The sequence below is a fragment of the Maribacter sp. 2-571 genome, from assembly GCF_050589625.1.
Classification (GTDB): domain Bacteria; phylum Bacteroidota; class Bacteroidia; order Flavobacteriales; family Flavobacteriaceae; genus Pelagihabitans.
In genome coordinates this window covers 1-50,277 of sequence record NZ_JBNGOP010000034.1, presented here as the reverse complement: position 1 = coordinate 50,277, position 50,277 = coordinate 1, and the positions used below count along the sequence as shown (strand labels likewise).

Sequence of the window (50,277 nt, the reverse complement as noted above, 5' to 3'; positions counted from 1 at the left end):
GAGCTGATCGTTTCAAATTGGGTATCCGTCAATTCCATTTAACAAAGATACCTATTTTGTGTTAACACGCCCTAGTTGGAAGAAAGCATGGGGGTAGGAAACCCAGTAGTGGAAGAAAAACGAACCGTCGCAAAAATAGTAGCGCTCAGAAAAGTGCGGGTTGCATCAAACAAGGATAGAATGTAGCATAATACCGAACGGTTTTCCAGCAATTTCCCCTAAAAAGCAGACTTGAAGACCGAACAAGAATCGAAGGTGGTCCATCTCTTAAAAATATTCCCTACTTTTAATTCCGTTTAACAACCAAAACAAACAACGATGTCAGAAGAAAAAAAAGACTTTGGCGATCAGGCAGAAGACGCCTTTGACAAAGCAAAAGAAACCGCAAGCGATTTGGGGGAAAAGGCGAGCGAAACGTTTGAGGATGCCAAAGAGGCTACCAAGGATTTTGCCGATGAGGCCAAAAAGACGGCGAACGAGTTTACAGAGAGCGCCAAAGAAGCATTTAGCGGGGGCGAGGGAGAAAATAAAAAGTTACTTGCAGGACTCCTTGCCATTTTTTTAGGCTCTTTTGGGGTGCACAAGTTTATATTGGGATATCAAAAAGAAGGTTTTATGTTGTTGGGGGCGACCATCGTGGGCTATATCACCTTATGTTTCGTTATTGGAGGCTTCATTTTAACGGCGACCGCGGTCGTCGGATTTATAGAAGGTATCATTTATTTGACCAAGTCCGATGAGGAATTTTACAATACCTATCAAGTAGGAAACAAATCCTGGTTCTAAATCACCGGCACACACAAACAGCATTAAAAAGTCGGTTTTTTTATCCACCGGCTTTTTTATTCGATTTCATAATCGTAATATTGCAATATAACAATATGGGTTTAACAAAAACGCAAATATTCAACGAACGGCAAAATAGCCTGGCAAGCCTTTTTAAGGTACTCGCCCATCCGGCCCGTATCGCCATTTTGCAGTATATAAGCAACCAACGGGGTTGTATCTGTAATGATATTGTCGCCGAAATCGGCTTGGCACAGCCAACGATCTCACAGCACCTGAAAGAACTGAAAAGTGCAGGACTGATCACTGGAGAAATCGAAGGCAAAAAAGTGTGTTATTGCATTGACCTTGAACGGTGGAAAGAAATTCAAACACTGCTCAACACCTTCTTTGAAAAAACGCAGTTCAATTGCTGTTGACCCAAAAACCTTTACTATGAAATGAGCCATAACCATTCTTGATACCAACCGAAATGATTATTGGCGAATTACATCTGACCATTAGAAAACAATAAATATAAACAGATGAAAACAAAAGAATTTTTATCATTACTGGAAACCTCACCTCAAAAGAGTCTTGTATTTTCCTATGCCAACAACCGATCGGTGGGTAAAAACTACCATATTACGGAGGTAAAAAACGTTACCGTAGACACGGTCGATTGCGGAGGGAAAAGTGATTTCTGGAAAGAAACGGTCGTTCAACTATGGGAGAGTCCCACCGAAAAAGACGCGCTCACCTATATGAGTACCCGAAAGGCGTTACAGATTTTAAAACGGGTAGATGCCGCAAAACCGATGGAGCGCGACGTCGAAATAAAATTCGAATACGGGAACGATCACTTTCATACCGCACAACTGTATGTACACGACCTTACCGTTACCGCCGATCGATTGACCGTGCAATTGGGCAGCAGACCCACAGATTGTAAAGCAAAGGAAAGCTGTGGAATACCAGTCGAAAAAACGACCGTGTCCGCTGGGCAATGCGCGCCTGGTAGCGGTTGCTGCTAGGCCTGTCACGAAACACCGTATACCATTTTTACTTTGAAATCGCACGTATAGAAATTGAATTATTTTTTAGTTGTTCGAGGCAAAAAATCTAAGCATAGCCTTAGCTACGGTTATATTTTTTAACGAAGAACAGCTGAAAAAGAAACGATTTATTAGTGCTATTTCAAAGTTAAAACGGTATTACACCAATTTTAGCTTTGAAACGGTATTAAATACTACTACGCATGGAAATCCTTTTTTATTTATCCTCCGGTTTTTTAGTATTGTTCATAATACTCGCCACCTTTGATGGGGTGTACCTACACCTCTGGAAATATGAGCTTTTTCGTAGAAAAGAAAGCAGGTTCGAACATCTGACCCATACCGCTCGCGCCCTTTTGTTCCCATTGATTGTTTGGACGGTCTTTTTGAACGAAACCAGTACGGTAGGTTTTCTGGTCGGTATCGCATTAATTCTTGTCGACACCTTGATCTTGGGGATAGACGCCTATTCGGAAGCGGAGAGCAGAAGCTTTATGGGAGGGCTTCCCAAATGGGAATATATCGTTCATCTGTTTTCCAATGCCTTTCATTTTACGGTCATCGTTCTGGTGCTTACGGCCAAATTGCAGGTTTTGGACGGGGCGCTATATATGGTTACCGGACCCATATCGGGTAACGCGTACGGTCTTTTTATAACAATAGCCCAACAACTAATGCCCGGAGCCATACTCATGGCGCTTTTACATCTGTTTTTAGCACATAAAAGCGGCCATAGGTTTTGGAATACGTATCGCATAAAACTCCAGTGTTGCTAGTTCCTATGAAGAAAACATCCTCTTTTTTGGTCCGCAACATGGTTCCCGACGATTGGGAAGCGGTCGCCCGTATTTACGCCGAAGGCATTGCTACCGGAATGGCGACCTTTGAACAAAACGTCCCTTCGTACACCGAGTGGCATAAGGCCCATTTGGAATGGTGTCGTCTGGTGGCCACCCATAAGACACTAGCTATTGGTTGGGCTGCCCTATCGCCTGTTTCCAGCAGATGCGTGTATGGCGGTGTTGCAGAAGTAAGTGTTTATACCGCCAAAGATTATCGGGGAAAAGGGATTGGAAGGCTACTGTTACGAACACTGATAGCGGAAAGTGAGGCGAAAGGCATTTGGACCTTGCAATCGGGTGTTTTTCCCGAAAACGAAGGGAGCATTGCGCTGCATAAAAAATCGGGATTTCGCTACATCGGCAAACGGGAACGTATTGGAAAACTGCATGGCGAATGGAAGGACAACCTGCTGTTCGAACGCCGCAGCGATTCCATAGGAGTCGACTAAAGCGCATGCCAAAACGGTATTTATTTGAAAAACGGGCGATAATAAAAATAGAAGAAGTGGTTTCCTTATTTTTGAAACTTTTACGGTAAAACCTAAAATACAATGAAAAACGTTCTAGTCCTCTGTACAGGAAACTCTTGCAGAAGCCAAATGGCACATGGCTATCTCAATACCTTGCAAAACGGCCTGGCCACCATTTATAGTGCCGGTATCGAAACCCACGGTCTAAATCCTGGGGCGGTCGCTATCATGGGTGAAGACGGCATCGACATCACGGGACACACCAGTAATCATGTAGATGAATATCAGGGAATTTCATGGGATTACATTATTACCGTTTGCGACCACGCCAAAGAAAACTGCCCTTTTATTCCGGCGGACCATGCGCAACGCATACACCATAATTTTTTCGACCCATCGAAAGTATCCGGTTCGGAAGATGAAAAACATACCGCATTTTTAAAGGCCAGAAATGAGATTCGGGAGTTTTGTAGCAATTTTGTTCGGAATGAACTCCAATAAGCGGTACAAATTTGATGGTTCGATCGAACTCGAACAGGACAGCATCCGTTGGCGGTAAACACTGTTATTATACCATTTTAACTTTGAAATCGAGCGTATAGAAATTGAATTATTTTTTAGTTGTTGGAGGCAAAAAGCCTGTCCCCGGCTTGACCAGGGATCTAAGCATAGCCTTAGCTACGGTTATATTTTTTAACGAAGGACAGCTGAAAAAGAAACGATTTATTAGTGCTATTTTAAAGTTAAGATGGTATTATTCCATTTTAATAGTCTAGGACGCCTCTTCTCCCGTACTATTGTTCTCTACCAGTTTGCGTTCCAATTCGGCCTGAAATTCCTCCATTACCGGTTTTACCGTACCCTCGGGCAGGTCGGAAATTTTGATATACATTAAACCGTCCACCGAATTATTGAATAGCGGATCTACATTAAAGGCGACCACCTTAGCGTTCTGTTTGATGTATTTTTTAATGAGCACCGGTAACCGAAGGCTTCCCGGCTCTACCTCATCGATCATGCGGTCGAATTTGTTCAGATCCGCCTGTGTTTCATCGAACACAAATTCTTTATCGGCATCTTTTAGCTTCACTTTAAATTCTTTTTTGGGCCTTACGTATTGCGCCACATAGGGGTCCCAATAGTTACTCTTCATAAATTCGATCATCAACGATTTTGAAAAGTTGGAAAACTGGTTGCTGATACTTACTCCACCGATCAAATACTTATGCTCCGGATGGCGGAGCGTAGTATGCACGATACCTTTCCACAACAAAAACAAGGGCATGGGTTTTTGTTGGTACTCCTTTATGATGTAGGCCCTTCCCATTTCAATGGACTGCCGCATCATTCCAAAAAGTTCCGGTTCAAAACGGAATAGGTCCTGCAAATAAAAACCATCGATACCGTGGGCCTTAAAAATATCGGAACCCAGTCCCATACGGTAGGCGCCCGCGATCAGCTTTGCGCTTTTGTCCCATAAAAACATGTGATGGTAATACGCATCGAACTTGTCGATGTCTATGGATTTATTCGTCCCTTCGCCAATGGCACGGAACGTTACCTCGCGCTGCCTTCCGATTTCCTGCAAGGTAAACGGCATTTCATTGGCCGGGGCCAAAAACACCTCATAGTTCTTGCTTTGGAGCAAACGGCGATCTTTCTCGATCAACTTTTCAATCTCTCCCTCGATGACTTCCGTTCGTACCGCATTAGCAATTTTTCGAGGCTGTTTGGGTAGTTTTAAGGTAGTCGGCAGCTGATCGATCAAGCGTTCCTTTTCGTACGCATTGGAAAGGATATAGGTTTTTTTACGGAGCAGCTCGGTAAACTCTTCCAACGAACCTTGCTCCGCCTGCGTCGCCACCGAAATGGGCTGGCCGATACGTACCTTTATGGGTCGGTACCGTTGGGTATATACTTCGGAAGGTAGTTTCGCCGTCCGGAATACGCCACTGATCCTCGCCAGGCGATAGAACAATTTACTATTGCGTGCATGAAAGTAAATGGGTACTACCGGTACTTTGGCATTCCGTATAAGCTTAATAGCCGCTTCTTCCCACATTTTATCCACTACCAGTTTGCCCTCTTTTTTTGTGGAAACCTCTCCCGCGGGAAAGATACCGATGGGATTGCCATCGCGTAAGTGCAACATGGCCTGTTTAAATCCGGCAAGACTGCTTTTGACCTCTTTGCGATCTTCAAAAGGATTGACCGGAAAAATATAGGGCGCCAAAGGCTCAAAGCGTTGTAGCAAAAAATTCGCCATTACCTTATAGTTGGAGCGCTGGGTAAGCATCAACTTCAGCAGTACAATACCGTCCATACCACCCAAAGGATGGTTGCTTATGGTAATATAGGGGCCTTCTTTGGGGAGCCTTTTCAGGTCGTTTTCGGGTATTTCATAGTCGATTTCGTATTCTTCCAATATCCGATCGACAAAATGTAAGCCTTTCAAATGCTTCATTTTGTCGTAGGTACGGTTCATTTGGGAAATTCTGGTCACTTTTAGAATCAACCAGGCCAAAAAGGTACCCACAAAACCGAACTTGTCGATTTTGGTGGCCATTGCTACTTCTTTAGCGGTCACTAGACCCATAGAAAACGATAGATTAGGAATGCCGCTAAGATAGGAAAAAGGTTACAGGTCGCGCCCATTTTGTACTTTCTAAAAAACACATCTTTATCATACCACCGCCAACAACATAGAGTGCTCGGAAATAGTTTCTCACTCGAAGGTACCGTTCGGTAACAGCGATAGCGCTTCCACCCTGCTTATTATAGCTCACACCTGTGCGAACAGCTTATACTATTTTAACTTTGAAATCGAGCGTATAGAAATTGAATTATTTTTTCGTTGTTCGAGGCAAAAAGCCTGTCCCCAGTTTGACTGGGGATCTAGCATAGCCTTAGCTACAGTTATATTTTTTTAACGAAGGACAGCTGAAAAAGAAACGATTTATTAGTGCTATTTCAAAGCTAAAATGGTATTACTTCACCACGAGTTGTAGCGTTTCCTTTCCGCGTTGTTCAAGCAAAACTTCGTGCCCGTTTTGCAAACTGGCAACGGCCGCTTCGTTAAAATGACGTATGGTATACAATGAAACCCCCTCATGATGTATGAGCTTAAACCTCCCCTTTAAAAGCTGTAACAGCTCTTGTAGCCTACCGAACTTATTGTCCACACATACCGAAAAACTAATAGCGGAATTTTGAATCAGATCGACCTTCATTTTGTATTCATGGAACAATTTGAACAGTTCGCTGATACTATCCTCCACGATAAAGGAAAAATCCAAAGAAGATAGCTTTAGCAGCACTTGGTCCTTTTTAACGATGAAGCAGGGCACCTGTGGCGAAATGCCTTTGCCTTTACCCACTGTGGTACCGGCGCCTTTCGGATCGATGAAGGATTTTACGTGTAGCGGAATCTCCTTGCCCTGCAAAGGTTGGAGTGTTTTCGGATGGATTACCGACGCGCCGTAAAATGCCAATTCTATCGCTTCTCGGTACGATATGTTGTGCAACAGCTGCGTCTCCTCAAAATAGCGGGGGTCGGCATTCAGCACACCGGGCACATCCTTCCATATGGTGACGGCGGATGCGTTAAGGCAATAGGCCAAAATTCCGGCCGTATAATCCGAGCCTTCCCTGCCGAGAGTGGTCGTAAAATTGTTGTCGTCGCTACCCAAAAAGCCCTGGGTAATGTATAGGGTGCCCTTGTCAATACCTTTGGATACGTTTTCTTGGGTCTTTTCCCAATTCACCTTTACATCACGATAACTGGCATCGGTCTTTATAAAGTCCCGCACGTCGAGCCAGTCGTTCGCAATGCCCACATCGTTCAAATAAGCACTAATGATCGTTGTGGAAAGCAACTCGCCATAGCCCACCACCTGATCATATACAAAGTTGTAATTCGGGGATTTGTTCCAGGCCAAAAAACCGCGTATCTCTTCGATCAGTCCCTTTACTTTTTTAAAGATCGGATGTTGGGGGCTACTGAACAAATCGTTCAAAATAGCCTCGTGAAAGGTCACGATTTCCTGAATTTCATCAGTCAATCGTTCCCGATCATTGAAATAGGTATCTACCACGGCTTCCATGGCATTGGTCATTTTACCCATTGCCGAAACCACCAGCAAGGTGCCATCATGCCCGGTTTGCCGCAATACGTTTACCACATTTTTAACTCCTTCGGCATCCTTTACCGAAGCACCACCAAACTTAAATACACGCATTTCTTTATTTTCTGTTTTTTGCTGTTTCCATTCATATCGATAACCACGGCCCTTGGGGCTATACCTCTTTTAAAAAGGCCGCCATACCATTGGCATCCATCTGCACCACGTCCCAATCCCGCATCACCCGTGCGCCTTGCTTCTCATAAAACTTTATTGCCGGTTCGTTCCAATCCAATACCTCCCAACAGATGCGTTTTACCCCCAACACTTTTCCATAGGATACCACTTTATGCAACAACGCATTACCCAATCCCTTGCCCCGCATTTCCTCGGCAACGATCAGGTCCTCCAGATGGATGACCGGGCCTTTCCAGGTAGAGTAACGGGGATATACCAGGGCAATGCCCACAATAGCGCCGGCGACCTCTGCTACAAAACAATGGAAGAGCCGTTTCTCAAAACCGTCCCGTTGAAGATCGGCAACCGTCACTTCCACCGCATCGCCCTCTTTTTCAAAGGCGGCCAATTGCTTTATTAGCCCTAACACCTGTTCCATATCGCCCACTTGGGCATCCCGAATGCTATATTCCATAATTGTTACAAATAAAACACAAAGTTATAAATTTAAAAATCGAAATAAAATGGAATCCTACTTTGTTTCACAAAATACCCGATATTTGTGGCAAACAAATCGCATTGTCCGTGCTTGGAAACAGAAATACCACATTAGGGGAGTTCATCATAGAAAATCAAGGGTCGTTCCAGTATTCTTCCGGGGAACTTTCGAAACTGATCAACGCCATTCGTTTGGCCGCCAAGGTCGTCAACCACGAGGTAAACAAGGCCGGCTTGGTGGACATTATCGGAAGGGCGGGCGACACCAATATTCAAGGGGAAGACCAACAAAAGCTGGATGTTCTGGCCAATGAAAAGTTTATTCAGACCCTTAGGAACCGGGAAATTGTATGTGGTATCGCCTCGGAAGAGGAAGACGATTTTATAAGCATCAACAGTAACGATGAGCAGCACCGTAATAAGTATGTTGTATTGATCGACCCCTTGGACGGTTCTTCCAATATTGACGTCAACGTTTCGGTAGGTACCATTTTTTCCATTTACCGCAGGGTTACCCCGGTCGGGACCCCGGTAACCTTGGAAGATTTTTTGCAGCCAGGTAGAAACCAGGTGGCCGCCGGCTATGTAGTGTATGGTACTTCTACCATGTTGGTATATACCACCGGCGATGGGGTAAACGGTTTTACGCTGAATCCCGCCATAGGCACTTTCTATCTTTCCCATCCCAATATGGAATTCCCCGAAACCGGCAGTATTTACTCCGTAAACGAGGGCAATTACGTCCATTTTTTACAGGGGGTAAAAGACTATATCAAATATTGCCAACAGGAAGATGGGGATCGCCCCTACACTTCAAGGTATATCGGCTCCTTGGTTTCCGACTTTCACAGGAACATGATCAAAGGGGGCATTTATATGTATCCGAAAAGTAGCGTTTCCACCAATGGCAAGCTTCGGCTGTTATATGAATGCAACCCCATGGCCTTTATCGCCGAACAGGCAAAAGGACTTGCGACCGATGGCAACATTCGTATTTTGGATGTGCAACCTACCGAACTCCACCAACGGGTCCCTTTCTTTTGTGGAAGTCCAAAAATGGTACAAAAACTACAGGAGTTTCTGGAAAACTAATCTGTAATAGACGGAACTTGTTTTGTAAAGTACGGACATAAAAAAAGCGGTTTTTAAAACCGCTTTTTAAAACATATTTCCAGTACCGTTCTCTAACGGTTCATATTTTTGATCTCTTCCACAAAGTTATCCTTATCTACCCCTGCCCTTACCAATTTTAGGGCCTTATCCACCACGTAGGAAATGTTTCCGGTAGAAAAACCGAGTCCGATTCCCAATCGCTCGAGCATTCCCGTTTGTTTCTCGCCCAATACGTTATCGGCATACACCATGCGCGCCAAATCGTAAAGCCGCTCCAAACGTTGATCGTAGCTTGTAGGCGGGTTGATCGGGTGTGTCTTATACTCTTTAAGGATTGTATGATATGCTTCTTCGCTGATGTCCAAACGGGTCGCCAAACGCTGTAAAAAGGCACGCTCATCATCGGTAATCACATCATCGCTCATCGCAACCCTAACGATGGCCGCAAAATGGTCTTGATTGCGTTGTTTAAAACCACTATCGAACAAATCTAAAAACGACATATCTCAAATTTTATTCGGCAAATATAATTTTTTTGAAGTTTATAACTGCTGTTCCCAACCGATTATTTTAAGCCATGGAGGGCTGCTATTTACAACCCCCACATTTGATAAAAAAATCCCAAGGCCACTGCCGCCATCAAGTTTTTGAATAGTGGGGCAACGGGCTAAAAGTTAATCAGTACCTTTCCGTATCATTTTAGCAGACACATGACCAGAACAGCCTTGTACGACATTGCGAACGGTTGGTTCGAACAACAAAACTGGAAACCCTTTGCGTTCCAAAAGGATACTTGGAAGGCGTTTCTACAAGGAAAAAACGGACTTTTGAACGCGCCCACCGGCAGTGGCAAAACTTATGCCCTTTGGTTCCCCATTGTTTTGGCGTATATCAAAAAAAATCCGGAGTACCGCACCAAACACCAAAAGGGACTCAAGGCCATTTGGATCACCCCCCTTCGCGCACTTTCGCAAGAAATAAAGCAATCGGCGGAACGGGTGACCGCCGATCTGGGAACACAAATGACGGTGGGTATCCGCACCGGGGATACCACTACAAAAGATCGTGCCCGGCAAAAGCGCCAAATGCCCGATCTGTTGATTACCACTCCGGAGAGCCTACAACTTTTATTGTCCAGCAAGGGCTACGAAAACGTTTTTAAGGATTGTATGGCCGTAGTGGTGGACGAATGGCACGAGCTATTGGGTACAAAAAGAGGGGTTCAAATGGAGCTAGGCCTTTCCCGGCTCAAGACCATTTCGAAAGACTTGCGCATTTGGGGTATTTCGGCAACTATCGGAAACTTGGAGCAGGCCAAGGAAGTTTTGTTGGGCCCTACGGGGCCGGCCTTGGAAAACGCTGTACTCATCCGTGCCAAACTACGAAAAAAAATAACCGTCAAGAGCATCATCCCAAAGGAGATGGAAACTTTTCCTTGGCGCGGCCATTTGGGCATTCGGCTTTTGGAGGATGTGGTCCCCATCATCAACAACAGCAAAACGACCTTATTGTTTACCAATACCCGGAGCCAATGTGAAATCTGGTTTCAACAAATTTTGGAAAAACATCCCGAATATGCAGGGGTGCTGGCCATGCACCACGGTAGCATCAACAAAGAGACCCGGCTATGGGTGGAACAGGCCATCCGAAATGAAAGCCTTACCGCAGTGGTCTGCACTTCCAGCCTTGACCTAGGTGTAGACTTTGCACCGGTGGAGACCGTGGTACAGATCGGAGGTCCCAAAGGAATCGCCCGTTTTCTACAAAGGGCGGGCCGTAGTGGACATCGCCCGGGAAAAGAAAGCGTCATCTATTTTCTTCCCACACATGCCATTGAACTTATCGAAGCCTCGGCCTTGCAAAAAGCGGTAAAGCAGCAGGCCGTAGAAGATCGTATTCCATACCTCAACAGCTTTGATGTATTGTTGCAGTACCTGACGACCTTGGCCATATCCGACGGTTTTTATCCCGATCAGATTTTTTCAGAAATCCGACAGACGTTCTGCTTTCAGGCCATCACCGAGGAGCAATGGCAGTGGTTGCTCAATTTTTTGGTCATGGGAAGCCAAAGCCTACAATCGTATGACGAATACAAAAAGGTGACCATAACGGAAGATGGCCTTTTTAAAGTGGACAATCGCGGTATTGCTATGCGACATCGCTTCCAGATCGGCACTATTGTAGGGGATGCGAACCTTACCGTTCGGTATCAGAAAGGCGGTTATATCGGGTCGATAGAGGAATATTTTATCTCCAAACTATCTCCCGGCGATGTGTTCACCTTTGCCGGCCGTAACCTGGAATTCATTCGCATCAAGGAAATGCAGGTACATGTGCGCAATTCCAACAAAAAGACCAACAAAGTACCGAGCTGGATGGGCGGTCGCCTCACCCTGTCCGCACAAATGTCGGAACTGCTTCGCAATGAACTGTACACCGCCAGTTTGGAAGGTCGGCAACAATCGCCCGAAATAAAATCCTTGGCCCATATTTTTGAACGGCAACGGTTGGAAAGTATCGTGCCAAAACCCGACGAATTTTTAATCGAAAGTTTTAAAACGCGCGACGGTTATCATTACATTTTCTATCCTTTTGAAGGGCGTTTTGTACATGAGGCCATGGGCAGTCTTTTGGGCTATCGCATCAGTTTATTGTCGCCCATTACGTTTTCATTGGCCTTTAACGACTATGGATTTGAACTCTTATCGGACAAAGCTTTGGACGTACAAGAGGTTATCGACAACAACCTCTTTTCTACGGAGTATATTTCCGATGATCTTGGAAAAAGCCTGAACGCCACCGAAATGGCGAGACGCAAGTTTCGGGACATTGCGGTCATTAGCGGACTCGTATTTACGGGCTATCCGAACAAGGGTATAAAAATGAAGCATCTTCAAAGCAGTTCGCAACTCTTGTTCAATGTATTTCGCGACTTTGAGGACGATAACCTGCTTTTTCAGCAAGCGTTTCGCGAAACCTTCGAGCACCAATTGGAGGAAGGGCGCTTGCGGTTATCCCTGGAACGGATCGCCACCCAAAAAATCATTTGGAAACAATGCAAACAACCGACCCCTTTTTCCTTTCCATTGATTACCGATCGTTTGCGGGAAAAATTGTCGAGCGAAAAGCTAAAAGACCGCATCAAACGGATGTCGGCACTGCTGGCGAAGAAGTAATTTCTTCTTAAAAAGAGCTCCTGCCGCTACCGCGCCGCAATAATCAATCCCAACCCGACAACGTACAATAGCAACATCAGATTCAACATGCCCGAAACGCCTTTTGGCGCTCCTTTAAACTCTTTCCAAACAAAAATTCCCCATAATGCGGCGACGACCGTGGCACCTTGGCCAAGCCCATAGGAAATTGCAGGACCGGCCTTGTCCGAAGCCAAAATACTGAAGGACATGCCCACACACCAAACGATACCTCCCAAAACACCCATGGCATGGCTTTTACCGCTTCCCGCAAAATAATCTTTGAAACTTACGGGCGCCCCTTCGAACGGCTTGCGCATTAAAACGGTATTGAAAATAAAGTTACTGGCCAAAATACCGATCGCGAACAAAAATACCGCGGTATACGGACTCAACTTCCCTGCGATGGGATTGGCAAAATCGGGAAACATGGCGTTGGCCACATATTTATAGAACAGGCCCATAAGCAAGCCGGCTACGACCGCCAGCACCAACCCCTTGGTGGGCACCTTCTGTTGTTGGGCCGAAAGCTTTCGGTAGGCATTGGCATTTAACAAAATGGCAAACACGATTAAAAGAACACCGCCAAAAAGCAAGGTAGCATTCCCTACCGGGGCGTCCAAATAGTTAACGATCACCCCTACCACCAGGGCCAGACCAATCCCTACGGGAAAGGCGACCGACATGCCCGCCAAGGTAATGGCCGCTACCAACAAAATATTGGCCGCGTTGAACAATACCCCGCCCAAAAAAGCGGAACCGATATTGGCGTTGTCCGCCTGAGCCATATCGACAAGAAAGGAGCGTCCGCCCTCTCCCATACTGCCCGCCGTTAAGGCGAACAAACCTGAAAACAGTAGGATTCCCAAAACGTAGTCCCAATAAAAAAGTTCGAAGCGCCAAGAGGCCGCCGCCAGTTTTTGGGTATTGGCCCATGAGCCCCATGCCAGCATGGTAATAACACAAAATACCACCGCAATGGTGTAATTTTCGATAATGAACATAATTTATTGGAATTGGTTGATTTCTGTTAATGTCGGGGCCGTATCCTGGGCACCCATTCGTGTTACCGACAAGGCCGCGGCCTTACTGGCGTAGGCCATACTTTCGCGCCACCCCATCCGCTTTGCCAGGCATACCGATAATACCCCGTTATACACATCGCCAGCGGCAGTGGTATCCACCGCTTTCACCTTGGGGCTTTCCACTGTAAAAGCGGTTTCGGAGTTTTTAAAGTAAGACCCCTTGCTGCCCAAGGTGATGATTACGTTTTGGACACCTTTGCCCAAAAGTGACTCGGCCGCTTGGTCCCGGCTCGCGTCGTCTTCGACCGTTATCCCCGTCAATATCTTGGTCTCCGTCTCGTTCGGGGTAATCAAAAACAGACCGTCCAAAACAGCATCGGACAGCGGTTGTGCCGGAGCGGGATTGATGATTAGGCGCCGCCCTTCCCCTTTACAGCGTTTTGCCAAAAAACCGACCGTGGCCAAGGGTGTCTCCAATTGGGTCAAAAAAATATCGGACTCCGCAAAAGAACCCCATGAAGCTTCCAAATGTTCCGGTGAAAGCGCGGCATTGGTGCCAGAAGCGACCACGATTTCATTTTCTCCCTGTCCGTTTACCGTAATCAGGGCCACTCCGGAAGCCTCGCCCGGAATCACCAAAGCTGCATCGATAGCTATGCTTTCCTTTTGATATCCCGCCAGCGCATTTTTACCAAAAAGATCGTCCCCTACCGCACATACAAACTGCACCGCGCCACCGGCCCTGGCAGCGGCAACCGCCTGATTGGCGCCCTTACCGCCCGGAAACATATAAAAGTCGCCCCCGATTATCGTTTCTCCAGGTTCCGGAAAACGATCGGTCTTAACCACCATATCGGTATTTGCGCTTCCAATTATGGTAATGTTCTTCATTTGTATTTACTTAAAGGATTAAACGCCCAAAGTAGGAATTACTGTTCATATAAACAAGAATGCATTTAGTACCTTTATCGCTTGGAAACGCATTGGATTGAAATACAGGGCCAGCAGTTTGTCATGCACCCCTCGGGAGCTTTGTTTTGGGAAGATAAACGCATACTGTTGATCAGTGACGTACACCTGGGAAAGGTGTCCCATTTTCGAAAATTTGGTGCCGCGGTACCGCAAGCTGCGATAGCACAAAATTTTGAACTTTTGAACGAAGTGGTTTCTTTTTTTGCCCCGGACCTCATCTGCTTTTTGGGGGACCTGTTTCATTCCGCGCTAAACAAGGAGTGGCTGTTGTTCGAAACCTGGACCAAAGGAACGGTAGCCGAAATTGTTCTGGTGGTCGGCAACCACGATATTATTTCACCTTTAAAGTACAAAGCATTGGGGATCCGTACGGTTTCCGAAATCCGTTCGGACGGTTTTTTGCTGACCCACCATCCCGAAGAACGGGAGGGTTTTTTCAACTTTTCGGGCCACATACACCCTGCGGTAAAGCTCCGGGGCGCGGGAAAGCAATCCCTACGCCTCCCCTGTTTCTTTAAATCGCCCCACCAGCTCATCCTACCCGCCTTTGGAGCGTTTACCGGCAGCTACGTACTCCAACCGAAACCGGACGACCAAGTATTTCCACTCGTGGAAAACAGCGTTATAAAAATCTGATCTTCTTTTGCGTCGCCCCGACCTAGGGCATATCTTTGCACAAATTTTAGGGAATTGCCGAATGCCACCGTTCAACACCTATTTACACAGTCTCCCAAACTTGGGAAACTGCAGGAGCTTATTGCCCAAAACCAAACTTCCACACCCCAAAAAATAACGTTACAAGGACTGACGGGCTCTTCGCTCTCCTTTGTATTATCCGTTATTTTTGAACAAAGTGGGCGACCGCTTTTATTGGTCTATAACGACAAGGAAGAAGCCGCCTATTACCTGAACGACCTGGAGCGGTTGTTGGGTGAAAAAAACGTACTGTTCTATCCGGGAAGTTACCGAAGGCCATACGAAATAGAAGAAACCGATAATGCCAACGTGCTATTACGGGCCGAGGTATTGAACCGCATCAACTCCCAAAAGAAAGCGGTGGTCATCGTTACCTATCCCGATGCCCTTTTTGAAAAAGTGGTCACACGAAAGGAACTGGACAAGAACACCTTAAAAATACAGCTTGGCGATACCTTATCGCTCGATTTTTTAAACGAGGTCCTTTTCGAATACAAGTTCAAGAGAGTCGATTTTGTAACAGAACCGGGCGAATTTTCGGTCCGAGGAGGTATTGTGGACGTGTTTTCCTTTTCCCATGACCAACCCTATCGAATCGAATTTTTTGGAGATGAGATCGATAGCATGCGGACATTCGATATCGCTACGCAACTTTCCACCGATACGGTCAATAAAATAACGATAATTCCCAATGTCGCCAACAAACTATTGCACGAGATCCGAGAGAGTTTTTTGCGTTATATTTCCCCCCAAACCCTTATTTACACCAAAAACACCGCGGTTCTTGTCAACCGGTTGGACGATTTTTTTGAAAAAGCCGAAAAAGCCTTTGCCGAGCTATCGGGAACCGTTCGGCAAGCGGGACCGGCCAAGCTTTTTACCAATGGGGACGAATTTTCCAAGAAGCTCGATACGTTCCAATGCCTGACGAGCGAAAATACCGATACGGCCGAAAAGGGCGCTCCGATCCTCGCATTCACAACACGGCCACAACCCGCTTTCAATAAAAAGTTCGATTTTCTGATCCAGACCCTGAACGATTTCAGGGCCGAAGGATATAAAACGTACATTTTCTGCGCCAGTGAGCAACAGGCGAAACGTTTTCATTCCATATTCGAAGAGGTAAACGAACAGGTGCAGTACCAAACGGTCGTACTGCCATTGTATCAAGGTTTTATTGAGGACGACCTTAAAATCGTTTGTTTTACGGACCACCAAATTTTCGAACGCTACCACAAATTCCACCTTAAAAATGGCTACGCCAAAAAACAGGCCATAACCCTAAAAGAGCTGAACAAACTTGAAATCGGGGATTACGTTACCCATATCGACCATGGTATCGGTAAGTTTGGGGGACTTCAAAAGATAGACGTAGAGGGCAAAAAACAGGAAGCCATTAAATTGATGTATGGGGAAAGGGACATTTTATATGTCAGCATCCATTCCCTTCATAAAATTTCCAAGTTCAACGGTAAGGATGGCGCCGTTCCCAAAATTTATAAGCTTGGATCTACGGCATGGAAAAAATTAAAGCAAAAAACCAAGACACGGGTCAAGAAAATCGCTTTCAACCTGATCAAAGTCTATGCCAAACGTCGTTTGGAAAAAGGGTTCCGGTACCAACCGGACAGTTACCTTCAAAATGAGCTGGAGGCCTCTTTTATTTATGAGGATACCCCGGACCAGAGCAAAGCTACGGAAGACATCAAAAGGGACATGGAAAGCGAACGGCCCATGGACCGCTTGGTCTGTGGCGATGTAGGTTTTGGAAAGACCGAAGTTGCCATCCGGGCCGCTTTTAAGGCCGTGGACAATGGCAAACAGGTAGCGGTATTGGTGCCCACTACCATATTGGCCTTTCAGCACCACCGCACCTTCAGCGAACGTTTAAAGGAAATGCCCGTAACGGTGGCCTATCTCAACCGTTTTAGAACCGCGAAACAACGTAGGGAAACGTTACTGCAGTTGGAAGAGGGCAAGGTGGACATTATCATCGGAACACACCAATTGGTGAATAAAAATGTGGTCTTTAAGGATTTGGGACTACTGATCGTGGATGAAGAACAAAAGTTCGGTGTTTCCGTTAAGGACAAGCTAAAATCGATCAAGGAAAATGTAGACGTATTGACCCTTACGGCAACGCCCATTCCCCGAACCCTGCAATTCAGTTTAATGGCCGCAAGGGACCTTTCGGTGATCAATACCCCACCGCCCAACCGCTACCCCATTGAAAGTAGGGTGGTACGGTTTACGGAAGAAACCATCCGCGATGCGGTGAGTTATGAAATGCAACGGGGGGGACAGGTTTTTTTCATTCACAACCGGATCGAAAACATCAAGGAGGTAGCCGGAATGATCCAGCGCCTAGTTCCTGATGTCAAGGTCGCCGTTGGCCACGGGCAAATGGACGGTAAAAAATTAGAGACTCTTATGTTGGCTTTTATGAACGGGGAGTTTGACGTTCTGGTGTCCACCACTATCGTGGAAAGCGGGCTTGATGTGACCAACGCCAATACCATTTTTATAAACAATGCCAATAACTTTGGCCTTAGCGACCTGCACCAGATGAGAGGAAGGGTCGGCCGCAGCAACAAAAAGGCCTTTTGTTATTTCATTACCCCTCCCTATGAGGCCATGACTGCCGATGCCCGAAAACGAATAGAGGCATTGGCACAGTTTACGGCTTTGGGCAGCGGCTTTAACATTGCCATGAAAGATTTGGAAATCCGCGGTGCCGGAGATCTCTTGGGCGGGGAACAAAGTGGCTTTATTAACGAGATCGGTTTTGAAACCTATCAAAAAATACTGGCAGAAGCGATCGACGAACTCAAAGAGAACGAGTTTAAAGAACTCTATGACGAAGTTGAGGGCCAAAAGGAAAAAGTATATGTAAAAGAGACCCAGATCGATTCCGATTTTGAACTCTTGTTCCCGGACGATTACATCAATAACATTACGGAACGGCTGACCTTGTATACGGAATTGAACCAGATCAAGGAAGAGACCGCATTGCTTTCTTTTGAAGCCGAACTGAAGGACCGTTTTGGCGAATTGCCTACCCAAGCGTTGGATCTATTGGATTCCGTACGCATCAAATGGATCGCAAATGGCATTGGGTTGGAAAAGGTGGTGATGAAAAAAGGAAAGCTCATCGGTTACTTTATTGCCGATCAACAATCGGAATTTTATCAAAGTGCCGGTTTCACTAAGGTGCTTCAATACGCGCAAAAAAACCCTGCAAAATGTCGGCTAAAAGAAAAAAAGACCCGAAATGGGCTGCGATTGCTGCTGGTATTCGAACCGATCAATTCGGTAAAAAAGGGGTTGTCGGTTTTGAAGCCTTTTGAATCCAAAGAAAAAGAGGCTATCTTACCCAATACTTAAATCTATGGACATGAAGTTTGAATTATCCGAAAAATTGGCCATCGTACACGTTATCGATTCCGTTATCCAGGCCGATGGCGTCATCCATAAAGGGGAAATCAATGCCCTTGGCAAACTGATGAAGGTTATCGATTTCGATACCAATTTCATTATTTCGGCCCGCAACGTCATCCCTGAACAGGGCAACATCATTTTACGGAGAATGGACTCGCCCAAAAAGGCGGCCTTGGCAACGATGTTAAAAGAAATGGCCAAAGCGGATGGTTTTGTGCACCAAAAGGAAATCACCTTGATTACGGAGTTGTTTTCCCAAATCGGTATTTTCGAAAAAATGGAGCCGTATTAGGAATTTCAAGGGAGGTGCCCTAAAGCATTTGGCGCTTTTGTTCGATCGGCTATATCTTTAGATTTCCACGTGGATACTGCTAACCGGACAACGTTGTCTTGGCTTTTCGTTGCAAAACCGAATAGCGAATCTTTAGAATACAATTGGTAAGGTTTTTGAACTGTTAAGGATATGAAAGCAAAATGGACCATAGTGATGTTGTTTGCAATGCTCGGTCTGGGGGCGCAACATACCATTTCGGGAACCTTTTCGCCCGCCGAAGAATTCAGTTGGCTGATCGCATACCGCCTTACCCCTGCCGCACAAAGCTATATCGCCGATACCGGTATCAAGGATGGAAAATTCGAAATGAAAGTTCCCGAAAATGCGAAGCCCGGAATATACCGTATGGTATATGCCATACCCCAAGAGGAGTTTTATTTTGATATCGTGTTCGGCAATACCGAGGATGTTGTTTTGGAATTCGATCTGGACCAAGGCGTACACTTCTCCACTTCTGAAGAAAACAAACTTTTTCTGTCCTACTTTAAGGAAATGGACACCCTGGAGCGCGACCTTATTTCGTTTTACGAAAATGACACGGACGGCAAGTCCGTTTTTAAACAGCGGACCGCAACCTGGAAAGAACGACAGGACTACTATGAAGAACTAACAAAAAACACCTTTATCCATACCTTTATCACCGCCAACAGAGGCTATTTTCCTGAGCGTATGGAAACAAAACAGCAATACATTAAACACAAAAAAGTCCATTATTTTGACTATCTCGATTTTTCCGACCCCGACCTTCAGGCGTCGGACCTGTTGAGCGAGAAGGCCATCAACTATATATTCACGGGACAGGCTACGGACAGCCTTACCGATAGGGAAGTGTTCCATACTACGATCAAGGAAAACCTAGCAGTGCTCGACACGCAACTGAACGGAAGTTCAAAGGCCTATCGTTTCTCCCTATTTCATAAAATATGGAAGCGATCAGCGGCGCAAAACCTAACTCGCGTATCGGACCATGTTTTGAATACCTACCTTACACCCAACGCCGAAAGCAAGGACGACAAAGAGACCCTTAACACCATTATTGCCGACAACCGGCTCCGTATCGGAAAAAAAGCACCGGAAATCGAATGGGTCTCGGGAGAGGAAACCAAACGGTTGACCACGACTACGACCGACAAATACGTGGTACTGATTTTTTGGAGCAGTACCTGTGGCCACTGTCTTAAAGAAATACCGCCCCTGCACGAAAAATTGAAAACCAATACAGCTGCTACGGTAATAGCTGTCGGTCTTGAAGAAGGAGAGGATACTTGGAAAAATCAATCGGCCATCTTGCCCGATTTTGAACATGCGATCGCCTTGGGAAAATGGGAAAGTACCTATGCCAAGGTATATGACATACAAAAAACACCGACCTATTTTATTTTGGACAAAGAGAAACGTATTGTTGCAAAACCGGAGAATGCAAAGGCCGTATTGGCGTTTCTTGAAGATTAATGTACGGCTCTCATTTAGGTTTGGTATGACGTTTGAAGCCTTTTGTTAGAAACCATAACCTATTTTTATGAAAGTATCCGCTTTTTTATTGACCACCATGCTGGCCTCCTGCGCCGTTACCATGGCACAAGATTCCGTTGCGATCAAAACAGGCGATACTTTGGCCGGAAAAAAGATTCCAAAGAAAAAAGGTGTCGTTATGGATTCCATTGCCCACCAAAAAAAGGATAGCCTTCACCAGAAAAACACCAAAAGGCCCAATACTTTAAAAGGTGACAAAAAGCCGTCGGAAATTGATTTCTATTTCAACTGCCCCGGGTGTGGAAGGGGGTAACGATGGCATACTACCGAAAGTAGGTATTGCACTGTCCACGGAACCCGCGTTTGTTCAAGCGACACTGCCCCTTTTCCAAAATGCGGACATCGATGTGATCGAGTGGTCTTTTGACACCCTTACCGATGCCGCCCACACCCCTCTATGGCTCGATCAAATGCTTGAAGAATATGGTGCGGCCGACAGGCTATTGGGCCATGAGGTCTTTTTTTCCCTATTGGACGGTCGCTGGAGCCCCGAACACGACCAATGGATCACCGCATTAAAAAAAGAGGGCAACACCCATCGTTACCAACAGCTAACTGCACACTTCGGGTATATGACCCATGGTGATTTTCACAGGGGATGTCCACTTCCCGTACCTTTGACAACCAATGTGCTGAACCTGGGCATAGACCGATTGATGCGTATACAGGAGGTCGCCAAAGTTCCCGTTGGGGTAGAAAATTTGGCATTGGCCTTTACCGAGGACGATGTACAACGGCAGGGGGCGTTCCTGGCAAAAATGGTGGCACCGGTTAACGGCTTTCTGATCCTGGACCTTCATAACTGCTATTGCCAGGCCCATAATTTCAATATCGATATCATGCAGCTTATCGGGTCCTACCCGTTGGATCTGGTAAGGGAAATACATGTTTCAGGTGGAAGTTGGGACCATATTGGTCCGGACAATAAACGGATACGTAGGGATACGCACGATGGCGGCGTACCTGAGGTGATTTTCGAGGTGCTACCGGAAGTCCTTAAAAAATGTCCCTATCTGGAATATGTACTATTGGAACAGTTGGGAAGCGCTTTTAAAGAAAAAAAAGACCAGCTTCATTTTCAAAAGGATTTTTATAGATTAAAACAGGTCGTTGGCAACGCGTCAAAAGACCATCAGAAAAAAGCCTGGGGAAATACCGTGGTTCCACCAAAGACCCCATGGAACGACGAGGTCCTTTACCGGCAACAGCGGAACCTGGAAACGGTGCTCTCCAAGGCGCGTAAGGTCGAGGATGTTCGAGAAGGTTTTACCGATTGGCAAACGGAAGCATGGAAGACCGAAATGATAGCGACGGCCATTAAAGTATATCAAAAATGGAATTGACCCTTTCTTTCTGCCAATACCATGTACGGACCCTACTTATGGCGCCGGCCTTAAAGGGTCTTTAAATCCTTAATGGTCTTGAAAGCAATGTCTACCTGATCGTCGTTTACCAATATCGTAAATTCGTTGGTGGTAGAAATAACTTCATACAATACAATACCCTCCCAGGCCAGTCGTTGAAAAATGAAATAATAAATTCCGGGAACGGATACGTTCTCCGCAGGAAGTTTTACGGTAATGGAAGAAAGGTTCTCGGCTTTTTGAGTACACTTTTCGGCCTTGAACAGTTTTTCTACCTCACCGCTCATGGTATCGCTGAGTACAATGTTCATTTCGTTGACCCCACGGGAAGAAGTGTAAAAAACGTCTTGATTGGCGTTCACCACTTCAATAAGTTTCGCCTGTTGCGCCAAAATGGTATCCGAAACCAAAAAAGTAAAATCGGTAAGGGACGACCGCACCGTAATCTCCCCAATATTCTTCAGCACCTTTACGATTTTATGGGTGGCACGAAATTCCAAATCGTCCGAAAGTCGTTTCAAGGCCATGACAATGGCCCCGTTTCGCACGTCCTTGCCCAGTTCATCTTGAATCTCCGGCTTTACGATTCTGGACAAAGAGGTTAAATTGATGATGCCCTGTGCCAAGGCACTTTGCAAAAATGGTTTTTTCTTGATGTAATCCTCAACGACGGACGAAATAGTTTTCATTCTTTTCGATTTGAAGCAAATATAACAATATGTTACAAATAAAACAAATATTTAAAAATGAAAGAAAGCTGACTCCAAATGTTCGACCTTAAATTGATAGCGGTTCTTTAAAATCGCAATAATGTCGAAGCGTACCTCCACCGCTAAGGATTTTTCGGTAACATAATGATCGGCCGCGGCCACCAAAAGTTGTATTTTCTTTTTGGTAATCGTTTCGGCGATCGACATCACACGGTCCGTACTTCGGGCGCGTACCTCAACGATGGCCAGGATACCGTTTTTTTCGGCAATAATATCTATTTCGGCCTTTAGGTATCGGTAATTCCGCTCCCGTATGTGATACCCTTTTTTTTCCAGAAGCGCAGTTGCAATGGCTTCGCCTTCTTTTCCAAACTCGTTGTGCTTACCCAAACGGATCTATTAAAATGTTAAAAAAATGCATTTCATCGAAAAAAAACGCATTTAAACGTCTCTATTGCGTTTCTCTACGTAAATTCCCAAACCGTACGTCGAAAATAATAGGATTGAAACACTATCCAATAGGTTTAAGCGTTAAGAATTTATCCCTACACACATGAACGTTCTTAAAGCCTACAAACTATGGAATATTTCGTTAACTGTAATGTTGCGACGCTGGTGCCGTACACCACTCCCTTGGATACTACCAAGGCGGCACACCTGTATAGGAGATTGGGATTTAGTGCTTCGGCACAAACGATAAGCAATGCCGTTAACAGCAATGCCGGTGCCTTGGTGGACAATTTGGTCGATCAGGCGGTTGCCGCCCCACCCATGGCCGCCCCCCCTTGGGCAGCTTGGACCAACGCCAACTATCCGGAAGATGATGATCAGGCCAGGGCCATTCGCCGGGGACAGGTCAACGATTGGCGCAACGGCTACATCAATGCCCTGTTAGATAATGGTTTAAAGGACCGAATGAGTTTCTTTTGGCTCAACCATTTCGTAACGGAATACCGCGTGTACGAGTGTGCTGGCTTTTTAGCGGAGTATACCGATTGCTTGCAGCGTAACGCCCTCGGTAACTTTCGGACTTTCGTTAGCGAAATTGGGCTGACCAATGCCATGCTCTATTATTTGGATGGTGCCTTCAACAATGGGAACAGACCAAATGAAAACTACGCAAGGGAACTTTACGAACTCTTTACCTTGGGTGAGGGAAACCAATACGATCAAAGCGATATTGAGGAGACCGCCAAAGCCTTGACCGGTTACGTGGAACGTGGAGAAGTCGGTTGTACGCCGGTCGCCTTTAACCCGGAACGATTTAATACCGACACCAAAACCATTTTTGGACAAAGCGGAAACTGGGAGTATGATGATGTGATCAACATTCTCTTCGAACAACGGGGCGATTCCATTGCCCGGTTCATCTGTAACAAACTATATGAGTTTTTCGTGCACCCCGATAGCAAACGGGAAGAATATAACCCCGGTGGCACGTACGCCGTAGGACACCCTCAGGGCATTGTGGAAGAACTGGCGAATACCATGCTGGCGAATAATTTTGAAATTGCGCCGGTATTGCGACAATTGTTTAAAAGTCAACATTTCTTTGACGACACTACTGTGGGGGTCATTATCAAAAGCCCTTATGATCTGTACTTAAACCTCCTTACCGAAACAGGATTTGCCTATAATGATGACACTTTGGGAACTATTTACGACCATTGTGAACTTTTGGGCCAGGAACTCTTTTCACCGGTAGATGTTGCCGGATGGCAACGGGACCGTACCTGGATCAACACCAATTTTATTATCGGACGATGGATCACCTGCGAAATGCTGATAGAAACCTTCTGGAACGAGAACCAAGAACAATTTAGAGCTTTTGGTATTGCGGTAACGGGACCCAACGGTGCCACGACCAACGATCCCGACGAAGTGGCCCGTGCCATCATTGACAAACTGACCCCCAAAGGATTGCTCACCGCGGTTGACTATAGTGCCGCCATTGACACCTTTAGAGCAGAGTATGAACCTGATATGGTATATCAGAACAACTCTTGGAACATGACCCTTCCAAGGGCTCCGATACAAGTGAGAGATCTTTTGATCCATATGGTAAGTGAACCCGAATTTCAACTAAAATAAGCCTACGATTATGTGCAATATACATGACAATACCCCTCATATGGGGAAAGAACACGAAGGTCACGATGACGAACACAAAGCGTGGAGCCGTCGTTCATTTTTACAGGCTTTGGGAATCGCCGGAAGTGGTTCAATGCTTTTGGGCAGCAATTACCTTTCCGCATCGGCCCCCTCTAGGTTTACCCAGGCCATTGCATCGGCCGAAACCGATAATATTTTGATACTGATCCGTTTGTCCGGCGGTAATGACGGGCTCAGCACCGTAATGCCGATAGCGCAGTTCGATGCCTACGCCAATGCACGGCCGAACATCTATATTCCCGAAAGTAAAATTTTAAAGCTCACCGACGAGTTCGGGGTTCCATCCTATATGAAGTCGTTACAGTCCATGTGGGACGAAGGGCAGTTCAAGGCCGTCCACGGTGTAGGATATGAAGGGCAAAGCCTTTCCCATTTTACCGGTTCGGATATTTTTGCCAATTGCGATTTGGAGACCAACGGTTTTTCCGGGCTCAATACCGGTTGGATGGGGCGTCATTTTGAAAACTTATATCCCAACTATCTAATGCGTGGAGGTCGACCGGATGCGCCGGCGGCAGTACAGATCGGAAGTTTTGGAAATCTTGTTTTTCAAGGCGATGAAACCAACTATGCGTTCACCGCCTCCAATGTAGATCAGTTGGAAGAAATTGCTTCCAGAGGATTACAATACGATGTGGAACAGGCCCTTTTTGACGAATGTATGTATGGCGACCAATTGCGTTTTTTAAGAGGTGTTGCCAATGTAACCTATGATTACGCCGGAAAAATAAACGAAGCCTATGAAGCGGGCAGGAACGAGATTGAATATCAAGACAATGGTTTTGCAAGGCAGCTTGCCCTATTGGCACGTCTGATAAAAGGCAACCTGGGCACCAAGGTATATATGATATCCATTGGCGGCTTTGACACCCATGGCAATCAGCCGTTGGCCCACGAACGATTGATGACGAACCTATCGGTGGCTATCGATAATTTTTATGATGATCTCGCCTTTACCCAGCAAGACGAAAAAGTATTGAGCATGACGTTCTCCGAATTCGGGAGACGCATCTTCGAAAATGGATCCAATGGTACCGATCACGGTAAAGCCGCACCCACCCTATTCTTTGGGAACGGGCTTAACGGAAGTGCCTTTGTTGGCGAACACCCCGATGTTACCGAAGGGGATGGCCGTGGAAATCTCGATATTACCATGGATTTTAGGGACCTCTATGCTACCGTTATGGCAGAATGGCTCTGTATCGACGTTCCCTTGGTGGAAGAATTCGTATACCTCAATGAAAAGACCTATGCACCCATCAACTTAGGGTTCAATTGTAGTGGTGTGGACTTTGCGGATATCGCTTATAGCGATGGCGAACCCACCGTACCGACCCAACCAGATTCGGTAGACCCTACAAATCCGAATCCGGCACTGTTGGATGCCGTGGTGCACAAACCGTTCTACCCGACCGACAGTACGCCCCATATTTATCTGGAAATGCCCTTTAGCGCCCATGTGGATATTCAACTTTTTAATATCCTCGGACAAAAAGTAGGGACCGTTTTCAATGAAATGATGATGGAAGGATCTACGGAAATCAATATTCGGGAGCGTATTCCATCGCATTTGGCGAACGGAAAATACATTTACCGTATTGAAGTTCAAGATCAAAAAATGAGCAAATCGGTGATGGTCGCATAAACTAAGGAAAACACCCATTTCGTCCTCGAATCGAAGTTATACCCTTTTTGCTTTTTATTTGGGTAATTTTAAAACAAAAATGGTATTGCCCCCAACGTAAAAAAAGCCTTCGAACCGCATCCTATTATGGAGCATTCGAAGGCTTTTTCATTTTAGGGGAACGGTATTCCCGTTTTATCAGCCGAGTTTTGATTTGTTTTTACCAGTTTCAAAATTCAACGCTTTTTTAACCCGACTGTTCTTTTTCCGATATACCCTGGTCTGTCCCTCATTCTCGGGTAGCGTAGCCTCGGTCAAAAGTGTTGTTTCCAATAAGGCCTTTGCAAGTTTTAATTTTTTGGGATTACCATTGCTCATAGTTATTGATTTGTTAAGTTTTTTCCTACAAATAAAACTATGTTATGGCAACTTTCGTATACTTCTTCGACGAGTGACCCCTTCAAAAACCAAAAATTCGATGAACTGCACTTTCCCTTGTCTATCAAAACTGCGGTTATGGAATCCGTTATTTTAATTCCATTTCAAAGTGGTATCGGACCAAATCAGTACTTTTGTGCCTTCAATAAACGAAGCAATGTCGGAACACAGATCAAAACCTGCACGCTATACCATCACGGCCGCCTTACCTTACACCAACGGGCCCATCCATATCGGTCATTTGGCCGGTGTATATGTACCTGCGGATATTTACGCCCGTTACCTGCGGGGTACGGGGAAAGATGTACTCTTCGTTTGCGGTAGTGACGAACATGGTGTTGCCATTTCCATGAAGGCCAAGAAAGAGGGCGTAACGCCCAAGGCCATTATCGACAGGTACCACGCCATCATCAAAAAATCGTTTTCAGACTTCGGGGTTACCTTTGACAACTATTCCCGTACCTCGGCCGAAATACACCATAAAACCGCATCGAAATTTTTTACGACCCTGAACGAAAAAGGGGATTTTATAGAGGAGACCACCGCACAGTTGTATGATGAGGAAGCCCAACAGTTTCTTGCGGACCGTTTTGTCACCGGAACCTGCCCCAAGTGCGGAAACGAAGAAGCTTATGGCGATCAATGTGAAAACTGTGGTTCGTCGTTGAACGCTACCGATCTTATACAACCAAAATCGACCATAACGGGCAATGTGCCCAGTTTAAAGGAAACCAAACATTGGTTTTTACCGCTCGATCGCTACGAGGATTTTTTACGGAAGTGGATTTTAGAGGGGCACAAAAACGACTGGAAAGCCAACGTTTATGGCCAATGTAAATCGTGGATCGATGGCGGTTTGGAGCCACGAGCGGTTACCCGTGATCTCGACTGGGGTATTCCCGTACCGGCACCGGGCGGTGAGGGCAAGGTGCTTTATGTGTGGTTCGATGCGCCCATAGGTTACATCTCCGCTACCAAGGAATGGGCCGAAAGGGAAGGAAAGGCCTGGGAACCCTATTGGAAAGATAAGGACACCAAACTGGTCCACTTTATTGGAAAGGACAATATCGTTTTTCACTGCATCATTTTTCCGGCCATATTAAAGGCCGAGGGCAACTATATTTTACCCGAAAACGTACCGGCGAACGAATTTTTAAATTTAGAGGGCAACAAACTTTCCACCTCCAAAAACTGGGCCGTTTGGTTGCACGAATACCTCGAGGCGTTTCCCGAAATGCAAGATGTTTTGCGCTATACCCTAACTGCCAATGCCCCGGAAACAAAGGACAACGACTTTACCTGGAAGGACTTTCAAGCGCGAAACAACAACGAACTGGTCGCCATTTTTGGGAATTTCATCAATCGGGTGGTCGTTTTGACCAATAAGTATTATGAGGGAGCGGTACCGAATCCGGAGGAATTCACTCCAGTCGATAGGGATACCTTGGCCCAAATGAAGACCTTTCCCGAAAAAATTGCACGTTCCATTGAACGCTATCGCTTTAGGGAAGCCGGTCAAGAATTAATGAACCTGGCCCGTTTGGGAAATAAATACTTGGCCGATGAGGAGCCCTGGAAGGTAATCAAGAATGACGAAGGTCGCGTACGGACCATCATGTACATTGCCTTACAGATCGCAACGGGACTCGCTGTGTTGAGCGAACCCTTTTTGCCATTTACGTCCAAAAAATTAAAAACAATGCTGAATATGGAGCTCGGCCCTTCAGGTATGGTCTGGGATGCTGTTGCTTCCCAAGAAACCTTGCTTCCGGCGGCACATCGCATTCACAAAAGTGAACTCTTGTTCCGCAAGGTGGAAGATTCCGAAATCCAAGCACAGCTCGAAAAATTGGAAGCGACCAAAAAAGCGAACGAAAACGCCCAAAAAGAACCTATGCCGCAAAAAGACACCATTGCCTTCGACGATTTTTCAAAACTGGATCTACGGGTCGGGACCATTGTGTCGGCAGAAAAAATGGCAAAGACCAAAAAATTACTGGTGTTGCAGGTCGATACTGGTTTGGACACCCGCACCATAGTCTCCGGTATTGCGGAAAGCTTTGCCCCCGAGGCGATTATAGGCAAAAAGGTAACCGTATTGGTAAACCTCGCCCCAAGGGCACTCCGCGGCGTGGAAAGTGAAGGAATGATCTTGATGACGGAAAACGCAGATGGAAAACTAGTTTTTGTCAATCCCGACGAAGATGGTGTTGGTAATGGGGCGGGGATTAGTTAGTGAGTTTATCTATTGGCTTAGCACCTTAAAGTTCCAGAGGTTGGAACCGTAAATGTCACTTCGAGCGCAGTCGAGAACCTAGGAAGGCCTAGACATTCCGAACTGAAGTGAAACCATCAACCCACAAAACCCTTTGGCGTCTCCCAGCGATAGTTTATTTTAGCAAGAAAACAGACCTCCCCTCACCTCGCCTAGTCAATGACGCTCTTCCAATACATCAAAGAACAGACCCAGCTCCCCGAAAAAAGCATTCAAAATACCGTTGAACTTTTGGATCAGGAGTGTACCGTTCCCTTTATTTCGCGCTATCGAAAGGAAAAAACGGGAAATCTGGACGAGGTACAGATCGGTACCATCGTTAAGTACAAAGGGGAATATGAAACCTTGGCCAAACGGAAAGCGGTCATTATAAAAGCGGTGGAAGAACAGCAACTACTGACCCCCGAACTTCGGGAGAAATTCGCGTCTACCTATGACCTTACGCGACTGGAAGACCTATACCTACCGTTCAAAAAAAGTAAAAAAACGAAGGCCGAAGTAGCGCGCAAAAATGGGCTTGAACCCTTGGCCAAAATGATTATGGCCCAAAATGCCCCCGATATCGAAGCCACTGCGGCACGTTATTGTAAAGGGAATGTGCCCAATGCGGAAGCCGCCTTGGAAGGGGCGCGGCACATCATAGCGGAATGGATCAATGAACGTACCGATATCCGAAACCTGATCCGTAATCAACTACAACGATCCGCACAACTCACCACCAAAGTCATCAGCACGGCAAAAGAAGAAGAAAAGGCCCAAAAATATCGGGATTACTTTGATTGGAGCGAAGCTTTAAAACGATGCCCCTCACACCGTTTATTGGCTATTTTAAGGGCCGAAAACGAAAAATTTATTCGTTTAAAAATCGAAATCGACAAGGAGTACATCTTAGACAAAATAGCATCCCGTTTGATCAAATCGAACAATTCCTGCAACGCACAGATACAATTGGCTTTGGAAGATGCCTATAAACGTTTGTTGTTCCCTTCACTTTCAAAAGAGCACCTAAAGGCAGCCAAAGAAAAGGCGGATGAAGCGGCCATTTCGGTTTTTTCAAAAAACTTGCGGCAGTTGCTGTTAGGCGCCCCGTTGGGAGAAAAAAGAATCCTGGCCATTGACCCCGGGTTCCGTACGGGCTGTAAAATAGTGTGCCTGAACGAACAGGGCGACCTCCTCCATAACGAAACCATATATCCGCACCCACCCCAGAAAAAACGCTCGGAAGCCCTAAAAAAAATAAACTCCCTATGCGATGCGTACAAAATAGAAGCCATTGCCATTGGTAACGGTACGGCTTCACGGGAAACGGAACAACTGGTAAAACAAGTTCCCTTTAAAAATACCGTGGCGGTGTTCGTCGTCAGCGAGGCGGGTGCCTCCATTTATTCCGCCTCTTCCATTGCCCGATCGGAATTTCCCGATTATGATGTTACCGTTCGGGGTGCGGTGTCCATAGGACGCAGACTGGCGGACCCCTTGTCCGAACTGGTAAAGATCGACCCAAAATCGATCGGTGTCGGGCAATACCAACATGATGTCGATCAGGCGAAGCTGAAAACGTCTTTGGATACCGTTGTGGCAAGCTGCGTAAACTCAGTGGGGGTCAATATCAATACGGCAAGCCCGTCCCTATTGGGCTATGTGTCCGGTATCGGTCCCAAACTGGCCGATAACATCATTGCCCATCGCAATAAAAATGGGGCGTTTACCAGTAGGGCCGATATTAAAAAAGTACCGCGATTGGGAGAAAAGGCCTTTGAACAAGGCGCGGCGTTCTTACGCATCAAGGAAGCAAAAAACCCCTTGGACAACTCCGCGGTACACCCCGAGAGTTACGCGGTGGTAGCAAAGATGGCAAAGGACCAACGGCTAGATCTTCACCAACTGATCGGAAATGAAACGGTGCTGAAGGCGATACCCCTGCAGCAGTACTGTACGGAACATATCGGCATGCCTACCTTAGAAGATATTATAAAGGAACTCAAAAAACCGGGACTGGATACACGAGAAAGGGCAAAAGTCTTCACTTTTGACCAAAACATCCGTGGTATAGGGGATGTGCGATCGGGACAGCTACTACCCGGTATTGTGAACAACATTACCAATTTCGGGTGTTTTGTGGATATTGGAATAAAGGAAAGTGGATTGATCCATGTGTCCAACCTTGCGGACCGCTTTGTAAAGGATGTGAACGACCATGTGCACCTGCACCAGCAAATTATTGTAAAAGTGTTGGAAGTGGACCTTCCCCGAAAACGGATCCAATTGGCATTGCACCCTTCGTAATCCACAACTTTGGCGGGACCACCGAGAGTTCGAGAGTGTATCGTAACAATCTAAGGTCCCTATCACATAAACCCTGCAGCTTTTTTATGGGTGGACTACGACGAGAACCTCAATTTTGGGCCCTATGCAGTCGGTCATTGATACTGCGGCCCAACCCTTTCTCGGGAAAACGCTCCGCAACAATAAGATCGAGACCGGCCCGGTCCAGCTCATGAAGACTTGCAAAAAGGTTTTGGGCAGCCTCTTCCATACTTGCGCCAGTCGAAAGCACCTTTACCAAAGCGGCTTGGGGAAAGCTATCCCTACAGAACGAAAGCACACCGACTTTTTTTGAAGTGTTTTCCGTTATGGTGGCATCCACATCGGCACTCACGACCAATGGGGTACGGGGCGCATAATGTTTCAACAGCATGCCCGGTGCCTGTGGTGTCGTTTCGTTTTCCAACAGTAAGGTAACACTCCCCACCGTTGCCTCGATATCCTCTACTGAAATACCGCCCTTCCGATACACAATGGGCGCTTCGCCATCAAATCCCACAATAGTCGACTCCAAGCCCACCGAACAGGGACCACCGTCCAATATAGCCGGAATACGACCATTGAAATAATTGGATACGTGTTCCACCGTGGTAGGGCTTACCCGAGTAAAAGGATTCGCACTGGGTGCCGCTACCGGAAACGGCAGCTTTTTTAACAATTCCAGCGTCAAGGGATGATCGGGCATGCGAATGCCCACCGTAGGTTTTCCCGCAGTAATGATATCGGGAACCTTGGCATGTTTAGGTAAAATTAAAGTGAGTGATCCCGGCCAAAAGGCTTTTGCCAATCGCATTGCATTTTCGGGAACATTCTGGGCAAGGCCGTCCAACTGCGACAAACTATGGATATGGACGATCACCGGATTGAAACGGGGCCTTCCCTTTAATTCAAAAATATTCGCTACTGCAGCTTCTTCCATGGCGTTACCCGCTAGGCCGTATACCGTTTCGGTCGGTATGGCCACCAAACGGTTCGCTTTCAACAATGCTGCGCAATAGTCGATATCCTGGGTAATCGCCGTTTTCATTCCCACAAAGGTACTATTATTTCAAAATGGACATTGCTTTTTCAAACGCATCCTTATGGAAAATACAACGAGAGATCGTACTTGTCGGTATGTTCGGCACACCTTATCTTTACGGGACAGGCCGCACCCTAAACTGCGGCATGTTGTATGTTAAAAATAGCGTTCCATCCCATCTACAAACACCCATTGCCGGAGGGACATCGGTTTCCGATGCTCAAGTACGAATTGTTGCCCAAACAATTATTGCATGAAGGCACATGTACGCCGGAGCATTTTTTTGAGCCCGGCCTACCGAACGATAAATACATTGTTGCGGTACACGACCCCGACTATTTTTACGACCTGTTGAACATTAAAATACCACCTAAGGAAGCCCGCAAAATAGGCTTTCCGCTATCGGAGGTACTTGTGGAACGGGAACGTATTATCGCCGATGGAACCATGCGCGCTTGCGAGCATGCCTTGGAACATGGTATCGCCATGAACATTGCCGGCGGTACGCACCATGCCTACACCGATCATGGAGAGGCTTTTTGTATGCTCAACGATCAGGCCATAGGGGCACGATACCTACAGGCAAAGGACTATGCCCGTAACATATTGATCGTTGATCTAGATGTGCATCAGGGCAATGGAACCGCCGAAATATTTCAGAACGACCCTTTCGTATTTACGTTTTCCATACACGGCGCGGGAAACTACCCGTTCAAAAAAGAACGGTCCGACCTCGATATTGCCTTGGAAAAGGGAACCGATGATGACACTTACCTGTCCATTTTAACCGAAACGCTTCCAAAACTGATTGCCCGACAACGCCCGGATTTCATCTTTTATCTCTGCGGGGTAGATGTCATTGCGACCGACAAATTGGGTACTTTGGGGATGTCGGTACAGGGTTGCAAGCAACGGGACGAATTTGTACTGGAGACCTGTAAAAACCATCAAATTCCGGTGCAATGCAGCATGGGCGGTGGGTATTCCCCAGAAATCAAAACCATAGTGGAAGCACATGCAAATACCTTCCGGGCAGCACAAAAAATCTACTTCTAAAACCATGTGAATGCGCTGTAAACATGCGTTATAATGCGTAACTTTGTAATAAAGGATATTCAATTATGTTATCAGATAAATTAGAAACGGCCCTCAACGGCCAAATAAGGGTAGAGGCGGAATCGTCGCAGACCTACCTTTCCATGGCGTCATGGGCGGAGGTAAAAGGTCTTGAAGGAATAGCACAGTTTATGTACAAACACTCCGACGAGGAGCGTGAACACATGTTAAAGCTCATTAAATATGTGAACGAGCGGGGCGGCCACGCCAAAATTTCGGACCTGAAAGCGCCAAAAACCGATTTTGGAAGCTTTCAAAAAATGTTCGAAGAACTGTACCAGCACGAAATTTTTGTTTCAAAGAGTATCAACGACCTGGTACATGTCAGCCTTGAAGAGAAAGATTATGCGACCCATAATTTTCTACAATGGTACGTAGCGGAACAAATTGAAGAAGAAGCACTTGCCCGTACCATATTGGATAAGATCAACTTGATCGGAAACGACAAGGGCGGATTGTACCTGTTCGATCGCGATGTAAAACTCATTGCTGTAGAAAGTGCGGCCGCCGAGCCTAGTGAATAATGCCCGGTAGTGCGACGGCAATATAACGGTCGCCAGACCATTTGAAATGGACAACACACCCGATGTGACATGGGAAAACAGCCCATCACCACATCGGGTGTGTTGTTTTTAACAAAAGTTCTTATTTAGATTTAATTAAAATAGTTATTTTTGAAGCCTATTACAGATGATAATGGGTAGCAAAAAGAAAAAAGAGAAGTCCAAAAAACGTAAAAAAGCCGACAAGGCCATACGTTTGCCCAAAGTATCTGGTGCTACCAAATTGAAATCCAAATGCTGTGATAAATATCGAAAAGGAGAACACAAACGCTGTAAAAAGTGTCCTTGTTTCGATTTGTTACAAAAGGTAGCTTAACTCCCTTCATTCGTTTTCTCTCGGAATTCTGTTATCGCATGGCGGAAAGCATTGCGACCGTTCCGCCCTCCCTACTTCCATCATTTATTTTGTATTTTCGGGTCGATCATAACCATACCCTATGAAATGAGCCATAACAATTCTTGATACCAACCGAAATGATTATTGGCGAATTACATCTGACCATTAAAAAACAATAAATATAAACAGATGAAAATTTTGAAGTTTTTTGGATGCCTCATTGTTTTGTCCCTTTCCACGATCGCTTGTAAAGATGGTCCCAAAGCTGCTGAAACACCGCCAGAAACGGTCTCCACGGATACCGTAACGGCAACAAAAAAAATAAAACTCATTTTTGATACGGATGCCAACAACGAACTCGATGATCAGCATGCGCTGGCATATATGCTCATGAGCGGAGCAACCTTTGATGTACGGGGCATTACGGTAAATACCACTCGTAACGGAGCGGGAATACAAAGCCATTATGATGAGGCGGAACGTATTTTACAACTATGCAATTTAAAGGACTCCATTCCGCTTTTAAAAGGTGCCGACGGAAATTTTGAAACCATTAGTAAAAATTTTAATCCCCTGCAGTATGATGGCCAAGAAGGCGTCGACTTTATTTTGGAAGCATCCAAGAAGGACTCCGTGGTTATCGTGGCCGTGGGAAAATTGACCAACATTGCCCTGGCCCTAAAGAAAGACCCTTCCTTTGCAAAGCGTAGCCGTATTGTTTGGCTGGGAAGCAATTACCCGGAACCAGGGGAGTACAACCAGAATAATGACACCATAGCCATGAACTACGTGCTGAACAGCAGTATTCCGTTTGAAATGGTAACCGTACGCTATGGAAAACCTTCCGGTAGCGACGCCGTTTCGGTCACCAAGCAAGAAATCGGTGAAAAAATGCCCGGTTTGGGGCCGATCGCAACGGAACCCATAACGGGAAGGCATGGCGGCACTTTTTCCACCTTTGGCGATTACTCCGTTAACCTTTTCGAGCATATTTTTGATCATGTTTCCATGGTAGGCCCCAAAAACTCCCGCGCGCTTTTCGATATGGTGGCCCTAGCGGTATTAAAAGATCCTTCCTGGGGTACGGCAACGCAAATTCCCGCTCCCATATTGATCGACGACAAATGGGTGGCACGGCCCGACAACCCAAGAAAAATTACCGTTTGGGAAAATTTTGAAAAGACACCGATTCTGGACGATTTTTTTCAAACCTTGACAGACCCTGTGTTCGTTAGCATACCAAAACCGTAGTTATCCGACTACTTTTTGTGTGTTTTGCAGCCGATCCGTAATTTTTGAAACGTTATTTTTGAAACCGACCACTACCCTATGAGACTGCTCCGTTGTATTTTTCTTTTGACCTTCCCCTTGTGCATCTGCGCTCAGGAAATTGCCATAGACACTGTTGAAACGCGTTGGGACATGGCCAAATACGACTTTGGTAACGTTTTTAAGGGCGTTGGCTATGCTTATAGCCGCCCACTGCACTGGCAAGGTTCCCAATGGACCGATGCCGCTATCGTGGTAGGCGCTACCGGAACCGCATATTTGTTTGACGATTCTACCAGCGAATACATGCGCGGCATACGGGACAATGTCCCTAAAGTGGTAAGAGATTACGGTTTTGAATATGGAAGCCCCAGCAACAACTATATTTTAACGGGCGCGGTATACCTTACCGGTCTGGTCGCGAAAGATGAAAAATTACGGCGTACCGGAGTGCTGCTCATTTCCTCTGCCACTGCCGCCGGGTTTTTACAACAGGTAATGAAATCGGCCATCGGAAGGGCCAGACCGTTAAGCGGGCGCAATAAGGACACCTATAAACCTTTATGGAGCGGTGATCGGGAATTTCATTCCTTTCCATCGGGGCATGCCATATTGGCGATGACCAACGCCCATGCCATTGCCAAACAGTTTAAAAACAAATGGATAAAAGGAGGGATTTACACCCTTGGGGCAATACCCACGGTATCCAGACTTTGGGAGGGCAAGCATTGGCTCTCGGATATCACGTTCAGTGTTTTTGTGAGTATTTTTACGGTAGAGGCCATCGACAGGTATCTGGATAAGAAGTACGCGCAAAAGTACAATAGCGGCACCCCTAAAAAAGTAAGCTACGACCTTAATTTTGGTCCCGGCACTTTTGGTATCAGCATGCGTTTCTAAACCTTTTTCGCCTTACGGATCAGTGCTTTATACCAATTCTGGTATTAACCCAGTTTTTTCCAGAAAACCACTTTATCGTCCCCTTCATCATAAAACTCCGGAATAACGGCCTGTTCCGTGTAGTCGCATGTCCTATAAAACTGGCGTGTCCGTTCAAAATCAGCTTTTCCGGAAGTTTCAACGATCAAGATCCTACCCTTTTTTTTGCGCAAGAGCCCTTCGATATAAGTCATCATTTCGGTACCGATGCCCGTACCTTGATGTATTTTTGCTACCGCTATGGCGTACAGGTTGTACGTACCTTCCGTCAACCTTTCCGGAGCGCAATACCCTATAGCGATGGGAGTATCGTCGACAAGCGCGGTGAACCAAATGTCGGTCGAAGAGGGGTCGTTCAAATAGCCCGAAATCATATCGTCCAACAAATCCGAAGGGAACAGACCACTGGAATCCAATACCATTTTTAATGCGGGAATATCATTTTTTAGTATCCTTCTTAGTTGTTTGTCCATTACAATAGTTTAAAATCAGAAATGGTTTTGGACAAAAATAGGGTTGCTACCGGGGTTAGGATTGTAAGGAGCTGCTATTGCGATATGCTTTTGATGGCGCGATGCCCAAAACACTCTTGAAGGCATTGCTAAAATGGGCCTGATCAAAAAAGCCGCCCTGCAGGGAGACTGTGGTAAAGTTGCCTTCTTTATCCAAAAATCCATACATCGCCCGGCGCAACTTGTCCCATACCAAGTACTTTTTGATGGAAATACCGATATGTTCCTTAAAGAGATGCGATAGTCGGCTATCGGACAGCCCTACCTTGGCTGCCAACGTTTTTACTTCGGGGTCCTTTTCCGAAGTATGCGTTTGAATATCATCGATACATTGCGCAACTCGTTTATCGGTCGGCGTTTTTAAGTCGGCCGAAACGGCCACCGCATGTATCGCCTCAAAAAGTAGCTTCCTTTCGGCACATTCGGTTTTGAGACAGCATCCCTCATCCAAAAGCAGCCCTTTGGCTTTAAAGTATTCGGTCAATAACCCGTTATGACTTTCCAGCATCAACATGCCTAGGCTAGCATTTTCAGAAACAAGCCGGTGTGCTATATTGGCATCTACAATCGCAAAAACCAGGCCGTCGGTCTGTTGTCCATTGCATTCCAAAGAAAAAGTACCCTGTAGCGCGGTAACGATTTCCACTACGGGATGCGCGTGCGGTTCCGTATACAGGCCGTTACTTTCAAAGCGGTATATCCCTTTTTCAATATCAAAATCAAAAATCTTCATCAACGGTGCTATGGCCGAACCAAGGAGGAACGCATTCCAGTGTTACGGTACCTTCTAAAAAATAAAATAGGTGCTCAACACTAATGCAATGATCAGTATGCCTACCAAGGTGGCATATTTCCAAGGGGTGGTATCTATGGCGGTAGTGACCTTGGGTACGTACACCTCTGTTTTGGGCCGAATTGCACCGAACACCAACATGATGATGATGTTCACAACGAATAGAATGCCCATAACGTGTAAAAAGTGCGGATAGGCCTCGGCTTTGATTACCGCCAATTCGGCAGCATCGGTAATTCCATTGGCGGCCGCTTTTTCCAGAGCGTTGCTCACCATTACCGGGCCCAAACCTATCAAACTGATCAAGTACATGATCACGCCCCCTACCAAAACGAATTTTGCGCCTATGGCCGGAACCTTCTTGGTAACGATACCCACGACCACAACGGCCAAAATCGGTACGCTCAAACTTCCCAAGGCTTGTTGGATATAGGAGAACAGTCCGTCCGGAGCATAGCCGATAAAAGGGGCTATGGTCATGGAAACAATGGCCAGTCCCAAACCGAACCGTTTCCCCGCCTTTACCGTTTGCAGTTCCGTGGCATCGGGCCTAAAGAATTTTTTATAAAGATCAAAACCAAAAAGCGTGGCACTACTGTTCAGTAGGCTATTAAAAGAACTTAATATGGCCCCGAACAACACGGCGGCGAAAAAGCCCAATAAACTTACGGGCAATACCCTTCGTACCAATTCCGGATAGGATGCATCGGCATCGCTAAGTTCGGAACCGAACATGTTAAAGGCAATGATACCCGGCAGTACTACGATTACCGGAATCAAAAACTTGACAAAGGCGGCCAACAACATTCCCTTTTGCCCTTCGGCAAGACTTTTTGCCCCGAACACCCGTTGCAGTATGGACTGGTTGGTTCCCCAATAATAGATCTGCGCGATCATCATTCCGGTAAAAATAGTTCCGACCGGAATCGAAGAGGTAATATCGCCGGTAACATCGAATTTATCTTGATTGTCGGTCCACAATTTCGTTAGTCCCCCCATTACGGTATTATCGTCACTGATCATCAACAGTCCGAAAAAAGGAATCAACAACCCGCCTACCAACAGCCCTATGGCATTGACCAAATCGGATACCGCTACGGCTTTGAGTCCTCCATAAATAGCGTAAACGATACCGATCAAACCGATACTCCATACACATATCCAATAACTGGCCGTTTCCGAAACGCCCAAGGTTTCCGGCAACTGGAACATTGTAATGAACGCTTTGGATCCCGCATACAAAATCGTGGGCAATAGCACTATGCCAAAAGCGATGAGAAACAATACGGAAAGAATGGCCTTGGTATTTTCGTCGAAACGGCCTTCTATAAACTCGGGAATGGTGGTTACCCCTTTTGTCATGTACTTCGGTAGTAGCAACAGGGCCGTAATTACCATGGCAATGGCCGCTAGCGTTTCCCAAGCCATAACCAAAATTCCCTCGGAAAATGCCTGGCCGTTGAGTCCAACGATCTGTTCGGCGGAAAGGTTGGTCAGCAATAACGATCCGGCGATGGTGATGGCACTTAAACTCCTTCCACCCAAATAATACCCATCAGCGGTATTTTCGTTCGTTTTGCGCGTAGCATACCAGGCTATTACGGCCACAAGGATCGTAAAGCCCAAAAAAGTAATGATCGATAACATAGTGTTTGGTTTTTGATGGTTCCGCTGATACAAAAAATAACTTTCCATGTACAGAAAATCATCCTATGAACGCTATCGGCGAACCGTTTCGTTACGTTTAGTACTCGTATTTGGACAAAAAGGTCCGGCCCTGTGGTTCCAGGTCTATTTTATGAATTTGACATCGGAACTGTTCGAAAATAACACATCCTATAGTATTGCAGGCAGTTTTTTTGCTGAAAAATGGATTTTTCATAAAATTTTGGCCCCATACCATTGCTATTCTTGGGCAAATATCTAAAAGATCGAGCTTGGGTCAACATCAAAGCCCTTAATTGAAAGATGTGGACACGGCGATCAAAGGGTCGTTTAGGACACTTCGGAAAGCAAGTATAGCGCCATGCGGATTTTCCAATAGGGAACCGCTTCCTTAAAATAATCGAAATAGGGTTTTACCCCTTCGACCTCGCCCAATGCACTTTGCGCGACCTCCACCTCCTTGAGAAAATCGGGCGGAATCAATTGGGCCAGGTCTACATCCATACCCTCATTGTGCGCCTTTTGCAAATGGGAATAGATGGTGGTCTCTTTTAGATTCCGTTCCGTGGCGATTTCGGCTACGGTAAGGCCCTTGGCAAAAAGCTTGTAAGACTGTTTATGGGTAGGGATTTTTTCGGTTTCCGAACCGATATGGGCACCGATAGCTTCAAGAAAGGGCTTGGCGTATTTCTGTAATTTGGCCTCCCCTACCCCGGAAATTGCCAAAAAATCCTGTTCGTTCCGCGGTCGTTTGGCCACCATATCCTTTAAACTGGCATCGCCGAATACTACATAGGCCGGCACGCCTTGTTCGGTCGCTATGCGCTGTCGCAATACCCGTAAGGTTTCGAACAGCCCATCGGGCTTTACATTTTTGGCGACCGCTGTTTTTACGGGAGCCTTTTTCGTAAGCGGTACGGCCAATCGCACTTTGCGGTTTTGGAACAATACTTCTTTGGCCAATGGCGCGAGGCCGATACGTGCTCCTTCCCTAAAATTGATCTCCAAGACCCCGAGGTTCAGCAATTGGATCATGTATTGCTGTAAATGTAGCCAGGAAACGTCCCTTACCGCACCATAGGTTTTTATATGCTGTAGGCCCTTGTCCATCACTTGCGCATTTTTGGCACCCCGAAGCACATCGATCACGGTTCCCATGGGTTCGCGCTCCTTTAGGCGTACGACCGCGGAACAGATTTTTTGTGTGAGCACGGTGGCATCGAAATAATCCGGTGGGCGGTCGCACATATCGCAAGCCCCGCAGGGTTCGGTCCGGTGTTCCCCAAAATACCCCAACAGGGCAATTCTTCTGCAGCTCAAGGCTTCGGAGAACTGCTGCATGCGCTCCAGTTTGGCGTATTCCACCGTGGCGTTCTCGCCATCGGCAATAAACTTTCGCAACTGGGCCACATCGGCATAGCTGTAAAAAAGAAGGGCATGGGCGGGAAGACCGTCCCGACCCCCGCGACCGATTTCCTGGTAGTAGCCCTCTATATTTTTGGGCAGGTTGTAGTGGATGACCCAGCGTACATTACTTTTATCGATACCCATACCAAAGGCAATGGTGGCGACAATGATCGGCACGCGATCGTTTATAAAATCTTCCTGGGTCTTCACCCGATCTTGCGCATTCATACCGGCATGGTAGGGCCGTGCCAAAAAACCGGAATCGTTGAGGCGTTCGGCAATCTTGACCGTATTTTTTCGGCTCAAACAATAGATGATCCCACTTTCTGCCGATCGTTCCCTTAAAAACGCAATGATCTGTGGTATGCGATCTTGGGCGGGGCGCACTTCCAAATACAGGTTGGGCCTATCAAAAGAAGACAAATGGCGGGCAGCCTTAGGTATGGCCAATTGTTCCAAAATATCATCTTGGGTGGTACGATCGGCCGTGGCGGTTAGGGCAATGATCGGTATGTTCGGAAAACGTTGTTTTAGGGAACTCAACTGGGTGTAGGCCGGCCTAAAATCGTGCCCCCAAGAGGAAATACAATGGGCCTCGTCAATAGCGAACAGGCTAATATCGATTTCCTGGAAAACCTCGGAGAACCAACCGATACTTTCCGGGGCCAGGTAAAAAAGTTTGAGTTTGCCCCCCTGTAGTTCGGCCCGGATACGTTCCTGTGTTTCCGGGCTTTGCGAACTGTTGTAATACGCCGCTGCAATACCGTTGGCCTGCAGTGCGTCTACCTGATCTTTCATGAGCGCGATCAAGGGCGACACCACAATGGCCGTCCCGGGCAAGGCCAATGCCGGCAACTGAAAACAAAGGGATTTTCCCCCTCCGGTCGGCATTATGGCCAACACATCCTTTTTGGCCAAAACATGTTCAATAATGGGCAATTGTCCGACCCGAAACGTATCGTAACCGAAGTGGGTTTTTAATAGGGAATTTAGTTTGTTTTGCATAGTGTATCAGTGGGATGTAAAAATATAAATAATGTTGTCAGTCCGAGTGGTGTTGATAACGTATCTTATGTTAGCGTTTAACGAATACCATTTTAACTTTGAAATAGCGCTAGTAAATGGCTTTATTGTAAATGAAAGCTGTTGAGCGGTTCTTTATCCTTTCATTTGGCCTTCCGTTCATTGCTTTTGCTTTTCCAAAAGAAACGGGACCAAAGCAAAGAACATTTTTTTCATCTTTTAATATTTATTGTTTTTTAATGGTCAGATGTAATTCGCCAATAATCATTTCGGTTGGTATCAAGAATTGTTATGGCTCATTTCGTAGGAATTTTAGGTCTCCGACGGAAAACCGTCTTACAAACTCTGCGGCCTCCAGCCCGGATCCCGGAGCTTTGTCGCAACTATCCTTTCGAAAAAAACATCCGGTCGCGTAAAACATGGATGGTTCAAATCGAACATCCCTTAACTACGGAAATCAGGCTTCTTTCCAAAATAGTAGTGCTTCCGGCATTGCACCGACCCCAAAACGGTATCGAACTTGGTTTCGACACCAACCGGATGGCAGTAACAGATCAATTCGTTTTTGATTCATTGGAATACACGTTCGATAGAAATGTTACGATTCCCGTTAGCACCAATATTCCCCCATGGAAAAGCACATAAGCATTGTTTAAAAAAACGAATTTATCGTCTTGAAAAGGTAAAAATTGGGGCGCCCTAAGGACGAGAAATAGATAAAAACCCGTCAAGAAAAACAGTGAAAACAGGGTGAAGGAAACTTTTTCGTTTATGTTGATCCCAAAATCGGTTAGGGTCTGGGTAAAAGGACTTTTTACGATCGGAAGAAAAACCCATAGAAACCTACTGCATCCGAGAAAACATAAAAATCCATAAAAAGGCATCAGCAAAATCGGCTCCAAAGCAAACGCTAAACCCAAAAGTGATTTCCCATTAAAAAAAATGGTGTAAGATTCGAAAAATAAAAAAAACAGAAACACCTGCGCCAAGGTGTGTGAGCTGTTTATAATTGAAGGTATGTTTTTTGTTACTGTATCTTCCATGATTATTTTTTTTAATAAATGGTTTCGTTGAGCATCCGGCAACTATGATCGGACCGAAATAAAAACGCTAAACAACTAGATTCATATAAGTGACTAAAGCATCGTTGATGCTATCGCATTTCGAGGGGAAAGCGAGCCACTCGTCCGCACGATAAGGGTACGGACGGATCGCTACGCTTCGTTTGCAACACCGTTTTAAGGGGACTATTTCCCCAACAGCAACAGTTCGTTACATCGGATTTCGGTGATATAGCGTTTTTCGCCTTCCGTAGTTTCATAGGAACGGTGCATGAGTTTGCCTTCGATGGCAACCTGTTTTCCCTTAACCAGATAATTTTCCACGATTTCCGCGGTTTTCCCCCAGGCGACCACATTGTGCCATTGGGTATCCGCTACTTTTTCGCCTTGGGCATTTTTATAACTATCGCTGGTGGCGATAGAAAATTTGGCGAGCTTGCTGCCGTTGTCCATGTTTACGATTTCCGGATCTTTTCCCAAGTTTCCAATCAACTGTACTGAATTTTTAAGTGCGTTCATAATTAAAGGTTTTAAATGAAACATTAGCTATTGTGAAGCCTTCTTGACTTGACGAGGCAAACCTAGAACGGTGTTGGGAAAAGATTCGGTTGGGAAGCGCTTACTTTCGTTTGTAAACGTTTGTTACCGTTTGAAAATGAATAAAGCATTGTAATCAAGGCATCTATATACAAAGTGGGACAAGAAAGAAAAGAAGAAATATGACTTACCGGGAAGTAATTTTTTTTGCAAGTTCGGTACTCAATGATTGCGCCGCCGCTAATTCGGCGACCAGAGCATAGGGAATAGATCCGCTAAGTACTTATTGCATTTCAAGGAACATTTGCACATGGTCGATGCGTTGGCCCCGACCTACGGTCAAAAACGATGTGCTTATTTTTTCTTTTTGGGAACAGAGGCTTTCAGTACATCGTCTAAAGAAGTGTTTATCTTTAGCTTTTCCTCGTACTTTTTAGCGCGTTCTTTTTTTTGTTTTATGGGTTTCTTTTTGGTCATGGGGTAAATTTAATTATTTCCAATGAGCAGGAATTATTGCACTATCCGAACCATCATTTTTAACAACAGTATCTGCCATTACAGCATTTTCAAACTTTTTAAAATTATCCTTTAAAAGTATTACTTTAGGATTTGGGTTCGCATGTGCTAAATCTGTACTAAAACTTGTAGGAGGAAAATACACCTTTAGCTTTACGTTTTTAAAGTTAATTTTGATGAATTCAACGGGCGGTATTAAATCACTATCAGCGGTCACTAAAACAATTTTATCCACACTTCCTAGAGCGCAATCACCTATTAAATGTGTTGCAATATTAACGTCTGTTCTCTTCTCCTCAGGTTTTGTGAAGTGGGTTTGGCAATTTTGGCACATAAAATCACGGTCTACATACTTACCCCTTACTATTTTGAATTTGTCCCCGTTAATGATGTCATTAGCTTTAAAAAGAGCGCTTTGCCTTGATTTTTTTCCTGAACTTAAAGGGTCTGCAGTAAAATATTTTACTTGCACTAAGGAATCGTTATGACCTAAAAATTGTTCGAAAAGTTTAACAAAATCAATCCAATAGGCTAGTTTCCATTTGGAATCTATTGTTTTCTGTTTTTTCAGTCCATAATAGAAATTAAACCCATCAACATAAAATACTGTTCTCATACATATATGTGTAAAAAAAAAGCTGTCTCGAAAGACAGCTGAACCCTACCTAACGATAGGGCGATGCGTTATCATACAAAACTATATAATTATACTTTATAGTGTATCTAATAGTTATATTATTTACTTATCGTAAAGCCACCGTTCATAGAGCATCCTTATTTTCGATGATACTACATCTAATTACTTATTAATCAAAGCCTTATAGGGTAAAACACTTTCCGAGCCCTCCAAAAATTGATTAAACCGTTCGTTACTGGTCTTGTTGCGATTATTGAACCTTGCCGCATATTCATCCAAATAACGGCTAATATGCTTGTCCGATATTTGGTGATACACTCCATACAAGCCACGCTTTAAAACGCTCCAAAAGTTCTCTATGGTATTGGTATGTACCTGCCCTTCTACATAGATATTAAGTGAATGCTTAACATTGTCGTGCTTGTAGGTTTTCTTCAACTGCTTGTACGCGGGAGCTTCGTCCGAATAAATGGTTGAATCTTGAGGTACATGCGTTTTAACGAATTCTACCATATTCTTAGTAGTTTCGCCATCAACGTACTTTAAAGCCACCTTACCGTTGCGCTCAATGATTCCTAGAATAGCTTTCTTCCCCTTGTACGGCCTCCCTTCGTTTGTCAGGTTCTTATCCTCGCTAGAACGTTTTTTAGGAAAGTGCTTGTTACCTTCTTTACCGCCAACATAGGCCGCATCGATTTCTACCATATTTTTATCCCCCAACATTTGCGGGGCTTTTTCTCGCAGCATTTCTCTTATACGATGAAGCACGAACCAAGCGGTCTTTTGCGTAATTCCCAAATCTATGCCTAATTGAACGCTGCTAATCCCTTTCTTATGTTCGGTACATAACCAGATCGCAGCAAACCAAATGCGGAAAGGGATCTTTGAGTTTTCGAAAATTGTGCCAACGCGAACGGTGAACTTCTTTCTACATTCTTTATCGCTGCATTTCCAACCTCTATTGGTCTTGTATGGTTTCAATGCGCCACAATGGGGGCATGCGGGTTCGTCACCCCACCGGATTTGCTCGTAGTAAGCAATACCCGTGGACTCCTCTTTGAAGTAATCTAAAAGCTGTGGTAGTGATTTGAATTGCATAATAAAGTTGTTATAATTCGACATATCAAAGATAGTGCTTGTCCCCTTATCTACCTAATATAATAATAATTATTTTCTATCTTGTTTTTTTACGCTCTATTTATTTTAATTTAAAAACCCTTTATTACTCTGAATATCAATTGTTTAAATATTTTGTTTTTTAAAACACAAACAAGAAGCACAAATATTGGTTTAGAAAGTTTGCAAATTGAAAATGTATTTCTACATTTGTACTGTCGAATTTAACATTATGTGATTTATGAAACAACGGAGCGCAGCGTATCCATCGTATACTATTCTAGAGTCCCTTGATTTTTCAGAAAGGATTTATAAAAATTATGGTAGTAATTATCGGGCAACACGAGAAGAAATTGCGGAAGCATTAAACTACTCGGTTGGAAGTTTGACCCAAAAGGTTAGTGCGGCTGTTCAATACAGTCTACTCGATATGAAATCGAAAGAAGGTTATCAAGTTACCGATTTATTTGTTAAATGTTATAGACCGATAAGTGATGACGCTAAGAAAGAAGCTCTTTTGGAAGCTTTCAGGAATCCACCTTTATACAATGACCTTATTCAGGTATTCGAAGGGAATATACTACCTCCGTTGAAGCCCCTTGCGAATATATTGCTGCAAAAGCACAGTATATCCGAAAAAGCCTGTGATAAGGCAGCGGAAATTTTTCAAGATAATGCGGAAATGTTGTCTGCACTTACTGAAGACAGAATGCTTGTTTTAGATTGTGGTGCAAAAGAAATTCAAGTAGAGGAATTTGAGCAAGAAGAGTTTGAAGACGAAACACCCGAAACAAATTTTAGTCGCGCGCCTATTCCTTTTCAAGAAGGAGGACAAAATTCCAAAAAAGAAGAAAGCACGGATAGTGGGAATAATAACGATCCTAACAAACCTATTCCGCACAATATACCTTTAAAAGGTAAATTACCTGCTCAATTGCTCTTGCCAAGCGATGTTAGCAGTGCGGATTTCGATTTTATAATTTCCTATATTGGGTTAATCAGAAACCAATATTAAAGAGAAAAGCCATCGGTGAGGATGGCTTTAATTTTTGTCGAATTTAACAATCGGAGTGCGATTGAAAAGTGCTTCAAAGTTAATAAATAACAATGGAACGATCAAATTTTAGGGAAAAGATTTTCATATTGCTTGGTCAGGCTTAAGAGTGTCCAAAACTCCTAAGAGTAGCGAAAATGATTTTCCGAGTCGGCTTCCAAAACCGACTCCCCTTTTTTAAAATACGGTTGCGCTATGGAGATAAGCCCGAACCAAGGTTCGTACATTGCTCAAAGCACTACTAAGAATGATGATAAAAGACCCTGCAAACACATACAGGGAAGAAAGTCAAATCAAGGCTAGTCTCATAAGCTAGAATCCTGAACATTCCAAAAATCATCTTCTGAAGAAGGGGTCAGATTTAGCCGTCGGCCCCTTTTTTCATTTTCAAATTTACATAATATACAGTTCTGATCCAAATCTGGCCTATAATATCCTAAAATCCTTTTCCGAAATGATGATATGGTCCATTACACGAACCTCTACGATTACACCTGCCTGCTCCATGGCATCGGTAAACTGTAAATCTTTATCGCTAGGGGTCAGGTCTCCCGATGGATGGTTGTGACATAGGATTATGCCGACACATTTCTTTTGAAGTGCAAGGCTAAAAACATCCGCGGGCTTCACTATGTTTCGATTAGCGGTGCCGATGGTGACAAGTTCAATGTATTCGATATCTCGTTTAACATTCAACCCTATGGCCCAGAAGTATTCCTTATTGCGACTGTGCCTGTTCTGGCGTAGCAATATCTTTTGCATGATACGGGCTACGTCCCCTGCATCCTGTATACGTTCATCTTCGTTTTTAGGTAGTCTTACGGTCATGTTGCTAAGATAGGGATTCTAACGCTTTGTTCCGGCCCTGTGATACTGCCACCCGTTTTCCGGTATGAGCCAAAAACCTAGAACGGACATTATGTAAAATTTGGTGTTGGATGGGTAGCGGTAATACAGGTCTACTTCGTGGGTCTTTACTTTGTACTCTATGTAAAATCCGTCCATTCCTATCGGTGGCTGCTTGTCAAGTCCAGCATCTTTCAAAGCGTTTTCATATCGTTCCTTCCCGATTTCCTTTAACAATTCTTTGATGGCTTTTTTATCGTGGTTTCTAAAGATTACAATGGACATGCTCCAATAATATGGAATAATTCCAATTTTTTGTGTAAGTTTTTTCTATGTAGGAATTTATATATTTACCAGCATGGATGGAATAGGTTATACAATTACAATTACCTTGGCGATTATGGGAGGCTTTGGTTGGTTCGCTTCAAATCGTTTTGAAAAATTTGAAAAGTGTTTAGGTGGATTTTCACTGTTCTTTATCTTTGTTGCTGGCATTGCAACATCTGTAGCAAGCCTTAGCGAAATGACTATTGAAAAATTTGAACATCATTCAGATGTCGTTGAACTTTTTGAAAAAATATTACCCTACTGCTATTATCTGATAATATCTTCTTTTATAATTATGATTTTTTACTTTTTACTATTAAAAATCTTAAACCCTGAAGATTAGAAAAAGAGTCAATATCCAAAATAAAAGTGCAGCAACAAAAGCGTAAATCACCTGGCTAAAATTTAATTTAATTCCATTCATTTTTTTAATTAACCAATTCATTCTTTTCGTTTTTCATAATTAATTCATTTCAAATTAATTGAGGTTTCTTGTCCCACTTTGTATATAGATGCCGTAATCAAGGTAATTATATGATACTTTTTGACAACGGGGATTTTTAGTTAATTTGGGGTATGTGGGCATCTATATTGATGATTTCTTATATTGTGTTGTTACCACACATTTGAGAAAAACATTCTGCTGATTTGAAATGGGAAGAGAAAATTGGACAAGCGAAAGATTTTTGAACGATTAGTGAATAACAAATCGGAGAAAACCTATTGGAATAATATATCGGAATTACGGAAACGAGCGAACGATGAAGTTTACAATCAAGCCTATGAATTTGCTAAATCTCAAATCGACAAAAAAAAGATTATCGGAATAGACGTTTTAGCTCAGTTAGGTTTTGACCTAAGATTTAGACAGAATGAAACAAAAAAACTATATTTTGAATTATTAGATATAAAACAAAATGATGACGTTTTATTTTCCTTGTTTTTAGGAATTAGCCATAACAACGAAAAGCTGACTAAAAATCAAGTTTTAAAATTGATAAAGTTTAAAAACTCAAAAAATAATGATGTCCGCTATAGTTTAGTTTCAGCAATTTCGGGAGTTGATAATCCAAAAGCAATTGAAACATTAATTGAACTTTCTGAAGACAATTATCCTTCAATTAGAAATTGGGCTACTTTCGGAATCGGAACTTTATCTGAGCAAAATAATGACCGAATTGTAAAAGCGTTGTGGAATAGAATTAAAGACAAACATCAAGAAACAAAACTTGAAGCAATAGTTGGATTAGCAAATAGAAAACAAGTTGCTGTCAAAGAGCAAATAATTGAAGAATTAAAAAGTGGCGAGTATGGAACTTTACTGTTTGATGCAATAGAAACGCAGAATGACAAAGATTTTATCCCACATTTAGAAAACAACTTAAAATCTGCTAAAAATGACAGCGGAATAAAAGAAGATTGGATTGCGGATTTGAAACAATGTTTGAAAAAACTAAGCGCATAAAAAGATGTGGTAACAATGTATATAAAAAATAGCGTAAGTCATCGCTAACACTAAGGTTTGGGTATTTTTGAAAAGTCGTCATCCCGAAGCTTCGGGATTAAACTTGACGTTTTCCAAATAAAATGATAAATAGTAAAAGTTAAAAATTCGGCTTGTGATTAATCCGAAGAGAAACCACTTACTTTCAGCGCTACTTTTCATATACGGAGTTGTTAGCTACAATTATCAGATAATGAAAAAAGAACACAAGAAAATAATTGACCATATTTCTACTTATCTGAATGAAAATCCAGAACAAAGGTTTGGCCAGGCAATTTTCAATCTTAAAATCAACGAATTCATAGAAGAAGAAAACTTGATTAATCCTAAATACCAACTAAGAGATATTCACAATGACTCGGACGAAAAAATACTTGGGCGGATTGAATCTCAACTAAAGTGGTTTAACAAACCAAAGGAAAGTTTATAATTTCATGAAACTGTCTTGTAAAAAATGTTCGAAAAGAGAATTTGAAGTTCCAAATTTCACATCTGAAGAGAAAAAAAATCTTTCTGAATTAAAAGCCAATAATAAACTTGGAGAGTTAATTCAAAAAATAGAATCACTCTATGACATAGAAAGTATTGACGCTAAGTTTTCCTTTATGCACATTAATAAAAAGTACGGAAAGTGTAATCGTTGTAATGTTGACTATCTTGAAGGGGAATATGTTGAATGTCCTAAGTGTAAGGCTCTAAATTTTAACTGGAAAACGGAGAAATAAAAAGTAGCTAACATTATATATGAAATCAGAGCAAAGTTTGGTGTTAAACCGAAAGATTATTTCCTTTTGTAGTGGCGCTAGATTTTTATAAACTAGGGCGTGTTAACACAAAATAGGTATCTTTGTTAAATGGAATTGACGGATACCCAATTTGAAACAATCAGCTCT

49 protein-coding genes are annotated in these 50,277 nt (G+C 44.6%); 29 read left to right on the top strand and 20 right to left on the bottom strand.

Translation table 11 applies throughout. The features are described from left to right. Positions 1–318: 318 nt before the first annotated feature. The 6 genes from ACRD7P_RS18840 (at position 319) to ACRD7P_RS18815 (ending at position 3,633) form a co-directional block, all read left to right on the top strand. Positions 319–786: an NINE protein gene (locus ACRD7P_RS18840; protein WP_430909275.1), complete on the top strand. Its 468-nt coding sequence runs from the start codon at positions 319–321 to the stop codon at positions 784–786. Between the two features lie 95 nt (positions 787–881). Then, positions 882–1,205 (top strand): ArsR/SmtB family transcription factor, encoded by a 324-nt coding sequence (locus tag ACRD7P_RS18835; protein WP_430909274.1) that lies wholly within the window; start codon positions 882–884, stop codon positions 1,203–1,205. A 105-nt stretch (positions 1,206–1,310) separates the two neighbouring features. Next, positions 1,311–1,799 carry a DUF6428 family protein gene (locus ACRD7P_RS18830; RefSeq protein ID WP_430909273.1) on the top strand — a complete coding sequence of 163 codons (489 nt, stop codon included), beginning with the start codon at positions 1,311–1,313 and terminating at the stop codon, positions 1,797–1,799. 224 nt (positions 1,800–2,023) lie between these two features. After that, positions 2,024–2,596, top strand: coding sequence for a hypothetical protein (locus ACRD7P_RS18825; protein ID WP_430909272.1), 573 nt, complete (start codon positions 2,024–2,026; stop codon positions 2,594–2,596). A 5-nt stretch (positions 2,597–2,601) separates the two neighbouring features. Next, positions 2,602–3,111, top strand: a complete 510-nt coding sequence (locus tag ACRD7P_RS18820) for a GNAT family N-acetyltransferase (RefSeq protein ID WP_430909271.1) — start codon at positions 2,602–2,604, stop codon at positions 3,109–3,111. A gap of 102 nt (positions 3,112–3,213) precedes the next feature. After that, on the top strand, positions 3,214–3,633 hold the full coding sequence (locus ACRD7P_RS18815; protein WP_430909270.1) for an arsenate reductase ArsC: 420 nt from the start codon (positions 3,214–3,216) through the stop codon (positions 3,631–3,633). A 271-nt stretch (positions 3,634–3,904) separates the two neighbouring features. On the opposite strand, the gene ACRD7P_RS18810 is transcribed toward ACRD7P_RS18815, so the two are convergent. The 3 genes from ACRD7P_RS18810 to ACRD7P_RS18800 form a co-directional block, all read right to left on the bottom strand. Further along, positions 3,905–5,728, bottom strand: a complete 1,824-nt coding sequence (locus ACRD7P_RS18810; protein WP_430909269.1) for a GNAT family N-acyltransferase — start codon at positions 5,726–5,728, stop codon at positions 3,905–3,907. Positions 5,729–6,119: 391 nt separating this feature from the next. Then, positions 6,120–7,370 carry an aspartate kinase gene (locus ACRD7P_RS18805; protein ID WP_430909268.1) on the bottom strand — a complete coding sequence of 417 codons (1,251 nt, stop codon included), beginning with the start codon at positions 7,368–7,370 and terminating at the stop codon, positions 6,120–6,122. Positions 7,371–7,428: 58 nt separating this feature from the next. Then, positions 7,429–7,905 (bottom strand): GNAT family N-acetyltransferase, encoded by a 477-nt coding sequence (locus ACRD7P_RS18800; RefSeq protein ID WP_430909267.1) that lies wholly within the window; start codon positions 7,903–7,905, stop codon positions 7,429–7,431. A 110-nt stretch (positions 7,906–8,015) separates the two neighbouring features. Between ACRD7P_RS18800 and fbp the strand changes: the two genes are divergently transcribed. Beyond that, positions 8,016–9,020 carry a class 1 fructose-bisphosphatase gene (fbp, locus tag ACRD7P_RS18795; RefSeq protein WP_430909276.1) on the top strand — a complete coding sequence of 335 codons (1,005 nt, stop codon included), beginning with the start codon at positions 8,016–8,018 and terminating at the stop codon, positions 9,018–9,020. 92 nt (positions 9,021–9,112) lie between these two features. Here the strand turns inward: fbp and ACRD7P_RS18790 are convergent, their stop codons facing one another. After that, positions 9,113–9,544: a TerB family tellurite resistance protein gene (locus ACRD7P_RS18790; RefSeq protein ID WP_430909266.1), complete on the bottom strand. Its 432-nt coding sequence runs from the start codon at positions 9,542–9,544 to the stop codon at positions 9,113–9,115. 207 nt (positions 9,545–9,751) lie between these two features. Here ACRD7P_RS18790 and ACRD7P_RS18785 point away from each other — a divergent pair, with 207 nt between their 5' ends. Beyond that, complete coding sequence (locus ACRD7P_RS18785; RefSeq protein ID WP_430909265.1) at positions 9,752–12,217, top strand: ligase-associated DNA damage response DEXH box helicase; 2,466 nt, start codon at positions 9,752–9,754, stop codon at positions 12,215–12,217. A gap of 26 nt (positions 12,218–12,243) precedes the next feature. Here ACRD7P_RS18785 and ACRD7P_RS18780 read toward each other — a convergent pair whose 3' ends face one another. Together ACRD7P_RS18780 and rbsK are read right to left on the bottom strand one after the other, a co-directional pair. Beyond that, positions 12,244–13,239, bottom strand: coding sequence for a GRP family sugar transporter (locus ACRD7P_RS18780; protein WP_430909264.1), 996 nt, complete (start codon positions 13,237–13,239; stop codon positions 12,244–12,246). Between the two features lie 3 nt (positions 13,240–13,242). After that, positions 13,243–14,151 carry a ribokinase gene (rbsK, locus tag ACRD7P_RS18775; RefSeq protein ID WP_430909262.1) on the bottom strand — a complete coding sequence of 303 codons (909 nt, stop codon included), beginning with the start codon at positions 14,149–14,151 and terminating at the stop codon, positions 13,243–13,245. An 81-nt stretch (positions 14,152–14,232) separates the two neighbouring features. Between rbsK and pdeM the strand changes: the two genes are divergently transcribed. The 6 genes from pdeM (at position 14,233) to ACRD7P_RS18745 (ending at position 21,576) form a co-directional block, all read left to right on the top strand. Continuing rightward, complete coding sequence (gene pdeM, locus ACRD7P_RS18770; protein ID WP_430909260.1) at positions 14,233–14,868, top strand: ligase-associated DNA damage response endonuclease PdeM; 636 nt, start codon at positions 14,233–14,235, stop codon at positions 14,866–14,868. A 54-nt stretch (positions 14,869–14,922) separates the two neighbouring features. Further along, positions 14,923–18,312, top strand: a complete 3,390-nt coding sequence (mfd, locus tag ACRD7P_RS18765) for a transcription-repair coupling factor (RefSeq protein WP_430909259.1) — start codon at positions 14,923–14,925, stop codon at positions 18,310–18,312. 10 nt (positions 18,313–18,322) lie between these two features. Beyond that, positions 18,323–18,658 (top strand): hypothetical protein, encoded by a 336-nt coding sequence (locus ACRD7P_RS18760; RefSeq protein ID WP_430909258.1) that lies wholly within the window; start codon positions 18,323–18,325, stop codon positions 18,656–18,658. A 171-nt stretch (positions 18,659–18,829) separates the two neighbouring features. Further along, a complete protein-coding gene (locus ACRD7P_RS18755; protein WP_430909257.1) occupies positions 18,830–20,152 on the top strand; it encodes a TlpA family protein disulfide reductase in 1,323 nt (440 codons plus the stop codon). A gap of 67 nt (positions 20,153–20,219) precedes the next feature. Beyond that, the gene (locus ACRD7P_RS18750) at positions 20,220–20,486 is read left to right on the top strand and encodes a hypothetical protein (protein ID WP_430909256.1); all 267 of its coding nucleotides are present in this window, start codon (positions 20,220–20,222) and stop codon (positions 20,484–20,486) included. Next, entirely contained in the window at positions 20,446–21,576 is a 1,131-nt protein-coding gene (locus ACRD7P_RS18745) for a multinuclear nonheme iron-dependent oxidase (protein ID WP_430909255.1), read from the top strand. Before ACRD7P_RS18750 ends, ACRD7P_RS18745 begins: the two co-directional genes overlap by 41 nt. Positions 21,577–21,626: 50 nt before the next feature. On the opposite strand, the gene ACRD7P_RS18740 is transcribed toward ACRD7P_RS18745, so the two are convergent. After that, entirely contained in the window at positions 21,627–22,286 is a 660-nt protein-coding gene (locus ACRD7P_RS18740) for an aspartate kinase (RefSeq protein WP_430909254.1), read from the bottom strand. A 51-nt stretch (positions 22,287–22,337) separates the two neighbouring features. Then, the gene (locus ACRD7P_RS18735; protein ID WP_430909253.1) at positions 22,338–22,697 is read right to left on the bottom strand and encodes a YraN family protein; all 360 of its coding nucleotides are present in this window, start codon (positions 22,695–22,697) and stop codon (positions 22,338–22,340) included. Between the two features lie 189 nt (positions 22,698–22,886). Here ACRD7P_RS18735 and ACRD7P_RS18730 point away from each other — a divergent pair, with 189 nt between their 5' ends. Continuing rightward, positions 22,887–24,398 carry a DUF1800 domain-containing protein gene (locus ACRD7P_RS18730; RefSeq protein WP_430909252.1) on the top strand — a complete coding sequence of 504 codons (1,512 nt, stop codon included), beginning with the start codon at positions 22,887–22,889 and terminating at the stop codon, positions 24,396–24,398. 10 nt (positions 24,399–24,408) lie between these two features. After that, positions 24,409–26,124: a DUF1501 domain-containing protein gene (locus ACRD7P_RS18725; RefSeq protein ID WP_430909251.1), complete on the top strand. Its 1,716-nt coding sequence runs from the start codon at positions 24,409–24,411 to the stop codon at positions 26,122–26,124. A gap of 177 nt (positions 26,125–26,301) precedes the next feature. On the opposite strand, the gene ACRD7P_RS18720 is transcribed toward ACRD7P_RS18725, so the two are convergent. Next, complete coding sequence (locus tag ACRD7P_RS18720; protein WP_430909250.1) at positions 26,302–26,481, bottom strand: hypothetical protein; 180 nt, start codon at positions 26,479–26,481, stop codon at positions 26,302–26,304. Between the two features lie 217 nt (positions 26,482–26,698). Here ACRD7P_RS18720 and metG point away from each other — a divergent pair, with 217 nt between their 5' ends. Both metG and ACRD7P_RS18710 read left to right on the top strand, forming a co-directional pair. After that, on the top strand, positions 26,699–28,777 hold the full coding sequence (metG, locus tag ACRD7P_RS18715; protein ID WP_430909248.1) for a methionine--tRNA ligase: 2,079 nt from the start codon (positions 26,699–26,701) through the stop codon (positions 28,775–28,777). Positions 28,778–28,975: 198 nt separating this feature from the next. Further along, positions 28,976–31,102 carry a Tex family protein gene (locus ACRD7P_RS18710; RefSeq protein ID WP_430909247.1) on the top strand — a complete coding sequence of 709 codons (2,127 nt, stop codon included), beginning with the start codon at positions 28,976–28,978 and terminating at the stop codon, positions 31,100–31,102. A 109-nt stretch (positions 31,103–31,211) separates the two neighbouring features. On the opposite strand, the gene ACRD7P_RS18705 is transcribed toward ACRD7P_RS18710, so the two are convergent. Next, on the bottom strand, positions 31,212–32,168 hold the full coding sequence (locus tag ACRD7P_RS18705; protein WP_430909246.1) for an L-threonylcarbamoyladenylate synthase: 957 nt from the start codon (positions 32,166–32,168) through the stop codon (positions 31,212–31,214). Between the two features lie 147 nt (positions 32,169–32,315). Between ACRD7P_RS18705 and ACRD7P_RS18700 the strand changes: the two genes are divergently transcribed. The 4 genes from ACRD7P_RS18700 to ACRD7P_RS18685 all read left to right on the top strand — a co-directional run bounded on the left by ACRD7P_RS18700 (position 32,316) and on the right by ACRD7P_RS18685 (position 36,347). Next, a complete protein-coding gene (locus tag ACRD7P_RS18700; RefSeq protein WP_430909245.1) occupies positions 32,316–33,218 on the top strand; it encodes a histone deacetylase family protein in 903 nt (300 codons plus the stop codon). Positions 33,219–33,283: 65 nt separating this feature from the next. After that, a complete protein-coding gene (locus tag ACRD7P_RS18695) occupies positions 33,284–33,802 on the top strand; it encodes a ferritin (protein ID WP_430909244.1) in 519 nt (172 codons plus the stop codon). 565 nt (positions 33,803–34,367) lie between these two features. Further along, positions 34,368–35,429 carry a nucleoside hydrolase gene (locus ACRD7P_RS18690; RefSeq protein ID WP_430909243.1) on the top strand — a complete coding sequence of 354 codons (1,062 nt, stop codon included), beginning with the start codon at positions 34,368–34,370 and terminating at the stop codon, positions 35,427–35,429. A 78-nt stretch (positions 35,430–35,507) separates the two neighbouring features. After that, entirely contained in the window at positions 35,508–36,347 is an 840-nt protein-coding gene (locus ACRD7P_RS18685) for a phosphatase PAP2 family protein (protein WP_430909242.1), read from the top strand. A 44-nt stretch (positions 36,348–36,391) separates the two neighbouring features. On the opposite strand, the gene ACRD7P_RS18680 is transcribed toward ACRD7P_RS18685, so the two are convergent. From ACRD7P_RS18680 to ACRD7P_RS18670, 3 genes are read right to left on the bottom strand one after another with little or no spacing between them, the layout of a single operon-like run. Beyond that, entirely contained in the window at positions 36,392–36,859 is a 468-nt protein-coding gene (locus tag ACRD7P_RS18680; protein WP_430909241.1) for a GNAT family N-acetyltransferase, read from the bottom strand. Between the two features lie 55 nt (positions 36,860–36,914). Next, positions 36,915–37,631, bottom strand: coding sequence for a helix-turn-helix domain-containing protein (locus ACRD7P_RS18675; RefSeq protein ID WP_430909240.1), 717 nt, complete (start codon positions 37,629–37,631; stop codon positions 36,915–36,917). Positions 37,632–37,685: 54 nt separating this feature from the next. Next, the gene (locus ACRD7P_RS18670) at positions 37,686–39,338 is read right to left on the bottom strand and encodes a solute:sodium symporter family transporter (RefSeq protein ID WP_430909239.1); all 1,653 of its coding nucleotides are present in this window, start codon (positions 39,336–39,338) and stop codon (positions 37,686–37,688) included. A gap of 46 nt (positions 39,339–39,384) precedes the next feature. On the opposite strand from ACRD7P_RS18670, the gene ACRD7P_RS18665 reads away from it, so the two are divergent. Further along, the gene (locus ACRD7P_RS18665) at positions 39,385–39,618 is read left to right on the top strand and encodes a hypothetical protein (protein WP_430909238.1); all 234 of its coding nucleotides are present in this window, start codon (positions 39,385–39,387) and stop codon (positions 39,616–39,618) included. Between the two features lie 68 nt (positions 39,619–39,686). Here ACRD7P_RS18665 and recQ read toward each other — a convergent pair whose 3' ends face one another. Continuing rightward, positions 39,687–41,768 (bottom strand): DNA helicase RecQ, encoded by a 2,082-nt coding sequence (gene recQ, locus ACRD7P_RS18660; RefSeq protein ID WP_430909237.1) that lies wholly within the window; start codon positions 41,766–41,768, stop codon positions 39,687–39,689. Positions 41,769–42,209: 441 nt separating this feature from the next. Here recQ and ACRD7P_RS18655 point away from each other — a divergent pair, with 441 nt between their 5' ends. Beyond that, a complete protein-coding gene (locus tag ACRD7P_RS18655) occupies positions 42,210–42,431 on the top strand; it encodes a hypothetical protein (protein WP_430909235.1) in 222 nt (73 codons plus the stop codon). A gap of 602 nt (positions 42,432–43,033) precedes the next feature. Here ACRD7P_RS18655 and ACRD7P_RS18650 read toward each other — a convergent pair. The 4 genes from ACRD7P_RS18650 to ACRD7P_RS18635 all read right to left on the bottom strand — a co-directional run bounded on the left by ACRD7P_RS18650 (position 43,034) and on the right by ACRD7P_RS18635 (position 45,635). Then, positions 43,034–43,366: a single-stranded DNA-binding protein gene (locus ACRD7P_RS18650; protein ID WP_430909234.1), complete on the bottom strand. Its 333-nt coding sequence runs from the start codon at positions 43,364–43,366 to the stop codon at positions 43,034–43,036. A 372-nt stretch (positions 43,367–43,738) separates the two neighbouring features. Further along, positions 43,739–43,861 (bottom strand): hypothetical protein, encoded by a 123-nt coding sequence (locus ACRD7P_RS18645; protein ID WP_430909233.1) that lies wholly within the window; start codon positions 43,859–43,861, stop codon positions 43,739–43,741. Between the two features lie 13 nt (positions 43,862–43,874). Beyond that, entirely contained in the window at positions 43,875–44,516 is a 642-nt protein-coding gene (locus ACRD7P_RS18640; RefSeq protein WP_430909232.1) for an NYN domain-containing protein, read from the bottom strand. 183 nt (positions 44,517–44,699) lie between these two features. Next, a complete protein-coding gene (locus ACRD7P_RS18635; protein WP_430909231.1) occupies positions 44,700–45,635 on the bottom strand; it encodes an IS1595 family transposase in 936 nt (311 codons plus the stop codon). 259 nt (positions 45,636–45,894) lie between these two features. On the opposite strand from ACRD7P_RS18635, the gene ACRD7P_RS18630 reads away from it, so the two are divergent. After that, on the top strand, positions 45,895–46,668 hold the full coding sequence (locus tag ACRD7P_RS18630; RefSeq protein ID WP_430909230.1) for a hypothetical protein: 774 nt from the start codon (positions 45,895–45,897) through the stop codon (positions 46,666–46,668). Between the two features lie 465 nt (positions 46,669–47,133). Here ACRD7P_RS18630 and ACRD7P_RS18625 read toward each other — a convergent pair whose 3' ends face one another. Next, positions 47,134–47,535 (bottom strand): JAB domain-containing protein, encoded by a 402-nt coding sequence (locus tag ACRD7P_RS18625; RefSeq protein WP_430909229.1) that lies wholly within the window; start codon positions 47,533–47,535, stop codon positions 47,134–47,136. Between the two features lie 18 nt (positions 47,536–47,553). After that, the gene (locus ACRD7P_RS18620) at positions 47,554–47,838 is read right to left on the bottom strand and encodes a hypothetical protein (RefSeq protein WP_430909228.1); all 285 of its coding nucleotides are present in this window, start codon (positions 47,836–47,838) and stop codon (positions 47,554–47,556) included. Positions 47,839–47,911: 73 nt separating this feature from the next. Between ACRD7P_RS18620 and ACRD7P_RS18615 the strand changes: the two genes are divergently transcribed. The 4 genes from ACRD7P_RS18615 (at position 47,912) to ACRD7P_RS18600 (ending at position 50,109) form a co-directional block, all read left to right on the top strand. After that, a complete protein-coding gene (locus ACRD7P_RS18615; protein WP_430909227.1) occupies positions 47,912–48,223 on the top strand; it encodes a hypothetical protein in 312 nt (103 codons plus the stop codon). Between the two features lie 324 nt (positions 48,224–48,547). Further along, on the top strand, positions 48,548–49,345 hold the full coding sequence (locus tag ACRD7P_RS18610) for a hypothetical protein (protein WP_430909225.1): 798 nt from the start codon (positions 48,548–48,550) through the stop codon (positions 49,343–49,345). A 232-nt stretch (positions 49,346–49,577) separates the two neighbouring features. Then, positions 49,578–49,814, top strand: a complete 237-nt coding sequence (locus tag ACRD7P_RS18605) for a hypothetical protein (RefSeq protein ID WP_430909223.1) — start codon at positions 49,578–49,580, stop codon at positions 49,812–49,814. 4 nt (positions 49,815–49,818) lie between these two features. Next, complete coding sequence (locus ACRD7P_RS18600; protein WP_299223521.1) at positions 49,819–50,109, top strand: hypothetical protein; 291 nt, start codon at positions 49,819–49,821, stop codon at positions 50,107–50,109. Positions 50,110–50,277 lie beyond the last annotated feature (168 nt).

What these genes read in the sequence shown, in the direction of transcription:
- ACRD7P_RS18840 (WP_430909275.1), top strand. Translation starts at nt 319, where the DNA reads ATGTCAGAAGAAAAAAAAGACTTTGGCGATCAGGCAGAAGACGCCTTT.
- ACRD7P_RS18835 (WP_430909274.1), top strand. Translation starts at nt 882, where the DNA reads ATGGGTTTAACAAAAACGCAAATATTCAACGAACGGCAAAATAGCCTG.
- ACRD7P_RS18830 (WP_430909273.1), top strand. Translation starts at nt 1,311, where the DNA reads ATGAAAACAAAAGAATTTTTATCATTACTGGAAACCTCACCTCAAAAG.
- ACRD7P_RS18825 (WP_430909272.1), top strand. Translation starts at nt 2,024, where the DNA reads ATGGAAATCCTTTTTTATTTATCCTCCGGTTTTTTAGTATTGTTCATA.
- ACRD7P_RS18820 (WP_430909271.1), top strand. Translation starts at nt 2,602, where the DNA reads ATGAAGAAAACATCCTCTTTTTTGGTCCGCAACATGGTTCCCGACGAT.
- ACRD7P_RS18815 (WP_430909270.1), top strand. Translation starts at nt 3,214, where the DNA reads ATGAAAAACGTTCTAGTCCTCTGTACAGGAAACTCTTGCAGAAGCCAA.
- ACRD7P_RS18810 (WP_430909269.1), bottom strand. Translation starts at nt 5,728, where the DNA reads ATGGGTCTAGTGACCGCTAAAGAAGTAGCAATGGCCACCAAAATCGAC.
- ACRD7P_RS18805 (WP_430909268.1), bottom strand. Translation starts at nt 7,370, where the DNA reads ATGCGTGTATTTAAGTTTGGTGGTGCTTCGGTAAAGGATGCCGAAGGA.
- ACRD7P_RS18800 (WP_430909267.1), bottom strand. Translation starts at nt 7,905, where the DNA reads ATGGAATATAGCATTCGGGATGCCCAAGTGGGCGATATGGAACAGGTG.
- ACRD7P_RS18790 (WP_430909266.1), bottom strand. Translation starts at nt 9,544, where the DNA reads ATGTCGTTTTTAGATTTGTTCGATAGTGGTTTTAAACAACGCAATCAA.
- ACRD7P_RS18785 (WP_430909265.1), top strand. Translation starts at nt 9,752, where the DNA reads ATGACCAGAACAGCCTTGTACGACATTGCGAACGGTTGGTTCGAACAA.
- ACRD7P_RS18780 (WP_430909264.1), bottom strand. Translation starts at nt 13,239, where the DNA reads ATGTTCATTATCGAAAATTACACCATTGCGGTGGTATTTTGTGTTATT.
- rbsK (WP_430909262.1), bottom strand. Translation starts at nt 14,151, where the DNA reads ATGAAGAACATTACCATAATTGGAAGCGCAAATACCGATATGGTGGTT.
- ACRD7P_RS18760 (WP_430909258.1), top strand. Translation starts at nt 18,323, where the DNA reads ATGAAGTTTGAATTATCCGAAAAATTGGCCATCGTACACGTTATCGAT.
- ACRD7P_RS18755 (WP_430909257.1), top strand. Translation starts at nt 18,830, where the DNA reads ATGAAAGCAAAATGGACCATAGTGATGTTGTTTGCAATGCTCGGTCTG.
- ACRD7P_RS18750 (WP_430909256.1), top strand. Translation starts at nt 20,220, where the DNA reads ATGAAAGTATCCGCTTTTTTATTGACCACCATGCTGGCCTCCTGCGCC.
- ACRD7P_RS18740 (WP_430909254.1), bottom strand. Translation starts at nt 22,286, where the DNA reads ATGAAAACTATTTCGTCCGTCGTTGAGGATTACATCAAGAAAAAACCA.
- ACRD7P_RS18730 (WP_430909252.1), top strand. Translation starts at nt 22,887, where the DNA reads ATGGAATATTTCGTTAACTGTAATGTTGCGACGCTGGTGCCGTACACC.
- ACRD7P_RS18725 (WP_430909251.1), top strand. Translation starts at nt 24,409, where the DNA reads ATGTGCAATATACATGACAATACCCCTCATATGGGGAAAGAACACGAA.
- ACRD7P_RS18720 (WP_430909250.1), bottom strand. Translation starts at nt 26,481, where the DNA reads ATGAGCAATGGTAATCCCAAAAAATTAAAACTTGCAAAGGCCTTATTG.
- metG (WP_430909248.1), top strand. Translation starts at nt 26,699, where the DNA reads ATGTCGGAACACAGATCAAAACCTGCACGCTATACCATCACGGCCGCC.
- ACRD7P_RS18710 (WP_430909247.1), top strand. Translation starts at nt 28,976, where the DNA reads ATGACGCTCTTCCAATACATCAAAGAACAGACCCAGCTCCCCGAAAAA.
- ACRD7P_RS18705 (WP_430909246.1), bottom strand. Translation starts at nt 32,168, where the DNA reads ATGAAAACGGCGATTACCCAGGATATCGACTATTGCGCAGCATTGTTG.
- ACRD7P_RS18700 (WP_430909245.1), top strand. Translation starts at nt 32,316, where the DNA reads ATGTTAAAAATAGCGTTCCATCCCATCTACAAACACCCATTGCCGGAG.
- ACRD7P_RS18695 (WP_430909244.1), top strand. Translation starts at nt 33,284, where the DNA reads ATGTTATCAGATAAATTAGAAACGGCCCTCAACGGCCAAATAAGGGTA.
- ACRD7P_RS18690 (WP_430909243.1), top strand. Translation starts at nt 34,368, where the DNA reads ATGAAAATTTTGAAGTTTTTTGGATGCCTCATTGTTTTGTCCCTTTCC.
- ACRD7P_RS18685 (WP_430909242.1), top strand. Translation starts at nt 35,508, where the DNA reads ATGAGACTGCTCCGTTGTATTTTTCTTTTGACCTTCCCCTTGTGCATC.
- ACRD7P_RS18680 (WP_430909241.1), bottom strand. Translation starts at nt 36,859, where the DNA reads ATGGACAAACAACTAAGAAGGATACTAAAAAATGATATTCCCGCATTA.
- ACRD7P_RS18675 (WP_430909240.1), bottom strand. Translation starts at nt 37,631, where the DNA reads ATGAAGATTTTTGATTTTGATATTGAAAAAGGGATATACCGCTTTGAA.
- ACRD7P_RS18670 (WP_430909239.1), bottom strand. Translation starts at nt 39,338, where the DNA reads ATGTTATCGATCATTACTTTTTTGGGCTTTACGATCCTTGTGGCCGTA.
- ACRD7P_RS18665 (WP_430909238.1), top strand. Translation starts at nt 39,385, where the DNA reads ATGTACAGAAAATCATCCTATGAACGCTATCGGCGAACCGTTTCGTTA.
- recQ (WP_430909237.1), bottom strand. Translation starts at nt 41,768, where the DNA reads ATGCAAAACAAACTAAATTCCCTATTAAAAACCCACTTCGGTTACGAT.
- ACRD7P_RS18655 (WP_430909235.1), top strand. Translation starts at nt 42,210, where the DNA reads ATGGTTCAAATCGAACATCCCTTAACTACGGAAATCAGGCTTCTTTCC.
- ACRD7P_RS18650 (WP_430909234.1), bottom strand. Translation starts at nt 43,366, where the DNA reads ATGAACGCACTTAAAAATTCAGTACAGTTGATTGGAAACTTGGGAAAA.
- ACRD7P_RS18645 (WP_430909233.1), bottom strand. Translation starts at nt 43,861, where the DNA reads ATGACCAAAAAGAAACCCATAAAACAAAAAAAAGAACGCGCTAAAAAG.
- ACRD7P_RS18640 (WP_430909232.1), bottom strand. Translation starts at nt 44,516, where the DNA reads ATGAGAACAGTATTTTATGTTGATGGGTTTAATTTCTATTATGGACTG.
- ACRD7P_RS18635 (WP_430909231.1), bottom strand. Translation starts at nt 45,635, where the DNA reads ATGCAATTCAAATCACTACCACAGCTTTTAGATTACTTCAAAGAGGAG.
- ACRD7P_RS18630 (WP_430909230.1), top strand. Translation starts at nt 45,895, where the DNA reads ATGAAACAACGGAGCGCAGCGTATCCATCGTATACTATTCTAGAGTCC.
- ACRD7P_RS18625 (WP_430909229.1), bottom strand. Translation starts at nt 47,535, where the DNA reads ATGACCGTAAGACTACCTAAAAACGAAGATGAACGTATACAGGATGCA.
- ACRD7P_RS18620 (WP_430909228.1), bottom strand. Translation starts at nt 47,838, where the DNA reads ATGTCCATTGTAATCTTTAGAAACCACGATAAAAAAGCCATCAAAGAA.
- ACRD7P_RS18615 (WP_430909227.1), top strand. Translation starts at nt 47,912, where the DNA reads ATGGATGGAATAGGTTATACAATTACAATTACCTTGGCGATTATGGGA.
- ACRD7P_RS18605 (WP_430909223.1), top strand. Translation starts at nt 49,578, where the DNA reads ATGAAAAAAGAACACAAGAAAATAATTGACCATATTTCTACTTATCTG.
- ACRD7P_RS18600 (WP_299223521.1), top strand. Translation starts at nt 49,819, where the DNA reads ATGAAACTGTCTTGTAAAAAATGTTCGAAAAGAGAATTTGAAGTTCCA.